This window comes from Bacillus sp. 95MFCvi2.1 (genome assembly GCF_000374965.1).
Classification (GTDB): Bacteria; Bacillota; Bacilli; order Bacillales; family Bacillaceae_G; genus Bacillus_A; species Bacillus_A pseudomycoides.
This window is the reverse complement of the sequence record NZ_KB895718.1, coordinates 1-47,491: the sequence shown is the minus strand read 5'-3', so window position 1 is coordinate 47,491 and position 47,491 is coordinate 1. Positions and strand designations below refer to the sequence as shown.

Annotated in this window: 59 protein-coding genes, 1 rRNA gene and 2 other annotated features; all 60 genes read left to right on the top strand. The window is 39.4% G+C overall.

Annotation, left to right across the window (positions count from 1 at the left end; genetic code table 11):
• Window positions 1–118 precede the first annotated feature (118 nt).
• The 60 genes from rrf to rpsK all read left to right on the top strand — a co-directional run bounded on the left by rrf (window position 119) and on the right by rpsK (window position 47,319).
• A 5S ribosomal RNA gene (gene rrf / locus C568_RS0125535) occupies window positions 119–234 on the top strand.
• A gap of 227 nt (window positions 235–461) precedes the next feature.
• Window positions 462–923: a CtsR family transcriptional regulator gene (locus C568_RS0125530; RefSeq protein WP_006093087.1), complete on the top strand. Its 462-nt coding sequence runs from the start codon at window positions 462–464 to the stop codon at window positions 921–923.
• Between the two features lie 148 nt (window positions 924–1,071).
• Window positions 1,072–1,620, top strand: coding sequence for a UvrB/UvrC motif-containing protein (locus tag C568_RS0125525; protein ID WP_006093088.1), 549 nt, complete (start codon window positions 1,072–1,074; stop codon window positions 1,618–1,620).
• Between the two features lie 4 nt (window positions 1,621–1,624).
• Entirely contained in the window at window positions 1,625–2,689 is a 1,065-nt protein-coding gene (locus tag C568_RS0125520; protein WP_006093089.1) for a protein arginine kinase, read from the top strand.
• Between the two features lie 22 nt (window positions 2,690–2,711).
• The gene (gene clpC / locus C568_RS0125515; protein WP_006093090.1) at window positions 2,712–5,147 is read left to right on the top strand and encodes an ATP-dependent protease ATP-binding subunit ClpC; all 2,436 of its coding nucleotides are present in this window, start codon (window positions 2,712–2,714) and stop codon (window positions 5,145–5,147) included.
• A gap of 94 nt (window positions 5,148–5,241) precedes the next feature.
• Complete coding sequence (gene radA, locus C568_RS0125510; protein WP_003194303.1) at window positions 5,242–6,618, top strand: DNA repair protein RadA; 1,377 nt, start codon at window positions 5,242–5,244, stop codon at window positions 6,616–6,618.
• Between the two features lie 3 nt (window positions 6,619–6,621).
• Window positions 6,622–7,695, top strand: coding sequence for a DNA integrity scanning diadenylate cyclase DisA (gene disA, locus C568_RS0125505; RefSeq protein WP_003194305.1), 1,074 nt, complete (start codon window positions 6,622–6,624; stop codon window positions 7,693–7,695).
• 160 nt (window positions 7,696–7,855) lie between these two features.
• Window positions 7,856–8,974 carry a PIN/TRAM domain-containing protein gene (locus C568_RS0125500; RefSeq protein WP_003194307.1) on the top strand — a complete coding sequence of 373 codons (1,119 nt, stop codon included), beginning with the start codon at window positions 7,856–7,858 and terminating at the stop codon, window positions 8,972–8,974.
• 16 nt (window positions 8,975–8,990) lie between these two features.
• On the top strand, window positions 8,991–9,671 hold the full coding sequence (gene ispD, locus C568_RS0125495; protein ID WP_006093092.1) for a 2-C-methyl-D-erythritol 4-phosphate cytidylyltransferase: 681 nt from the start codon (window positions 8,991–8,993) through the stop codon (window positions 9,669–9,671).
• A 109-nt stretch (window positions 9,672–9,780) separates the two neighbouring features.
• Window positions 9,781–10,257 (top strand): 2-C-methyl-D-erythritol 2,4-cyclodiphosphate synthase, encoded by a 477-nt coding sequence (ispF, locus tag C568_RS0125490; RefSeq protein ID WP_018783076.1) that lies wholly within the window; start codon window positions 9,781–9,783, stop codon window positions 10,255–10,257.
• An 89-nt stretch (window positions 10,258–10,346) separates the two neighbouring features.
• Entirely contained in the window at window positions 10,347–11,804 is a 1,458-nt protein-coding gene (gltX, locus tag C568_RS0125485) for a glutamate--tRNA ligase (RefSeq protein WP_018767352.1), read from the top strand.
• A gap of 48 nt (window positions 11,805–11,852) precedes the next feature.
• Window positions 11,853–12,099 (top strand) — a binding site (T-box leader).
• 296 nt (window positions 12,100–12,395) lie between these two features.
• Window positions 12,396–13,061, top strand: coding sequence for a serine O-acetyltransferase (gene cysE, locus C568_RS0125480; RefSeq protein WP_003194315.1), 666 nt, complete (start codon window positions 12,396–12,398; stop codon window positions 13,059–13,061).
• Window positions 13,042–14,439 (top strand): cysteine--tRNA ligase, encoded by a 1,398-nt coding sequence (cysS, locus tag C568_RS0125475; RefSeq protein WP_018767351.1) that lies wholly within the window; start codon window positions 13,042–13,044, stop codon window positions 14,437–14,439. Before cysE ends, cysS begins: the two co-directional genes overlap by 20 nt.
• 2 nt (window positions 14,440–14,441) lie before the next feature.
• Window positions 14,442–14,849: a Mini-ribonuclease 3 gene (locus tag C568_RS0125470; RefSeq protein ID WP_003205491.1), complete on the top strand. Its 408-nt coding sequence runs from the start codon at window positions 14,442–14,444 to the stop codon at window positions 14,847–14,849.
• Window positions 14,846–15,589 carry a 23S rRNA (guanosine(2251)-2'-O)-methyltransferase RlmB gene (rlmB, locus tag C568_RS0125465; protein WP_003194319.1) on the top strand — a complete coding sequence of 248 codons (744 nt, stop codon included), beginning with the start codon at window positions 14,846–14,848 and terminating at the stop codon, window positions 15,587–15,589. The genes C568_RS0125470 and rlmB overlap by 4 nt, the downstream gene beginning before the upstream one ends.
• Before the next feature lie 2 nt (window positions 15,590–15,591).
• Window positions 15,592–16,104 carry an NYN domain-containing protein gene (locus C568_RS0125460; RefSeq protein ID WP_006093115.1) on the top strand — a complete coding sequence of 171 codons (513 nt, stop codon included), beginning with the start codon at window positions 15,592–15,594 and terminating at the stop codon, window positions 16,102–16,104.
• A gap of 67 nt (window positions 16,105–16,171) precedes the next feature.
• Window positions 16,172–16,831: an RNA polymerase sporulation sigma factor SigH gene (locus C568_RS0125455; RefSeq protein WP_003194323.1), complete on the top strand. Its 660-nt coding sequence runs from the start codon at window positions 16,172–16,174 to the stop codon at window positions 16,829–16,831.
• Window positions 16,832–16,961: 130 nt separating this feature from the next.
• Entirely contained in the window at window positions 16,962–17,108 is a 147-nt protein-coding gene (gene rpmG, locus C568_RS33670; protein ID WP_002055487.1) for a 50S ribosomal protein L33, read from the top strand.
• 32 nt (window positions 17,109–17,140) lie between these two features.
• Window positions 17,141–17,320, top strand: a complete 180-nt coding sequence (gene secE / locus C568_RS0125450) for a preprotein translocase subunit SecE (protein ID WP_003194325.1) — start codon at window positions 17,141–17,143, stop codon at window positions 17,318–17,320.
• A gap of 131 nt (window positions 17,321–17,451) precedes the next feature.
• Complete coding sequence (nusG, locus tag C568_RS0125445; protein ID WP_000415795.1) at window positions 17,452–17,985, top strand: transcription termination/antitermination protein NusG; 534 nt, start codon at window positions 17,452–17,454, stop codon at window positions 17,983–17,985.
• Window positions 17,986–18,151: 166 nt separating this feature from the next.
• Window positions 18,152–18,577 (top strand): 50S ribosomal protein L11, encoded by a 426-nt coding sequence (gene rplK, locus C568_RS0125440; protein ID WP_001085872.1) that lies wholly within the window; start codon window positions 18,152–18,154, stop codon window positions 18,575–18,577.
• A gap of 181 nt (window positions 18,578–18,758) precedes the next feature.
• On the top strand, window positions 18,759–19,451 hold the full coding sequence (gene rplA, locus C568_RS0125435; protein WP_003205496.1) for a 50S ribosomal protein L1: 693 nt from the start codon (window positions 18,759–18,761) through the stop codon (window positions 19,449–19,451).
• Window positions 19,452–19,500: 49 nt separating this feature from the next.
• Window positions 19,501–19,643 (top strand) — a sequence feature (ribosomal protein L10 leader region).
• 40 nt (window positions 19,644–19,683) lie between these two features.
• Window positions 19,684–20,184, top strand: a complete 501-nt coding sequence (rplJ, locus tag C568_RS0125430) for a 50S ribosomal protein L10 (protein ID WP_006093114.1) — start codon at window positions 19,684–19,686, stop codon at window positions 20,182–20,184.
• A 67-nt stretch (window positions 20,185–20,251) separates the two neighbouring features.
• Entirely contained in the window at window positions 20,252–20,611 is a 360-nt protein-coding gene (gene rplL / locus C568_RS0125425; protein ID WP_006093113.1) for a 50S ribosomal protein L7/L12, read from the top strand.
• A 75-nt stretch (window positions 20,612–20,686) separates the two neighbouring features.
• A complete protein-coding gene (locus C568_RS0125420; RefSeq protein WP_018767349.1) occupies window positions 20,687–21,286 on the top strand; it encodes a class I SAM-dependent methyltransferase in 600 nt (199 codons plus the stop codon).
• A gap of 290 nt (window positions 21,287–21,576) precedes the next feature.
• The gene (gene rpoB / locus C568_RS0125415) at window positions 21,577–25,107 is read left to right on the top strand and encodes a DNA-directed RNA polymerase subunit beta (RefSeq protein ID WP_018767348.1); all 3,531 of its coding nucleotides are present in this window, start codon (window positions 21,577–21,579) and stop codon (window positions 25,105–25,107) included.
• A gap of 37 nt (window positions 25,108–25,144) precedes the next feature.
• Window positions 25,145–28,756, top strand: coding sequence for a DNA-directed RNA polymerase subunit beta' (gene rpoC / locus C568_RS0125410; protein WP_003194339.1), 3,612 nt, complete (start codon window positions 25,145–25,147; stop codon window positions 28,754–28,756).
• Between the two features lie 113 nt (window positions 28,757–28,869).
• Complete coding sequence (locus tag C568_RS0125405; protein WP_018783075.1) at window positions 28,870–29,118, top strand: 50S ribosomal protein L7ae-like protein; 249 nt, start codon at window positions 28,870–28,872, stop codon at window positions 29,116–29,118.
• Between the two features lie 115 nt (window positions 29,119–29,233).
• The gene (gene rpsL, locus C568_RS0125400) at window positions 29,234–29,656 is read left to right on the top strand and encodes a 30S ribosomal protein S12 (protein WP_001142341.1); all 423 of its coding nucleotides are present in this window, start codon (window positions 29,234–29,236) and stop codon (window positions 29,654–29,656) included.
• Between the two features lie 29 nt (window positions 29,657–29,685).
• Window positions 29,686–30,156, top strand: coding sequence for a 30S ribosomal protein S7 (gene rpsG, locus C568_RS0125395; RefSeq protein WP_003194344.1), 471 nt, complete (start codon window positions 29,686–29,688; stop codon window positions 30,154–30,156).
• Between the two features lie 206 nt (window positions 30,157–30,362).
• Window positions 30,363–32,441: an elongation factor G gene (gene fusA / locus C568_RS0125390; RefSeq protein ID WP_018767347.1), complete on the top strand. Its 2,079-nt coding sequence runs from the start codon at window positions 30,363–30,365 to the stop codon at window positions 32,439–32,441.
• Window positions 32,442–32,558: 117 nt separating this feature from the next.
• On the top strand, window positions 32,559–33,749 hold the full coding sequence (gene tuf / locus C568_RS0125385; RefSeq protein ID WP_003205504.1) for an elongation factor Tu: 1,191 nt from the start codon (window positions 32,559–32,561) through the stop codon (window positions 33,747–33,749).
• A gap of 400 nt (window positions 33,750–34,149) precedes the next feature.
• Complete coding sequence (gene rpsJ, locus C568_RS0125380) at window positions 34,150–34,458, top strand: 30S ribosomal protein S10 (RefSeq protein ID WP_001040596.1); 309 nt, start codon at window positions 34,150–34,152, stop codon at window positions 34,456–34,458.
• A gap of 34 nt (window positions 34,459–34,492) precedes the next feature.
• Window positions 34,493–35,125, top strand: coding sequence for a 50S ribosomal protein L3 (gene rplC, locus C568_RS0125375; protein ID WP_003194350.1), 633 nt, complete (start codon window positions 34,493–34,495; stop codon window positions 35,123–35,125).
• A gap of 25 nt (window positions 35,126–35,150) precedes the next feature.
• A complete protein-coding gene (gene rplD / locus C568_RS0125370) occupies window positions 35,151–35,774 on the top strand; it encodes a 50S ribosomal protein L4 (protein ID WP_003194351.1) in 624 nt (207 codons plus the stop codon).
• Window positions 35,774–36,064, top strand: coding sequence for a 50S ribosomal protein L23 (gene rplW / locus C568_RS0125365; RefSeq protein ID WP_003194353.1), 291 nt, complete (start codon window positions 35,774–35,776; stop codon window positions 36,062–36,064). The genes rplD and rplW overlap by 1 nt, the downstream gene beginning before the upstream one ends.
• A gap of 28 nt (window positions 36,065–36,092) precedes the next feature.
• A complete protein-coding gene (gene rplB, locus C568_RS0125360; RefSeq protein WP_003194355.1) occupies window positions 36,093–36,923 on the top strand; it encodes a 50S ribosomal protein L2 in 831 nt (276 codons plus the stop codon).
• Window positions 36,924–36,983: 60 nt separating this feature from the next.
• Complete coding sequence (rpsS, locus tag C568_RS0125355) at window positions 36,984–37,262, top strand: 30S ribosomal protein S19 (protein ID WP_000124454.1); 279 nt, start codon at window positions 36,984–36,986, stop codon at window positions 37,260–37,262.
• Window positions 37,263–37,279: 17 nt separating this feature from the next.
• Entirely contained in the window at window positions 37,280–37,621 is a 342-nt protein-coding gene (rplV, locus tag C568_RS0125350) for a 50S ribosomal protein L22 (RefSeq protein ID WP_003194358.1), read from the top strand.
• Between the two features lie 3 nt (window positions 37,622–37,624).
• A complete protein-coding gene (gene rpsC / locus C568_RS0125345; protein WP_000529958.1) occupies window positions 37,625–38,284 on the top strand; it encodes a 30S ribosomal protein S3 in 660 nt (219 codons plus the stop codon).
• A 1-nt stretch (window position 38,285) separates the two neighbouring features.
• On the top strand, window positions 38,286–38,720 hold the full coding sequence (rplP, locus tag C568_RS0125340; RefSeq protein WP_016116953.1) for a 50S ribosomal protein L16: 435 nt from the start codon (window positions 38,286–38,288) through the stop codon (window positions 38,718–38,720).
• Window positions 38,710–38,910 carry a 50S ribosomal protein L29 gene (gene rpmC / locus C568_RS0125335; protein WP_000855718.1) on the top strand — a complete coding sequence of 67 codons (201 nt, stop codon included), beginning with the start codon at window positions 38,710–38,712 and terminating at the stop codon, window positions 38,908–38,910. The genes rplP and rpmC overlap by 11 nt, the downstream gene beginning before the upstream one ends.
• Window positions 38,911–38,930: 20 nt before the next feature.
• Window positions 38,931–39,194, top strand: coding sequence for a 30S ribosomal protein S17 (rpsQ, locus tag C568_RS0125330; protein ID WP_016116954.1), 264 nt, complete (start codon window positions 38,931–38,933; stop codon window positions 39,192–39,194).
• A gap of 43 nt (window positions 39,195–39,237) precedes the next feature.
• On the top strand, window positions 39,238–39,606 hold the full coding sequence (gene rplN, locus C568_RS0125325) for a 50S ribosomal protein L14 (protein WP_000615912.1): 369 nt from the start codon (window positions 39,238–39,240) through the stop codon (window positions 39,604–39,606).
• Between the two features lie 38 nt (window positions 39,607–39,644).
• Window positions 39,645–39,956, top strand: a complete 312-nt coding sequence (gene rplX, locus C568_RS0125320) for a 50S ribosomal protein L24 (RefSeq protein WP_000558201.1) — start codon at window positions 39,645–39,647, stop codon at window positions 39,954–39,956.
• Between the two features lie 26 nt (window positions 39,957–39,982).
• The gene (gene rplE / locus C568_RS0125315; protein WP_018767345.1) at window positions 39,983–40,522 is read left to right on the top strand and encodes a 50S ribosomal protein L5; all 540 of its coding nucleotides are present in this window, start codon (window positions 39,983–39,985) and stop codon (window positions 40,520–40,522) included.
• Between the two features lie 33 nt (window positions 40,523–40,555).
• A complete protein-coding gene (rpsN, locus tag C568_RS0125310) occupies window positions 40,556–40,741 on the top strand; it encodes a 30S ribosomal protein S14 (RefSeq protein WP_001085700.1) in 186 nt (61 codons plus the stop codon).
• A 29-nt stretch (window positions 40,742–40,770) separates the two neighbouring features.
• On the top strand, window positions 40,771–41,169 hold the full coding sequence (rpsH, locus tag C568_RS0125305) for a 30S ribosomal protein S8 (RefSeq protein WP_000245511.1): 399 nt from the start codon (window positions 40,771–40,773) through the stop codon (window positions 41,167–41,169).
• 32 nt (window positions 41,170–41,201) lie between these two features.
• On the top strand, window positions 41,202–41,741 hold the full coding sequence (rplF, locus tag C568_RS0125300; protein WP_003194369.1) for a 50S ribosomal protein L6: 540 nt from the start codon (window positions 41,202–41,204) through the stop codon (window positions 41,739–41,741).
• Window positions 41,742–41,772: 31 nt separating this feature from the next.
• The gene (rplR, locus tag C568_RS0125295; protein WP_000628816.1) at window positions 41,773–42,135 is read left to right on the top strand and encodes a 50S ribosomal protein L18; all 363 of its coding nucleotides are present in this window, start codon (window positions 41,773–41,775) and stop codon (window positions 42,133–42,135) included.
• 21 nt (window positions 42,136–42,156) lie between these two features.
• A complete protein-coding gene (gene rpsE, locus C568_RS0125290) occupies window positions 42,157–42,657 on the top strand; it encodes a 30S ribosomal protein S5 (protein ID WP_003194373.1) in 501 nt (166 codons plus the stop codon).
• Window positions 42,658–42,673: 16 nt separating this feature from the next.
• Window positions 42,674–42,856 carry a 50S ribosomal protein L30 gene (gene rpmD / locus C568_RS0125285; protein ID WP_001085234.1) on the top strand — a complete coding sequence of 61 codons (183 nt, stop codon included), beginning with the start codon at window positions 42,674–42,676 and terminating at the stop codon, window positions 42,854–42,856.
• 33 nt (window positions 42,857–42,889) lie between these two features.
• Window positions 42,890–43,330: a 50S ribosomal protein L15 gene (gene rplO, locus C568_RS0125280; protein WP_018767344.1), complete on the top strand. Its 441-nt coding sequence runs from the start codon at window positions 42,890–42,892 to the stop codon at window positions 43,328–43,330.
• Window positions 43,330–44,631, top strand: a complete 1,302-nt coding sequence (gene secY / locus C568_RS0125275) for a preprotein translocase subunit SecY (protein WP_018783074.1) — start codon at window positions 43,330–43,332, stop codon at window positions 44,629–44,631. Before rplO ends, secY begins: the two co-directional genes overlap by 1 nt.
• A 54-nt stretch (window positions 44,632–44,685) precedes the next feature.
• A complete protein-coding gene (locus tag C568_RS0125270) occupies window positions 44,686–45,336 on the top strand; it encodes an adenylate kinase (RefSeq protein WP_003194378.1) in 651 nt (216 codons plus the stop codon).
• Complete coding sequence (gene map / locus C568_RS0125265; RefSeq protein ID WP_018767342.1) at window positions 45,336–46,082, top strand: type I methionyl aminopeptidase; 747 nt, start codon at window positions 45,336–45,338, stop codon at window positions 46,080–46,082. The genes C568_RS0125270 and map overlap by 1 nt, the downstream gene beginning before the upstream one ends.
• Window positions 46,083–46,150: 68 nt before the next feature.
• Window positions 46,151–46,369 (top strand): translation initiation factor IF-1, encoded by a 219-nt coding sequence (infA, locus tag C568_RS0125260; protein ID WP_001029884.1) that lies wholly within the window; start codon window positions 46,151–46,153, stop codon window positions 46,367–46,369.
• 35 nt (window positions 46,370–46,404) lie between these two features.
• Window positions 46,405–46,518 carry a 50S ribosomal protein L36 gene (gene rpmJ / locus C568_RS0125255; protein WP_000868344.1) on the top strand — a complete coding sequence of 38 codons (114 nt, stop codon included), beginning with the start codon at window positions 46,405–46,407 and terminating at the stop codon, window positions 46,516–46,518.
• 21 nt (window positions 46,519–46,539) lie between these two features.
• The gene (gene rpsM / locus C568_RS0125250) at window positions 46,540–46,905 is read left to right on the top strand and encodes a 30S ribosomal protein S13 (protein ID WP_003194382.1); all 366 of its coding nucleotides are present in this window, start codon (window positions 46,540–46,542) and stop codon (window positions 46,903–46,905) included.
• 24 nt (window positions 46,906–46,929) lie between these two features.
• On the top strand, window positions 46,930–47,319 hold the full coding sequence (gene rpsK / locus C568_RS0125245) for a 30S ribosomal protein S11 (protein ID WP_003194384.1): 390 nt from the start codon (window positions 46,930–46,932) through the stop codon (window positions 47,317–47,319).
• Window positions 47,320–47,491 lie beyond the last annotated feature (172 nt).

Below are 47,491 nucleotides of genomic sequence, written 5' to 3'. Positions count from 1 at the left end.
TAGGTTCGAGGTGGAAGCATGGTGACATGTGGAGCTGACGAATACTAATAGATCGAGGACTTAACCATATAATATGAAGCAAATGTTATCTAGTTTTGAAGGAATATACCTTCAATAGTTTGGTGATGATGGCAGAGAGGTCACACCCGTTCCCATACCGAACACGGAAGTTAAGCTCTCTAGCGCCGATGGTAGTTGGGACCTTGTCCCTGTGAGAGTAGGACGTCGCCAAGCAATTAAAGCACGAGTCATTTGACTCGTGCTTTTTTGTATATTTTTATTTGATATTAATATGTACAAATAAAAATGAGAAGTTAATTCTGTTGTATAAAATATAAACGTAGTGATTAAAGAAAAGAAATTTTGGCTAGGATAGTGAGGAAGCAAAAGAGTTGCAAATTTCTTTAATACGTATATAATTAAAGTCAAAGATAGTCAAAGTCAATAAAGGTGGCGGATAAATGAGAAATATATCTGATATCATTGAGCAATATCTAAAGCAAGTTATTGACTTAAGCAATAATAATGTGATTGAGATTAAGAGAAATGAGGTTGCGGATCGATTTGATTGTGTTCCGTCTCAAATTAATTATGTAATCAATACTCGCTTTACGTTAGAAAGAGGATTTGTAGTTGAAAGTAAACGAGGCGGAGGAGGTTACATTCGCATTATCAAAGTCAAATTGCATGACGATATAGACATTATTGATCAAATGCTTCATATGATCGAGCATAGTATTGCGCAAGGGAATGCGGAAAGTATCATTATACGATTAGTGGAAGAAGATATTGTGACCAATCGGGAAGCAAAACTTATGCTGAGCGTATTAGATCGATCTGTATTATTAATGGATTTACCTTCTAGAGATGAACTTAGGGCTCGAATATTATGCGCAATGTTAAGGACACTGAAATATAAATAAATACAGCTTTTGTTAAGAAATGTTTTTAGTGGTAATTCATTTTATAGTGGGACTTTTTACAGACAAGATTCAGTGAACAAAATAATCTAGTGGTGTATAAAAAGTATCATGAGGTAGATCGTTCCTATTGTAAAGGTGGGGATATAAGATGACTTGTCAAAATTGTAATATAAGACCAGCAGCATTACATTATACAAAAGTAATAAACGGACAAAAGACGGAAGTTCATCTTTGTGAGCAATGTGCAGAGCAAAATGGCTATACGTCTTTCTTTCAATCACCACAATCTAGTTTTTCCTTCCATGACTTACTAGCTGGATTGCTACATGGAGAACCATCAATGTTTGAAAACCAAGAGGATAGTTTTTCAGATGCAAGAGTATTACGATGTTCAACTTGTAATATGACATATAAACAATTTGCAAAAGTAGGTCGCTTTGGATGTGCTTCTTGTTATGAGACATTTAAGGAACAACTAAAGCCAATGTTGAAGCGGCTTCATGGTGGTCATACAAATCATTGTGGAAAAATTCCCGAGCGTATGGGAGGAAATATTCATCTAAAGAAAGAATTAGATGAACTAAAATTAAAATTAAAGCAATGTATACAGAAAGAAGAATTTGAAAAAGCGGCTCAAACGCGTGATCAAATCCGAAGTATTGAAAATCAGCTTAGTGAGCATAGAGGGGGGGAATAGTTCTATGTCACTGGATCGTATTATGAATGAAGCAATTAGTCCGTGGATGAGGGGAGATGGCCCCGATTCTGATATTGTTTTAAGTAGTCGTATTCGTTTGGCTCGTAATTTAAAAGATTATCATTTCCCTATTATGCAAACTGATGAAGAAGCTAAGCAGATTACTAATTTATTTCAAAAGAAGTTTGTAAATCAGAAAGTGAAATCCCTCGGGAATTTTGAACTATTAAAAATGAATGAACTAAAACCGCTTCAGCGAAGAGTTTTAGTAGAAAAACATTTAATTAGTCCTAATCTTGCTGGAACGGAATTTGGTACTTGTCTACTATCAGAAAGTGAACATATAAGTGTGATGCTTAATGAAGAAGATCATGTGCGAATTCAATGTTTATTCTCAGGGCTGCAATTATCAGAAGCACTGCAAAGCGCAAACAAAATGGATACATGGATTGAAAAAGCAGTTGAATATGCTTTTGATGAATCGCTTGGCTATATTACCAGTTGCCCCACAAATGTTGGTACGGGGTTACGAGCTTCTGTAATGATGCATTTACCAGCACTTGTTTTGACGAAACGGATAAATCGTATTATACAAGCAATTCAACAATTAGGTTTAGTCGTAAGAGGAATATACGGTGAAGGTAGCGAAGCCTTAGGTAATATATTTCAAGTTTCTAATCAAATGACATTAGGAAAATCAGAAGAAGATATTATAGCAGATTTAGAGAGTGTTGTTCATCAGCTTATACAACAAGAGAGAGTAGCTCGAGAACTAATTATGAAAAATTCAAGTATTGAACTTGAAGACCGAGTATATCGTTCTTACGGTGTACTGGCTAATAGTCGATTAATTCAATCGGCAGAAGCTGCTACTTGTCTGTCAGATATGCGGTTAGGTATTGATCTTGATTATATAAAAAATATATCAAGAAATATTTTAACAGAGTTAATGGTCCTAACTCAGCCAGGAATTTTACAGCAATACGCAGGAGGTCCTTTAAGCCCAGAAGAAAGGGATTATCGAAGGGCGACATTAATCCGTGAAAGACTACGAATTGAACAAAATTGAGCGCAAGTAGGAGGCGATTTCTATGATGTTTGGAAGATTTACAGAAAGAGCACAGAAAGTATTAGCTTTATCTCAAGAAGAAGCAATTCGCATTGGGCATAATAATATTGGTACAGAACATATTTTACTTGGGCTTGTACGCGAAGGGGAAGGAATTGCAGCTAAAGCGTTAATTGCTCTTGGGCTAAGTCCAGAGAAGGTACAAAAAGAGGTAGAGGCATTAATTGGTCGTGGAACAGAGATGTCTCAAACTGTTCATTATACACCGCGTGCCAAAAAAGTAATTGAGTTATCAATGGATGAGGCACGTAAGCTAGGTCATTCTTATGTTGGAACGGAACATATTTTACTAGGATTGATCCGTGAAGGTGAAGGTGTTGCAGCGCGTGTTTTAAATAACTTAGGCGTAAGTTTAAACAAAGCAAGACAACAAGTATTGCAGCTCCTTGGAAGCAATGAAGCTACATCAGGCCATCAAGGTGGTGCATCAGCAAATGCAAATACACCAACGCTTGATAGTTTAGCGCGAGATTTGACAGTTGTTGCACGTGAAGGACGCTTAGATCCTGTTATTGGCCGTAGTAAAGAGATTCAACGTGTTATTGAAGTATTGAGCCGTAGAACTAAGAATAACCCAGTATTAATTGGAGAACCTGGGGTAGGTAAAACAGCAATTGCTGAAGGTCTAGCACAGCAAATTGTAAATAATGAAGTTCCAGAAACATTACGCGATAAGCGTGTTATGACGTTAGATATGGGTACAGTTGTTGCTGGCACGAAATACCGTGGTGAGTTTGAGGATCGTTTAAAGAAAGTGATGGATGAAATTCGCCAAGCTGGTAATATCATTCTATTTATTGATGAACTTCATACATTAATTGGTGCAGGTGGTGCAGAAGGTGCAATTGACGCATCCAATATTTTGAAACCATCATTAGCACGTGGTGAATTGCAATGTATTGGGGCGACAACATTAGATGAGTATCGTAAATACATTGAAAAAGATGCAGCACTAGAAAGACGTTTCCAACCAATTCATGTTGACGAGCCAAGCTTAGAAGAATCGATTCAAATTTTAAGAGGGTTACGCGATCGTTACGAGGCGCATCACCGCGTTTCCATTACAGATGATGCAATTGAAGCAGCTGTAAAACTTTCGGATCGTTATATTACAGATCGTTTCTTACCTGATAAAGCAATTGACTTAATCGATGAAGCAGCTTCAAAAGTACGCTTACGTTCTTATACAACACCACCAGATTTAAAAGAACTTGAAGTGAAACTTGAAGAAATTCGAAAAGAAAAGGATGCAGCCGTACAGAGCCAAGAATTTGAAAAGGCAGCTTCTTTACGAGATATGGAACAACGTTTACGTGAAAAATTAGAGGATACAAAACGTCAGTGGAAAGAGCAGCAAGGAAAAGAAAATTCAGAAGTAACAGTAGAAGACATTGCAAATGTTGTTTCTACGTGGACGCGTATTCCGGTTTCTAAACTTGCACAAACAGAAACAAATAAATTATTGAATCTAGAATCCATTTTACATGACCGTGTAATTGGCCAAGATGAAGCTGTTGTCGCAGTAGCGAAAGCAGTGCGCCGCGCAAGAGCGGGTTTAAAAGATCCGAAACGCCCAATTGGTTCATTTATTTTCTTAGGACCGACTGGTGTAGGTAAAACGGAGCTTGCGCGTGCATTAGCAGAATCTATGTTTGGTGATGAAGATGCAATGATTCGTATTGATATGTCTGAGTATATGGAGAAACATTCTACTTCTCGCTTAGTGGGGTCTCCCCCAGGATATGTGGGATATGAAGAAGGCGGCCAATTAACAGAAAAAGTTCGTCGCAAACCATATTCTGTCGTGCTGTTAGATGAAGTAGAGAAGGCACATCCAGATGTATTTAACATTTTACTGCAAGTGCTAGAAGATGGGCGTTTAACAGACTCTAAAGGGCGTACAGTTGATTTCCGAAATACAATTGTTATTATGACATCTAACGTTGGTGCCGAAGCATTAAAACGTAATAAACATCTCGGTTTTAACGTACAAGATGAGAGTCGTGATTATTCAGATATGAAGGGTAAAGTAATGGATGAATTGAAAAAAGCATTTCGTCCAGAGTTCTTAAACCGTATTGATGAAATCATTGTTTTCCATATGCTTGAGAAAAAACATATTCAAGAAATTGTAACGCTTATGGTTAATCAATTAGTAAATCGGTTAAAAGAACAAGAGATTGAATTAGAGTTAACAAGTACAGCAATTGAAGCGATTGCTGATAAAGGATTCGATCGTGAGTATGGTGCTCGTCCACTTCGTCGAGCAATCCAAAAACATGTGGAAGATCGATTGTCAGAAGAACTTCTAAAAGGAGCAATTGAGAAAGGTCAAAAAGTTGTCTTTGACGCCGAAGGGGAATCATTTGTCATTCGCAGTGCAGAAAAGGTAAAATAAGTATAGACAAACAAGGAGGGCTAAATAATAGCCCTCTTTCTTGTACGAGAAGGATGTATGTTTATAGATGAAAGTGAAGTGAAGTAAAAACAAGATGGCTAAAAAGAAAACGAAATTTATATGTCAAGAATGTGGTTATCAGTCACCAAAATATATGGGGAAGTGCCCTGGATGTGGGCAATGGAATACGCTTGTCGAAGAGATGGAACAAGTTGTATCATCGCGTCGCATCAACTATGCAAATGCGATTCAAACGGAAGTAACAAAGCCAAGGCGTCTTACAGAAGTAGAAACAAAGTCAGAGGCACGGATTGAAACAAAATTTCAAGAATTTAATCGTGTACTCGGTGGAGGAATTGTTGACGGTTCCCTCGTACTTATTGGAGGAGATCCTGGAATTGGAAAATCAACCTTACTACTACAAATATCATCGCAATTAGCAGATTCTTCGTATGATGTATTGTATATATCTGGTGAAGAATCAGCAAAACAAATTAAACTTCGTGCAGATCGTCTACATGTAAATGGAAGCAACTTATTTGTTGTTTCGGAAACAGATTTACAGCGAATTGCGGCACATATCGATGAAATGAACCCTTCCTTTGTTGTCATTGATTCCATTCAAACTATTTATTTGCCAGAAGTAACCTCAGCACCAGGTAGTGTTTCGCAAGTACGTGAATGTACAGCGGAACTGATGAAACTTGCAAAAACGAAAGGAATTCCAATTTTTATCGTAGGACATGTAACGAAAGAAGGGGCAATTGCAGGACCGCGTATGTTAGAACATATGGTGGATGCGGTTCTTTATTTTGAAGGAGACCGTCATCATACATATCGTATTTTGCGAGCGGTTAAAAATCGCTTTGGTTCTACAAATGAGATGGGTATTTTTGAAATGAAGGAACTCGGTCTTGCGGAAGTATTAAATCCTTCTGAAATTTTTCTAGAAGAAAGACCTGTTGGAGTTGCTGGCTCTACAGTTGTTGCTTCTATGGAAGGGACAAGGCCTGTTTTAGTAGAAATACAAGCATTAATTTCTCCTACTAGTTTTGGAAATCCACGAAGAATGGCTACAGGGATTGATCATAATCGTGTATCGCTTATTATGGCAGTGCTAGAAAAAAGAGCAGGTTTATTATTGCAAAACCAAGATGCGTATTTAAAGGTTGCTGGAGGATTGAGATTGGATGAACCAGCAATTGATTTGGCAGTGGCTTTAAGTATTGCATCGAGTTTTCGAGATAAGTCAACTGCCCCGACCGATGCGGTAATAGGAGAAGTTGGGTTAACTGGAGAAGTAAGAAGGGTATCGAGAATTGAACAACGAGTACAAGAAGCGGCTAAATTAGGATTTCAGCGTGCCATCATCCCGCAAAAAAATTTAGGGGGTTGGACAATTCCTGAGGGGATTGAAGTAGTTGGTGTTTCTAATTTAGGAGAGGCGCTTCGTTTGACATTAGGAGGCTAGGCTATGGAAGAAAACAAGCAACGTGTCAAAAGTATGATTAATATTTTGCAGCTTGTTGCACCAGGGACACCTTTGCGAGAAGGCATAGATAATGTACTTCGTGCGCAAACAGGTGGCTTAATTGTCCTTGGGTATAATGATCAAATTAAAAGCATTGTTGATGGAGGATTTCACATTAATTGTGCATTCTCTCCCGCTAGTTTATACGAACTAGCAAAAATGGATGGAGCTCTTATTTTAAATGAGACGGGAAGTAAAATTTTAATTGCAAATGCACAGTTAGTTCCCGAGTCATCTATTGATTCCATTGAAACAGGAATGCGTCATCGCACAGCAGAACGTGTAGCGAAGCAAACAGGAAGTCTTGTTGTTGCTATTTCACAAAGACGTAACGTAATTACGCTATATCAGGGAGGTTTACGTTATACACTAAAAGACATAGGCGTTATTTTAACAAAGGCAAATCAGGCTATTCAAACTTTAGAAAAATATAAAGCAGTATGGAATGATGGTATTACGAACTTGGGTATTCTAGAATTTGAGGAAGTTGTTACGATGTCTGAAGTGGTCCACGTCCTACATAGTGTCGAGATGGTACTCCGTATTAAGAATGAAATTCTAAGTTATATTCATGAATTAGGAACAGAAGGTAGACTTATTCGTTTACAGCTTACTGAGCTGTTGGCTGATTTGGAAGCAGAGGCAGCATTATTAATTAAAGACTACTATCAAGAAAAGACGCAGGATCACTATCAAATTTTAAAAAAATTACAGGAACTTGCAAATGCACAGCTTTTAGAAGATAGTGATTTAGTGAAATTGCTTGGTTACCCAGGGCAAATGAGTTTAGAGGAAAGTGTTACACCGAGAGGATATAGGATTACAAGTAAAATTTCTCGGGTACCACCTCTTATTATTGAAAATTTGATCAATCGATTTAAAACATTGCAAGGCGTTTGTCGTGCAAGTATTAATGAGTTAGATGATGTAGAAGGAATTGGAGAAGTTCGGGCGAAAAAAATACGAGAAGGTTTAAAACGAATCCAAGAGCATTTATATATGAGTAGACACAATTAAGAATATTACATTGATTTCATAATATAACGACACTAGCACATTTTTGGTATATGATATGATATATTGGTAAATAAACCAATTTATAAAAAGACACGTCCGCTTTTGCATTCGGCGTTTTGATTAGCAAAACAATGGTTAATAATGAGTAGGAGGTGGTTGGATGTTAAAACGGATCGTACAGCTCTTCGTTTTAGTAATCGGAGGAGCGTTAGGGATTTATTTAATCCCGAAAGTTATTAATGTATTGGACATGGGTGCAATCCCGTTACTGGAGGGCTCATATGTTCGTGCAATTATTGGTGCAATTATTTTATTTTTAACAACATTTTGGCTCGTAGATTATATTGTTCAGCTTATTAAACATATTGAGGAAGCTCTTGTAAAGGCGCCTGTAACAGATGTTTTATTTGGCACGCTAGGATTAATCTCAGGTCTTATTGTTGCGTATTTAATTTTGATACCAATTCGTGAATTTACAATTCCAGTCATTAGTACTGTATTGCAAATCTTCTTTACACTTCTACTTGGTTACTTAGGATTCCAGGTAGGATTTAAAAAGAGAAATGAATTGTTAGGATTATTTACACTACCACAACGCGGTGGCAAGAAGAAAAATAACAATAGTGATAATGAAGAGGCTGAAACGGAAACAGGAGTAGAGGAATCTTTTTCGCATTGGAAAATTCTTGATACTAGTGTAATTATTGATGGACGTATTGCTGATATTTGTCAAACGAAATTCCTAGAAGGAACGATTGTCATTCCTCAGTTTGTATTAGAGGAGTTGCAACATATTGCTGATTCTTCGGATGCATTAAAGCGTAATCGAGGACGTAGAGGATTAGATATTTTAAACCGTATTCAAAAAGAGATGCCAATTCCAGTAGAGATTTATGAAGGCGATTTCGAAGATATTCAAGAAGTGGATAGCAAGCTTGTGAAATTAGCGAAAGTAACTGGTGGTACTGTTGTCACAAATGATTTTAACTTAAATAAAGTTTCTGAACTACAAGGAGTAACAGTTCTAAACATTAATGATTTAGCAAATGCAATTAAGCCAGTTGTACTTCCCGGTGAAGAACTAAGCGTTTATGTTGTCAAAGATGGAAAAGAGCAAAATCAAGGTGTTGCTTATTTAGATGATGGTACGATGATTGTAGTAGAAGATGGTCGAGAATATGTTGGCTCACAACTTGATGTACTCGTTACGAGTGTACTACAAACATCTGCTGGTCGTATGATTTTTGCAAAGCGAAAATTACTAGAAAAAGCATTATAAGTAGAGGATTATTAGCATGTATACATTAATTATTCCGGCCGCGGGCCGAGGAAAGCGAATGGGTGCTGGTAAAAATAAATTATTTTTGCTTATTAATGAAGTGCCTATTATTGTGCATACATTACGTGTTTTTGAAAAAGATGAAGCATGTAAAAATATTATTATGGCAATTAATGAAGAAGAACGTTCCTATTTTGAAGGGTTAATACAGAGATATCCGATTCAAAAGAGTGTGCAGTTTATCCAAGGTGGGGCTGAAAGACAAGATAGTGTATATAATGCACTTCAATATGTGAAGCAAACCGAGTATGTTCTTGTACATGATGGAGCACGTCCGTTTGTAACGAATAAAATGACCCGTGATGTATTGATTGCAGCGAAGCGGAAAGGTGCTTCGATTTGCGCGGTACCTGTAAAGGACACAGTAAAACGGGTAGAACAAAATACAGTTGTTGAAACAGTTGAACGTTCTCAGTTGAGAGCCGTACAAACACCTCAAGGATTTTCTGTTCCACTTTTACTAGAAGCGCATCAAAGTGCAAAACAGGGATGTTTCCTTGGTACAGATGATGCAAGTCTTGTAGAACGTATTGGTAAGGAAGTGGGCGTAGTAGAGGGTAGTTATTACAATATTAAAGTGACAACGCCAGAGGATTTATTAATTGCTGAAAGTTTCTTGCGTGTTCAGAAGGGGTAGTAGAAAGAATATAAAGAAAAGCCCGGTTACTGCCGGGCTTTTCTTTATAGGTGCATAGATATAATATAGAATCATAACGTTCAGTAGTTTAGCTTGAGGAGGATGTAAAATGTTTCGAATTGGACAAGGCTTTGATGTACATGAATTTGCAGAAGGTAGACCGTTAATTATCGGTGGAATTACGATTCCGCATGAAAAAGGTTTGTTAGGTCACTCAGATGCAGATGTACTATTACATACAATTGCTGATGCATGTTTAGGAGCAATTGCTGCAGGTGACATCGGAAAACATTTTCCAGATACAGATCCTACCTTTAAGGATGCAGATTCAGCGGTGTTATTGCAAAAAGTTTGGGAGTTTGTGCGTGAACAAGGGTATGAGTTAGGTAATTTAGATTGTACAATTATTGCGCAGAAGCCGAAAATGGCACCACATATTGAAAATATGCGTAAGCGTATTAGTGAGTTATTAGAAACTTCTATAGGCAATATTAATGTGAAGGCAACAACAACTGAAAAATTAGGATTTACAGGAAGAGAAGAAGGGATTGCTTCTCAAGCAGTTGTATTATTACAGAAAAAATAGTTGTTTTTGATTCGTAAGATGGATAATCAGATTTTTTTGGTGTACAATTATAGAATGTGTTGACATTAAGAATGGAAGGTGTACCAATTATGGAAAAGCAAGTGAGAGTACGCTATGCGCCAAGTCCAACAGGACACTTACATATCGGAAATGCGCGTACGGCATTATTTAATTATTTATTTGCTCGTCATCAAGATGGCAAGTTTATTATTCGTATTGAAGATACTGATGTAAAACGTAATGTTGCTGGTGGTGAAGAAAGCCAATTAAAATACTTGAAATGGCTCGGTATGGACTGGGATGAAGGTGTTGATGTTGGTGGTGAATATGGACCATATCGTCAAACAGAACGTTTAGATATTTATAAAAAGTTATATGAAGATTTGCTAGAACGTGGTTTAGCTTATAAATGTTACATGACAGAAGAGGAATTAGAAGCAGAGCGTGAAGGACAAATTGCTCGTGGTGAAACACCTCGTTATGCAGGTAATCACCGTGATTTAACAGAAGAACAAATCAAGCAATTTGAAGCAGAAGGCCGCATTCCAAGTATTCGTTTCCGTGTACCGGCTGACCGCGACTACACGTTTAAGGATGTCGTAAAAGATGAAGTTGCTTTCCACTCAAATGACTTTGGTGATTTCGTTATTGTGAAAAAAGATGGTATTCCAACTTATAATTTTGCAGTAGCGGTAGATGATCATTTAATGGAAATCACACATGTTCTTCGTGGCGATGACCATATCTCTAACACACCGAAACAAATGATGATTTATGAAGCATTTGGATGGGATATCCCACAATTCGGTCATATGACATTAATCGTAAATGAGAGCCGTAAAAAATTAAGTAAACGTGATGAATCTATTATTCAATTTATTGAACAATATCAAGCGCTTGGATATCTTCCAGAAGCGATTTTTAACTTTATCGCATTACTTGGTTGGTCACCAGTAGGGGAGGAAGAAATCTTCTCTAAAGATGAGTTTATTGAAATGTTTGATGCGGCACGTTTATCAAAATCACCTGCATTATTCGATTCTCAAAAACTAAAATGGATGAACAATCAATATATGAAAAAGCAAGACCTAGATGCTGTTGTTGCATTAAGCTTACCGCATTTAGTGAAAGCTGGTCGTGTAAGTGAAAACTTAAGCGAACAAGAACAGGTTTGGGTTCGTGGTGTAATTGCTTTATACCATGAACAAATGAGCTTTGGAGCTGAAATTGTAGAGCTTTCTGAAATGTTCTTCAAAGATCATGTAGACTATGAAGAAGAAGGACAAGAAGTATTAAAAGGTGAACAAGTACCTGAAGTACTTCGTGCATTTGCAGCAGGATTAGAAGCTTTAGATGAAGTAGAACCAGCAGCAATTAAGAAGGCAATTAAAGCTGTTCAAAAAGAAACAGGTCATAAAGGCAAAAATTTATTTATGCCAATTCGTGTTGCAACTACGGGTCAAACACATGGCCCAGAACTTCCAAACGCAATTGCACTTCTTGGAAAAGAAAAAGTTTTAAATCGTATTCGTAAAGTAATTGGTTAACATTTGACGAATTTAGAAATATAATAAGAATACTTAAAAACCTAATAAGGGAAAGCGACGAGAAGGAGAAGTAGAAAATCAGGCTTTTTACAGAGAGAACCACCTTTTGGCTGGAAGTGGTTTATAAGTGGATTTTTGAAATGCCCCTTCGAGTCTTCTGCTGAACAACGAAGAGTTTCGGGACGTCATAAGGACGCAAAGTAAGCAGAAGCGGTATAAACCGTTATCATGGATGAGTTTGAGGCTTTATTTGAGCCTAAACAGAGTGGAACCGCGCTTATAAGGCGCCTCTGTCAATATGACAGAGGCGTCTTTTTTATACCATGTAAATAGGTATGGGTATAAGTTTTTGTACAGATGGATAAAGACTAGGTAACAAACAAGGAAGTTAGCGATAAAGTGAACCTTTAATCAGTGGGGCTTCATTCCTCACTAATTATTAGCCTTCACCAATTGGACCTTTACGGGTAATTCATCTCCAATCTAACTTCTTTTCTTTCACTGAATGATGAGGTGGAAGTAATACTGTCCACCAATAGCGGGGGAATCAGTTCACTCGGAATAGTAGTCCATAAAGGGGAGGGGACATCGATGTTTAAGAGGCTTCGAGAAGATATTGAAGTCGTTTTTGAACAAGATCCAGCGGCGCGAAGTTATTTCGAAGTCATTTTAACTTACTCTGGATTACATGCAGTTTGGGCACACCGAATTGCACACGCCTTTTATAAACGAAATTTTTTCTTTATTGCGCGTTGGATTTCACAAGTTAGTCGTTTTTTTACTGGTATCGAGATTCATCCAGGAGCCACAATTGGTCGCCGCTTTTTTATTGACCATGGTATGGGAGTTGTTATTGGGGAGACATGTGAAATTGGAGACAATGTAACCATTTATCAAGGAGTTACATTAGGTGGTACAGGGAAAGAAAAAGGAAAAAGGCATCCAACAATTCAAGATAATGTACTTATTGCAACTGGTGCGAAAGTACTCGGATCCATTACGGTTGGAGAGAATTCCAAAATTGGTGCAGGGTCCGTTGTGTTGAAAGAAGTTCCTGCGCATTCGACAGTTGTAGGTATACCTGGTCGTGTCGTAATTCAGAATGGAGTAAAGGTAGGTCAGGAATTAAACCATTCGGATCTTCCGGATCCAATTTTCGATAAATTGAAAGTGATGGAAGCTGAGCTTGAGAAATTAAAAAAGCAACTTGAAGTAAAAGTGGAAAGGAAGGATGAAAATGACTATTCACATTTATAATACGTTAACGCGTCAGAAAGAGGAGTTTGTTCCTTTAGAAGAAAATAAAGTGAAGATGTATGTATGCGGGCCGACAGTATACAACTATATTCATATTGGAAATGCAAGACCGCCTATGGTATTTGATACAGTGCGTCGCTACTTAGAATATAAAGGGTATGATGTACAATATGTTTCTAATTTTACGGATGTAGATGATAAATTAATTAAAGCAGCAAATGAGCTAGGAGAGGACGTTCCAACAATTGCAGATCGCTTTGTTGAAGCGTATTTTGAAGATGTAACTGCATTAGGTTGCAAGCACGCTACAGTTCACCCTCGTGTAACAGAAAATATGGATATCATTATTGAGTTTATTGAGGAACTTGTGAAAAAAGGATATGCATATGAATCAGAAGGAGATGTTTATTACAAAACGAAAGAATTTGAAGGCTACGGCAAATTGTCTCATCAACCAATTGCAGATTTGCGTCATGGTGCACGTATTGAAGTTGGAGAAAAGAAACAAGACCCACTTGACTTTGCATTATGGAAAGCTGCGAAAGAAGGAGAGATCTTCTGGGAGAGTCCTTGGGGGAAAGGTCGTCCGGGATGGCATATTGAATGCTCTGCAATGGCACGGAAATATTTGGGAGATACAATCGATATTCACGCTGGTGGTCAAGATTTAGCGTTCCCACATCATGAAAATGAGATTGCACAATCAGAAGCTTTGACTGGAAAAACATTTGCACGTTACTGGATGCATAATGGATATATTAATATTAACAATGAAAAAATGTCTAAATCATTAGGGAACTTCATTTTAGTTCACGATATTATTAAGCAATATAATCCGCAATTAATTCGCTTCTTTATGCTATCGGTTCACTATCGTCATCCAATTAACTTTAGTGAAGAATTATTACAGAATACGAATAATGGGTTAGAGCGTATTAAAACGGCATACGGTAATTTAAAACATCGCATGGAAAGCAGTACGGATTTAACGGATCATAACGAGAAGTGGTTAGCTGAAATGAAGAAATTCCAAGTTGCATTTGAAGCAGCGATGGATGATGATTTTAATACAGCAAACGCAGTAACAGAATTATATAACTTAGCAAACCATGCAAATCAATATTTACTAGAAGAACATACATCAAAAGCTGTGCTTGAGGCGTATGTAAAACAGTTTGAAACATTATTTGGCATCTTAGGATTAGAATTAACAAAAGAAGAATTACTTGATGAAGAGATTGAAGTGTTAATTCAAAAACGTATTGAAGCTCGTAAAAATCGTGATTTCGCATTATCAGATCAAATTCGCGATGATTTAAAAGAGCGCAATATTATTTTAGAAGATACAGCACAAGGTACAAGATGGAAAAGAGGATAAGCATGATTGATGCAAAGCAATTGAACAGCTTAGCGTTAGCCTATATGGGTGATGCGGTATATGAACAATATATCCGCTATCACCTCCTTCAAAAAGGAACAGTTCGTCCCAATCAACTACATCGTTTAGGGACAAGCTTTGTTTCAGCAAAGGCGCAGGCGAAAGTTGTTTATCATTTTTTAGAGACAGCATTTCTAACAGAGGAAGAAGAAGCGGTACTAAGAAGAGGACGTAATGCGAATTCTGGTACTGTTCCAAAAAATACGGATGTACAAACGTATCGCCATAGTACGGCCTTCGAGGCATTGCTCGGCTATCATTATTTATTGAACAATCGTGAACGATTAGAAGAGCTTGTATATAAAGCAATTGATGTATTAGAGGTAAAAGAAGGAGGCGCATCAACATGAGTAGTGAATACATTATCGGCCGTAACCCTGTAATTGAAGCGTTACGATCAGGGCGAGATATTAATAAGATTTGGATTGCAGAAGGTGCTGCCAAGGGACAAGTACAAATTGTATTAGCGTTAGCGAAAGAGAATAAAATTATTTTACAGCATGCACCAAAGAAAAAATTAGATCAGCTTGTTGAAGGAAATCATCAAGGGGTGATTGCGCAAGTTGCGGCATATCAGTATGCGGAATTAGAAGATTTATTTGAGGTAGCTGCTAAGCGTAACGAAGATCCGTTCTTCTTAATTCTTGATGAAATTGAAGACCCACATAACCTAGGATCTATTATGCGTACAGCAGATGCAACGGGAGCGCATGGAATTATTATTCCAAAGCGCCGAGCAGTTGGGTTAACGGCATCGGTTGCAAAGGCTTCAACAGGGGCAATTGAATACATTCCAGTTGCTCGTGTGACAAATTTATCACGAACAATTGATGAGTTAAAGGAACGTGGTCTTTGGATTGCGGGCACAGATGCAAAAGGGAAAACAGATTATCGCAACTTAGATGGCAATATGCCGATTGGGTTAGTAATTGGTAGTGAAGGGAAAGGTATGAGCCGTATTATTGGTGAAAAGTGTGATTTCCTTATTCATTTACCGATGGTTGGTAAAGTTACATCCTTAAATGCTTCAGTAGCTGCTAGTCTGCTAATGTACGAGGTATATCGTAAACGTCACCAAATTGGTGAGTAAAAATGGACGATATTTTAATCGTTGACGGTTATAACGTTATTGGGGCTTGGAGAGACTTGAAAAAATTGAGGGATGTAGACTTACAGGCATCAAGGGACGCGCTAATTGATAAGATGGCGGATTATCAGGGGTATACAGGAACAAGAGTAATGATTGTATTTGATGCTTATACAGTTCAAGGTATTGAGAAGAAGATGAAGCAATCGCGTGTTGAAGTTATTTTCACAAGGAGAAATCAAACTGCTGATGAAAAAATTGAACAGCTCGCGATTGAGCTTCGTAACATTAATACACAAATTTATGTTGCAACTTCCGATTATACAGAACAGTGGGTTATTTTTGCGCAAGGAGCACTTAGGAAATCAGCCCGTGAACTAGAGATAGAAGTACAGGCGGTGGAACAACAAGTGCGCCATCAAACGCGAGAGGTAAAAGATAAACAACCAGCTATGCGAACGATATTTAGCAAGGATATTACAGAAAAGTTAGAAAAATTAAGGCGAGGAGAGCGTTGAACCATTGACGCTCTTCAAGCGCTTACTGTATAATATTTCTAAATAAATAGCGGTCGGAGGGATCAGAGTGGAAACAGGCTTCGTAAGTACCAACAACGTTACGTTTCGCGATTTAGAGGATGAGGCAATAGTTGAGTTAGTTCGAAAAGGTAATATTGATGCTCTTGAATATTTAATTCACAAGTACAAGAACTTTGTTCGCGCAAAATCAAGATCGTATTTTTTAGTAGGTGCCGATCGGGAAGATATTGTTCAAGAAGGTATGATTGGATTGTTTAAAGCTATTCGTGATTATAAAGAGGACAAGCTCTCTTCTTTTAAAGCATTTGCTGAATTATGTATTACTCGTCAAATTATTACTGCTATTAAGACAGCAACGAGACAAAAACATATTCCTTTAAATTCATATGTTTCTTTAGACAAACCGATTTACGATGAGGAATCTGATCGTACGCTATTAGATGTTATTTCAGAAGCAAAGGTAACTGATCCTGAAGAGATGATTATTAGCCAGGAAGAATATACCGACATAGAACTGAAAATATCTGAATTATTAAGCGATTTAGAAAGAAAAGTCCTTTCTTTATACTTAGATGGTCGCTCTTATCAAGAAATCTCAGAACAGCTAAATAGACACGTAAAGTCTATTGATAACGCCCTGCAGCGTGTGAAAAGAAAACTTGAACGATATATGGAAATGAGAGAAAATACAACTTTAAACTCATAGTATATGTCGCAGGAGGTAAAGTGATTCTCCTGTTTTCTTTTTGTAAGGTAGTAAGCGGCATGTCATTGACATTGTCTTTTATTGTATGATACATTTTTAGGGACATAATGTTACAAGGTTGGTGTAACAAATGAGGAAAAAAGTTGTACTCTCATGTGAAGAGTGTAAGAATCGAAACTACTCCACAATGAAAGATACGAGCTCAGTAGAGCGACTTGAGATAAAGAAGTTTTGTAAAACATGCAATATGCATACAGTTCATAAGGAAACAAAATAAATAATCGAAACAATACACTGGAGGTCCCGTAAATGCGTTTGACGAACTTTTTCGGCGATGTAGGTCGCGAAATGAAAAAAGTAAGTTGGCCTAAGAAAGATGAATTACTCCGTTCAACAGCTACTGTTATTGCGACAGTTGTGTTTTTTGCAGTTTTCTTTGCAGTAGTTGACATGGGTATTTCTTCTTTAATTCGGTTAATTCTTGGTTAGTTCTTGAATAAGAAGCACTTATCCATGATATAATGTTATTTATACGAACTGTGTAAAAGCCCGATGAACGGGTTTTTTCATTTGCACAAAAAAATGTACGTCAGGGAGGGAAGGACGCTCGTCCTAAATGAATGGAAAAAAGTTGGTATGTTGTCCATACTTATTCTGGATATGAAAATAAAGTAAAAGCAAACCTAGAGAAACGTGTAGAATCAATGGGAATGCAAGATAAAATTTTCCGTGTTGTTGTTCCGGAAGAAGTAGAAGTAGAAATGAAAAACGGAAAAGAAAAGTTAACAAAAAGAAAAGTATTCCCAGGTTATGTATTAGTTGAACTAATTATGACTGATGATTCTTGGTATGTTGTTCGTAATACACCAGGCGTAACAGGTTTTGTTGGATCTTCTGGGTCAGGTTCAAAACCATCTCCTTTATTAGAAGAGGAAGTTGTTACCATTATGAAGCATATGGGAATGGACAATGAAGTGGTTGATTTTGACTTTGAACTTCATGAAACAGTGCGTGTAAATGAAGGGCCATTCGCGAACTATACAGGCGCAATCGAAGAGATTGACATGGAAAAACAAAAAGTAAGAGTGCTTGTAGACATGTTTGGTCGTGAAACACCGGTCGAGCTGGATTTCCATCAAATTGAAAAATTATAAAATGAAACTTGAAATGAATTGTAAAAAGTGATAATATCTTTTAAGTCAGTACGTCTTCGGTAACGGAGACGTTTTTTGAAAAGATTTTATCGTACAGATAAAATAAAAGTGGGAGGGCAAATCACTGCCCAATTGACCACATCACGGACTTAAGGAGGTGTGTCTCGTGGCTAAAAAGGTAATTAAAATGGTAAAACTTCAAATTCCTGCAGGTAAAGCTAACCCAGCTCCACCAGTTGGTCCAGCATTAGGACAAGCGGGTGTTAATATCATGGGCTTCTGTAAAGAGTTCAACGCTCGTACAGCAGATCAAGCTGGTCTTATCATTCCTGTTGAAATTACGGTATTCGAAGACCGTTCATTCACTTTCATTACTAAAACTCCTCCTGCTGCTGTTCTTCTTAAGAAAGTAGCTGGTATCGAGTCTGGTTCTGGTGAACCAAACCGTAATAAAGTGGCAACTGTTAAGCGTGATAAAGTTCGCGAAATCGCTGAAACTAAAATGCCTGACCTAAACGCTGCTAGTGTAGAAGCTGCAATGCGTATGGTTGAAGGTACTGCACGCAGTATGGGCATCGTAATCGAAGACTAATTCGATTTGTTTTTTTGTAAAAAAGGTTGCGGGTCTGGAATTCCAATTCGCAACCTTTATTATCGTAAATGAGTATCGTTTTTAAATAAATGGATGGGCGCACATCCTCGGGGGTTCCCGGAATGAAGGCGTAAACGTGGGAGGTTATTCCGCTAAAACCACATTCAAGGAGGAAATAAACATGGCTAAAAGAGGTAAAAAGTACGTAGAAGCTGCGAAGCTTGTTGATCGTGCAACTGCTTACTCTGCAACAGAAGCAGTAGAATTAGTAAAGAAAACAAACACAGCTAAATTTGATGCAACTGTAGAAGCTGCATTTCGTTTAGGTGTTGACCCTAAGAAAGCTGACCAACAAATTCGTGGTGCAGTTGTTCTTCCACACGGTACTGGTAAAGTTCAACGTGTATTAGTATTCGCTAAAGGCGAAAAAGCAAAAGAAGCTGAAGCTGCTGGCGCTGACTTCGTAGGTGATACTGATTACATCGGCAAAATCCAACAAGGTTGGTTCGATTTCGATGTAGTAGTAGCAACTCCTGACATGATGGGTGAAGTTGGTAAACTTGGTCGTGTATTAGGACCTAAAGGTTTAATGCCGAACCCTAAAACTGGAACAGTTACTTTCGATGTAACAAAAGCTGTTAACGAAATCAAAGCTGGTAAAGTTGAATACCGCGTTGATAAAGCTGGTAACATCCATGTTCCAATCGGTAAAGTATCTTTCGAAGATGCTAAACTAGTAGAAAACTTCAAAACAATTGCTGACACGCTGTTAAAAGCTAAACCAGCTGCTGCAAAAGGTACTTACATGAAGAACGCAACTGTTGCTTCTACAATGGGACCTGGCGTACGTGTAGACGTTTCTACAATCGCGTAAAAATTGGAAGTTGACTTCATAAAGAAGTTTTAATATAATCATTTATGTTGTGAATTTAAATAGTGTACCGTAGACAGTGGGTGCCAACTTGGCTTAATTTCCCACCTAGGTGTTAATATACGAAACGGAATTTTTTCTGTGACTATATGCCTCCATGTCTACAATTGGGCATGGGGGTTTTTTAGTGCACTGTCGGTACATCTTCTATATAATCTACAGGAGGTGTAATAACATGAGCAAAGCAATCGAAACTAAACAACAAGTTGTAACTGAAATCGCTGAAAAACTTCGCGAAAGTAAATCTACAATCGTTGTTGACTACCGTGGTTTAACAGTTGCTGAAGCAACAGAATTACGTAAAAACTTACGTGAAGCTGGCGTTGAGTTCAAAGTTTACAAAAACTCTTTAACTCGTCGTGCTGCAGAATCTGTTGAAATGGCTGAGTTAAACGAATTCTTAACAGGACCAAACGCAATCGCGTTCAGTAACGAGGATGTAGTTGCTCCTGCGAAAGTATTAAACGACTTCGCTAAAGATCATGAAGCTTTAGAAATTAAAGCGGGCGTAATCGAAGGTAAACTTGTAACACTTGATGAGGTTAAAGCTATCGCTACTCTTCCATCTCGTGAAGGCTTACTTTCTATGCTTCTTAGCGTTCTTCAAGCTCCAATCCGTAACCTTGCACTTGCTACTAAAGCAGTTGCAGATCAAAAGGAAGAGCAAGGCGCTTAATTTTTTAAAAGATAATTACGTGTTATCGATAAAACAATACAAACCTATCTAAGGGAGGATATTTACAATGACTAAAGAACAAATCATTGAAGCAGTTAAATCTATGACTGTATTAGAACTTAACGACTTAGTAAAAGCTATCGAGGAAGAATTCGGCGTAACTGCTGCTGCTCCTGTAGCTGTTGTTGGTGGCGCTGGTGAAGCTGCTGCTGAGAAAACTGAATTTGACGTAGTACTTGAAAGTGCTGGCGCGCAAAAAATCAAAGTTATCAAAGTTGTTCGTGAAATCACTGGTCTTGGCTTAAAAGAAGCTAAAGAATTAGTTGACAACACACCAAAAGCAATCAAAGAAGGCGCTTCTAAAGAAGAAGCTGAAGAAATGAAAGCTAAACTTGAAGAAGTTGGCGCTGCTGTAGAAGTTAAGTAATTAACTTTTGAAGCTTAAAAAAAGCTCGCTCTTATGCGGGCTTTTTTTTTAACTGTAAAGAAAAGAGGTGGCCATATGGCAGACCATTATTTTTCTAATGACCCTTCGAGCAAAAGTGATCGTAAACGATGGGAATATACATTGCGAGGATCTCAATTTGCTTTTTTATCTGACCATGGGGTGTTTTCGAAAAACGAGGTGGACTTTGGTTCTCGTCTTTTAATTGAAGCGTTTCAAATGCCGGATATTAAAGGTGACGTATTAGACGTGGGATGTGGATACGGTCCAATCGGTTTGTCGTTAGCGAAAGAGTTTCAAGAGCGTAGTGTTCACATGGTGGATGTGAACGAAAGGGCACTTGGACTTGCAAAAGAAAATGCTGCTAATAACAAAGTTGAAAACGTTCGTATTTTTCAAAGTAGTGTCTATGAAAATGTAGATGGCAAGTATGCTGCTATTCTATCTAATCCTCCAATTCGTGCTGGTAAGCATATCGTGCATGAGATTTTAGAAAAAGCTGCCATTCATCTAGTGTCGGGTGGAGAGCTTTGGATTGTTATTCAAAAGAAACAAGGTGCACCATCTGCGCTTAAAAAACTAGAGGAAACATTTTCTGAAGTTGAAGTTGTAGAAAAGAAAAAAGGATATTATATCATAAAATCAAAAAAACGTTGACGGTTATTTTTGGCTATGTTAACATTATACAATGCCAATATATGATTTTCTGCGTTGAGAACGATGTATATTTTTGCTTCTCTTGGAAAAGATAGTAAAATCAGCAGATGATGAAACAGAATGATGGTTTTCTTATAGAAGCCATTTTTCTTTTTTGAGCAGGTAGAAAGACTCAACGTATCTATCTTTGAGAGAAAAAAGCTGCGCTACTGGCGTTAGCTATATTTATTTGTGATTTTGCACAATTTTTTTGTGCATTTATAATACTCATGATTTGAGGGGTGAAGCAGTTGACAGGTCAACTAGTTCAATACGGACGCCACCGCCAACGAAGAAGTTATGCCCGTATTAGTGAAGTATTAGAGTTACCAAATCTTATCGAAATTCAAACCTCTTCTTATCAGTGGTTTCTTGATGAGGGTTTGCGAGAAATGTTCCAAGACATTTCTCCGATTGAAGACTTTACGGGAAATCTATCGCTTGAATTTATCGACTACAGCTTAGGTGAACCTAAATACTCTGTAGAAGAATGTAAAGAGCGTGATGTGACGTATGCAGCACCACTTCGTGTGAAAGTTCGTCTAATCAATAAGGAAACTGGTGAAGTAAAAGAACAGGATGTGTTCATGGGAGATTTCCCACTCATGACAGAGACAGGAACATTCGTAATTAACGGTGCAGAACGTGTTATCGTTTCCCAGTTAGTTCGCTCTCCAAGCGTATACTATAGTGGCAAAGTGGATAAAAACGGAAAACGTGGTTTTACTGCTACTGTAATTCCAAACCGCGGAGCTTGGTTAGAGTATGAAACAGATGCTAAGGATGTTGTATATGTGCGTATCGACCGTACGCGTAAACTTCCTGTAACTGTTTTGTTACGCGCATTAGGGTTTGGCTCTGATCAAGAAATCACCGAGCTTTTAGGTGATAACGAATACTTAAGCAATACGCTAGAAAAAGACAACACAGATAGCACAGAAAAAGCATTGCTTGAAATTTATGAGCGTCTACGCCCAGGTGAACCACCAACAGTAGAAAATGCGAAAAGCTTGCTTGTTTCTCGCTTCTTTGATCCGAAGCGCTACGATTTAGCAAATGTAGGTCGTTACAAGATCAACAAAAAGTTACACATTAAAAACAGATTGTTTAACCAACGCTTAGCTGAAACATTAGTAGATCCAGAAACTGGAGAAATTTTAGCGGCAGAAGGAACAATCTTAGACCGTCGTACACTAGATCGCATTTTACCTTACTTAGAGAAAAACATTGGATTCAAGACAGCGAAACCAATGGGTGGAGTGGTAGAAGGCGATGTTGAGCTGCAATCGATTAAGATTTATGCTCCAGAGTCAGACGGTGAACGTTCTATCAATGTAATTGGGAATGCAAATATCACTCGTGACGTAAAACACATCACACCAGGTGATATCCTTGCTTCTATTAGCTACTTCTTTAACTTACTATACAAAGTAGGGGATACAGATGATATTGACCATTTAGGAAACCGTCGTCTTCGTTCTGTAGGGGAGTTATTACAAAACCAATTCCGTATCGGTCTTTCTCGTATGGAACGTGTTGTTCGTGAGAGAATGTCGATCCAAGATACAAATGCAATTACACCGCAAGCGTTAATTAACATTCGTCCGGTTATTGCATCTATTAAAGAGTTCTTCGGAAGTTCTCAGTTATCTCAGTTCATGGACCAAACAAACCCATTAGCAGAGTTAACACACAAACGAAGACTATCTGCATTAGGACCTGGTGGTTTAACGCGTGAGCGTGCAGGCTTTGAAGTACGTGACGTTCACTACTCTCACTATGGTCGTATGTGTCCAATCGAAACGCCAGAGGGACCAAACATCGGTTTGATCAACTCATTATCTTCATTCGCGAAAGTAAATGAGTTTGGTTTCATTGAAACACCATACCGTCGTGTTGATCCAGAAACTGGACGTGTAACGGGCCATGTTGATTACTTAACAGCAGATGAAGAAGATAACTATGTTGTAGCCCAAGCGAACATGAAATTATCTGAAGAAGGGGAATTCCTTGATGAAGATATCGTAGCTCGTTTCCGTGGTGAAAACATTGTCACAAATAAAGAACGTATCGATTACATGGATGTATCTCCAAAACAAGTAGTGTCCGCAGCGACAGCTTGTATTCCGTTCTTAGAAAACGATGACTCCAACCGTGCACTTATGGGTGCGAACATGCAACGTCAGGCGGTTCCGTTAATGAATCCGGAATCTCCGATTGTAGGTACAGGTATGGAGTACGTATCAGCAAAAGACTCAGGAGCTGCAGTAATCTGTAAACATCCTGGTACTGTTGAGCGCGTAGAAGCACGTGAAGTTTGGGTACGTCGCTATGTAGAAGTTGACGGTCAAAAAGTAAAAGGCGATTTAGATCGCTACAAAATGTTGAAATTCATTCGTTCTAACCAAGGAACTTGTTACAATCAACGTCCAATTGTAAGTGTTGGAGATCAAGTTGTAAAAGGTGAAATCCTTGCGGATGGTCCTTCTATGGAAAAAGGTGAACTAGCACTTGGACGTAACGTGCTTGTTGGCTTTATGACATGGGATGGTTATAACTACGAGGATGCAATCATCATGAGTGAGCGCCTTGTAAAAGATGATGTGTACACTTCTATCCATATTGAAGAATATGAATCAGAAGCACGTGATACGAAGCTCGGACCAGAAGAAATTACACGTGATATCCCGAATGTTGGGGAAGATGCACTTCGTAATCTTGACGAGCGCGGTATTATTCGCGTCGGTGCTGAAGTAAAAGATGGAGATCTACTTGTTGGTAAAGTAACGCCAAAAGGTGTAACAGAATTAACAGCAGAAGAACGTCTATTACATGCAATCTTCGGTGAAAAAGCGCGTGAAGTACGTGATACATCACTACGTGTACCACATGGTGGTGGCGGTATTATCTTAGACGTAAAAGTATTCAACCGTGAAGATGGCGATGAATTGCCACCAGGTGTGAACCAACTTGTACGTGCATATATCGTTCAAAAACGTAAAATTTCTGAAGGTGACAAGATGGCCGGTCGTCATGGTAACAAAGGTGTTATCTCTCGCATTTTACCAGAAGAAGATATGCCTTACTTACCAGATGGCACGCCAATTGATATCATGTTGAACCCATTAGGGGTACCATCTCGTATGAATATCGGTCAGGTATTAGAGCTTCATCTTGGTATGGCAGCAAGATACCTTGGCATCCATATTGCAACGCCAGTATTCGATGGTGCTCGTGAGGAAGACGTATGGGGTACAATCGAAGAAGCTGGTATGGCAAATGATGCGAAAACAATCCTTTATGATGGACGTACTGGTGAACCATTCGACAATCGCGTATCTGTTGGTGTCATGTACATGATCAAACTTGCGCACATGGTTGACGATAAACTTCATGCTCGTTCTACTGGACCATACTCACTTGTAACGCAGCAACCTCTTGGAGGTAAAGCTCAGTTCGGTGGACAGCGTTTCGGTGAGATGGAGGTTTGGGCACTTGAAGCTTACGGTGCTGCTTATACTCTTCAAGAAATCTTAACAGTGAAGTCTGATGATGTTGTTGGACGTGTTAAGACGTACGAAGCAATTGTTAAAGGTGAAAATGTTCCAGAACCAGGCGTTCCAGAATCATTCAAAGTATTGATTAAAGAACTGCAAAGTTTAGGTATGGACGTTAAAATGATGTCTAGTGACGATACAGAAATTGAGATGCGTGATACGGAAGATGATGATCATCAATCAGCAGACAAATTGAATATCGAAGTTGAGACAACTAAGGAATAATTGGGATAACCTGTAGACTAAAAGGGAGGTAGGCCCCTTGATAGATGTAAATAACTTTGAATATATGAAGATTGGACTTGCTTCACCTGACAAGATTCGTTCTTGGTCATACGGTGAAGTTAAGAAACCAGAAACGATTAACTATCGTACGTTAAAGCCTGAAAAAGATGGCTTGTTCTGTGAGCGTATTTTCGGACCACAAAAGGACTGGGAATGTCATTGCGGAAAATATAAACGTGTACGTTATAAAGGTGTAGTTTGTGATCGATGTGGCGTTGAAGTAACGCGTGCAAAAGTTCGTCGTGAACGTATGGGTCATATCGAATTAGCTGCTCCTGTATCTCATATTTGGTATTTCAAAGGTATCCCGAGCCGCATGGGACTTGTCTTAGACATGTCCCCTCGCGCGCTTGAAGAAGTAATTTATTTCGCTTCTTATGTTGTAACAGAAAGTGGAGATACACCACTTGATAAGAAGCAATTACTTTCTGAAAAAGAATACCGTGCATATCGTGATCGATATGGCAGCACATTCCAAGCTGCTATGGGTGCAGAAGCAATTAAGAAGCTATTACAAGACATCGATTTAGATAAAGAAGTAGACTTCTTAAAAGAAGAATTAAAAACAGCACAAGGACAACGCCGTACTCGTGCTATTAAACGTCTAGAAGTATTAGAAGCATTCCGTAACTCTGGAAATGAGCCATCTTGGATGATCTTAGATGTTCTTCCAGTTATCCCGCCAGAACTACGCCCAATGGTACAGTTAGATGGTGGACGTTTTGCAACTTCTGACTTAAATGATTTATATCGTCGTGTAATTAACCGTAATAATCGTTTAAAACGTCTATTGGACTTAGGTGCACCAAGCATCATCGTTCAAAACGAAAAACGTATGTTACAAGAAGCTGTAGACGCATTAATCGATAATGGTCGTCGTGGCCGTCCAGTTACTGGACCAGGTAACCGCCCATTAAAATCACTATCTCACATGCTTAAAGGTAAACAAGGACGTTTCCGTCAAAACTTATTAGGTAAACGTGTTGACTACTCTGGCCGTTCTGTAATCGTTGTAGGACCGAACTTAAAGATGTATCAATGTGGATTACCGAAAGAGATGGCGCTTGAACTGTTCAAACCTTTCGTTATGAAAGATTTAGTGGAAAAAGGATTAGCACACAACATTAAGAGTGCGAAGCGTAAAATCGAGCGTGTACAACCTGAAGTTTGGGATGTTTTAGAATCTGTGATTAAAGAACACCCTGTACTTCTAAACCGTGCTCCAACGCTTCATCGTCTTGGTATCCAGGCGTTCGAACCTACATTAGTAGAAGGACGCGCAATCCGTCTTCATCCACTTGTATGTACTGCATACAACGCGGACTTTGATGGTGACCAAATGGCGGTTCACGTTCCGTTATCATCAGAAGCTCAAGCGGAAGCTCGTCTTCTTATGTTAGCGGCACAAAACATCTTGAACCCGAAAGATGGAAAACCAGTTGTTACTCCATCTCAGGATATGGTATTAGGTAACTACTACTTAACACTTGAGCGTGAGGGTGCAATTGGTGAAGGTATGGTGTTCAAAGATGCAAATGAAGCATTGCTTGCATATCAAAATGGATATGTACATCTGCACACACGTGTTGCAGTTGCTGCAAGTTCAGTAAACAACGAAACATTTACTGAAGAGCAAAAGAGCAAACTTCTATTAACAACAGTTGGTAAATTAATGTTTAACGAAATCTTACCGAAGTCGTTCCCTTATATTAACGAACCGACAAATTCAAACCTTGAAAAAGAAACACCAGCGAAGTATTTCGTTGAAAAAGGTGCGAACATTAAAGAGATTATCGCTAGTCGTGAAGAAGTGGCGCCATTTAGCAAGAAAATCCTTGGAAATATCATTGCGGAAGTATTTAAACGTTTCCAAATTACGGAAACATCTCGTATGCTTGATCGCATGAAAAACTTAGGATTTAAATATTCTACAAAAGCTGGTATTACAGTTGGGGTAGCGGATATTCTTGTATTAGGTGAAAAAGATGAAATTCTCCACGAAGCACAAGCAAAAGTGGATAATGTAATTAAACAATTCCGTCGCGGTTTAATCACGGAAGAAGAACGTTACGATCGTGTTATCTCTATTTGGAGTAATGCGAAAGATGTTATCCAAGGAAAACTGATGAAATCCTTGAATAAGCGCAATCCAATCTTCATGATGAGTGATTCTGGTGCCCGTGGTAACGCATCGAACTTTACTCAGCTTGCTGGTATGCGTGGTTTGATGGCAAACCCATCTGGTCGTATCATTGAACTTCCAATCAAATCAAGTTTCCGTGAAGGTTTAACAGTACTTGAGTACTTCATCTCTACGCATGGTGCGCGTAAAGGTCTTGCCGATACAGCACTTAAAACTGCCGATTCTGGTTACTTAACACGTCGTCTTGTAGACGTTGCACAAGATGTAATTGTCCGTGAAGATGATTGTGGAACAGATCGTGGTTTACTAATTGGTGCGATTAAAGAGGGTAATGAAGTTATTGAGTCATTATATGACCGTCTTGTTGGACGTTTTGCAAGAAAAACTGTAAAACATCCTGAAACAGGTGAAGTATTAGTTGGTGAAAACCAATTAATTACTGAAGATATCGCTCATATCGTTGAAAATTCGGGTGTTGAAACTGTAAACATTCGTTCAGCGTTTACATGTAATACTCGCCATGGTGTATGTAAGAAGTGTTACGGTCGTAACTTAGCAACTGGTACAGACGTAGAAGTAGGAGAGGCGGTAGGTATTATCGCAGCTCAATCTATCGGTGAGCCAGGTACACAGTTAACGATGCGTACGTTCCATACAGGTGGGGTTGCCGGGGATGATATCACACAAGGTTTACCTCGTATCCAAGAGATCTTCGAAGCTCGTAATCCGAAAGGTCAGGCAGTTATCAGTGAAATCGACGGTGTTATCGCAGCGATCAACGATGTTAAAGATCGTCAAGAAGTAGTTGTACAGGGTGAAGTTGAAGCTCGTACGTATGCTATTCCTTACGGTGCTCGTCTGAAAGTAACTCCAGGACAGCCTATCAGTCACGGAAAAGAGTTAACAGAAGGTTCTATTGATCCGAAAGAATTATTAAAAGTAACTGATATTACAGCAGTTCAAGAATACTTACTACGTGAAGTTCAAAAAGTATACCGTATGCAAGGGGTAGAAATTGGTGATAAGCACGTAGAAGTAATGGTTCGCCAAATGCTTCGTAAAGTTCGCGTAAGCGATGCTGGTGAAACAGATGTATTACCAGGAACGTTACTAGACATCCATCAGTTCACTGATGCGAATGCGAAGGTGTTACTATTAGGTAAACAACCAGCAACGGCTAGACCGGTTCTTCTTGGTATTACAAAAGCTTCACTAGAAACAGATTCATTCTTATCTGCAGCATCGTTCCAAGAAACAACTCGTGTTCTAACAGATGCAGCAATTAAAGGAAAACGTGATGAACTTCTAGGATTGAAAGAGAATGTTATTATCGGTAAACTTGTTCCTGCTGGAACAGGTATGAATCGTTATCGCAAAGTGGATCTTGTGAAAACAACACAAGATGACATGAATGTAGAAAACGATGAAGTTTATGTGGAACAGTAAAATTTTCCGTCGTAAATTTTGTATAAAAACAGATAATCCTAGTTGACATTATATGAGTCAAAATGTTACTATAAGCAAGGTTGCTCCTGAACGATGCTTTGGAGGATATGTATATGTCTTATCAAAAAGTGTCAACTGCTGAAAATGTAGTCGTTGGTCATAAACGAACATTGGAAGCAATCAAAAATGGTACAGTTAAAGAAGTTGTCATTGCAGAAGATGCTGACATGCGGTTAACCCATGTTATTACTCGTACTGCATTGCAATATAACGTACCCATAACCAAAGTTGAATCAATTTGTAAACTTGGAAAAGTTTCGGGGATTCAAGTGGGAGCTTCAGCAATAGGAATAATAAGTTAAAACTGTTTTTGTGAGGAGAGAGCATTTGCTCTTCCTTGCAAAAACTTTGTTTTCAACTAATAATGAACCACCTGGATATGTGGTCATACAAACATGCGAAGGGAGGATAAATCAAATGCCTACTATTAACCAATTAGTGAGAAATGGTCGTACTGATAAAGTATGGAAATCTAAATCACCTGCGTTAAACAAAGGTTTCAACTCTTTAAAGAAAAAATCAACTGATATCTCTGCACCTCAAAAACGTGGTGTGTGTACTCGTGTTGGTACAATGACTCCAAAGAAACCGAACTCAGCGTTACGTAAATACGCTCGTGTACGTTTAACAAATGGTATCGAGGTTACAGCTTACATCCCAGGTATCGGTCATAACCTACAAGAGCATAGCGTAGTATTAATTCGCGGTGGTCGTGTAAAGGATTTACCAGGGGTACGTTACCACATCGTTCGTGGTGCGCTTGATACAGCTGGTGTTGACAAACGTATGCAAGGACGTTCTAAATATGGTACTAAGCGACCAAAACCTGCTAAAAAATAATAAACTTAAAATGAAAGGAGGAACTCAATATGCCTCGTAAAGGACCTGTTGCGAAACGTGACGTGTTACCAGATCCAATGTACAATTCTAAACTTGTAACACGCCTAATCAACAAAATGATGGTTGACGGTAAAAAAGGTAAATCTCAAACAATTCTTTATAACGCGTTCGATATCGTTCGTGAACGTGCTGGTAAAGAGCCTATGGAAGTATTCGAGCAAGCTCTTAAGAACATCATGCCTGTTCTTGAAGTACGCGCTCGTCGTGTTGGTGGTGCTAACTACCAAGTTCCAGTTGAGGTTCGTCCAGAACGCCGTACAACTTTAGGTCTTCGCTGGTTAGTAAACTATGCTCGTCTTCGTGGTGAAAAAACTATGGAAGAGCGTCTAGCTTACGAAATCTTAGATGCAGCTAACAACGCTGGTGCATCTGTTAAGAAACGTGAAGACACTCATAAAATGGCAGAAGCTAACAAAGCATTTGCTCATTACCGTTGGTAGGATTCAACGTAAAATAAATGTATGCATAAACCGCTTTATTTGTCGCTTATGGAAGTGTGGAGAGGGAGAATGCCTCTCCCTTTCGTTGGGCGCTCGTTTTACATAATGAGGGTACTGGACACTGGCATATGTAACAATATAAAGTGGCTTTTTTGCTACTTAAAATAAAATAATCCAATCCATATATGGAAGGAGCAAGACACCAAATGACAAGAGAGTTCTCTTTAGAAAACACTCGTAATATTGGTATCATGGCTCACATCGATGCTGGTAAAACAACAGCAACTGAGCGTATTCTGTATTACACAGGACGTATTCATAAAATCGGTGAAACTCATGAAGGTGCATCTCAGATGGACTGGATGGAGCAAGAGCAAGAGCGTGGTATCACAATTACTTCTGCTGCAACTACAGCTCAATGGAAAGGTCACCGTGTAAATATCATTGACACTCCAGGACACGTAGACTTCACAGTAGAAGTAGAACGTTCTTTACGCGTACTTGATGGTGCGGTAGCAGTACTTGATGCACAATCTGGTGTAGAACCACAAACAGAAACTGTTTGGCGTCAGGCTACTACTTACGGCGTACCTCGTATCGTATTCGTTAACAAAATGGATAAGATCGGTGCAGATTTCTTATACTCTGTAGGAACAATCCACGATCGTTTACAAGCAAACGCACATCCAATTCAGTTACCAATCGGTGCTGAGGACGAGTTCAATGGTATCATTGACCTTGTTGAAGAGTGTGCTTACATGTACGGTAACGATTTAGGAACAGACATCGAGCGTGTTGAAATTCCTGAAGAGCACAAAGAACTAGCTGAAGAATACCGTGGAAAACTTATTGAAGCGGTAGCTGAGCTTGATGAAGAAATGATGATGAAGTACCTAGAAGGTGAAGAAATTACTGTAGAAGAGCTTAAAGCTGGTATCCGTAAGGCTACAACTTCTGTTGAATTCTTCCCAGTAATCTGTGGTTCTGCATTCAAAAATAAAGGTGTTCAGATTCTGTTAGACGCAGTTATTGACTACTTACCATCTCCATTAGATGTACCTGCTATTAAAGGTACTCTTCCGGATACAGATGAAGCTGTAGAACGTAAGTCTAGCGATGAAGAGCCATTCGCAGCTCTAGCATTCAAAATCATGACTGACCCTTATGTTGGTAAATTAACGTTCTTCCGTGTATATTCTGGTGTGTTAAACTCTGGATCATACGTGAAAAACTCAACTAAAGGTAAGCGTGAGCGTGTAGGACGTATCCTACAAATGCACGCTAACAGCCGTGAAGAGATTTCAACAGTTTACGCTGGTGATATCGCTGCTGCTGTTGGTTTAAAAGATACTACTACTGGTGATACTCTTTGTGACGAGAAGAGCCTTGTTATCCTTGAGTCTATGGAATTCCCAGAGCCAGTTATCTCTGTAGCTATCGAACCAAAATCTAAAGCTGACCAAGATAAAATGGGTACAGCATTATCTAAGCTTTCTGAAGAAGATCCAACATTCCGTGCTCACACTGACCAAGAAACTGGCCAAACAATCATCGCTGGTATGGGTGAACTTCACCTTGATATCATCGTTGACCGTATGCGTCGTGAATTCAAAGTGGAAGCAAACGTTGGTGCTCCTCAGGTAGCATACCGTGAGACTTTCCGTGCTGCTGCGAAAGTTGAAGGTAAGTTCGCTCGTCAATCTGGTGGTCGTGGACAATTCGGTCACGTTTGGATTGAGTTTGAACCTAATGAAGAAGGTAAAGGATTCGAATTCCAAAACAAGATCGTCGGTGGTGTAGTTCCACGTGAATACATCCCAGCTGTTGGAGCAGGTCTTGAAGATGCACTTAAAAATGGTGTACTAGCTGGTTATCCACTAGTTGACATTAAAGCTGCATTAGTTGATGGATCTTACCATGATGTTGACTCCTCTGAGATGGCGTTCAAAATCGCTGCATCTATGGCGCTTAAAGCTGCGGTTTCTAAATGTAGCCCAGTAATTCTTGAGCCAATGATGAAAGTTGAAGTTGTAATTCCTGAAGAGTACATGGGTGACATTATGGGTGACGTAACATCTCGTCGTGGACGTGTAGAAGGTATGGAAGCTCGCGGTAACGCACAAGTTGTTCGCGCTATGGTTCCACTTTCTGAAATGTTCGGTTATGCAACGTCATTACGTTCTAACACGCAAGGACGCGGAACATTCTCAATGACATTTGATCATTATGAAGAAGTACCGAAGTCTGTTTCAGAAGAAATTATCAAAAAAAATAAAGGTGAATAATTGATTTTTATCGATTGTTCAAGTATAACTACTTATGTAAGCTTAGAAAGTGGGACTTAAGTTTTACTTTCTAGTCTAAATATAAAATAACCTATATAAACTAAGGAGGAATTTAGAATGGCTAAAGCTAAATTCGAACGTTCTAAACCCCATGTTAACATCGGTACAATCGGCCACGTTGACCATGGTAAAACTACATTAACTGCTGCGATCACTACAGTTCTTGCAAAAGCTGGTGGTGCTGAAGCACGCGGATACGACCAAATCGATGCTGCTCCAGAAGAAAGAGAGCGCGGTATCACAATCTCAACTGCACACGTTGAGTACGAAACTGAAACTCGTCACTATGCACACGTTGACTGCCCAGGTCACGCTGACTATGTTAAAAACATGATCACTGGTGCTGCTCAAATGGACGGCGGTATCTTAGTAGTATCTGCTGCTGATGGCCCAATGCCTCAAACACGTGAGCACATCCTTCTTTCTCGTCAAGTAGGTGTTCCTTACATCGTTGTATTCTTAAACAAATGCGACATGGTAGACGACGAAGAATTATTAGAATTAGTAGAAATGGAAGTTCGCGACCTATTATCTGAATACGGATTCCCAGGCGACGATATTCCTGTAGTTAAAGGTTCTGCTCTTAAAGCTCTTCAAGGAGAAGCTGAGTGGGAAGAAAAAATCATCGAATTAATGGCTGAAGTTGATGCTTACATCCCAACTCCAGAACGTGAAACTGACAAACCATTCTTAATGCCTATCGAGGATGTATTCTCTATCACAGGTCGTGGTACAGTTGCAACTGGTCGTGTAGAGCGTGGAGTAGTTAAAGTTGGTGACGTAGTAGAAATCATCGGTCTTGCTGAAGAGAACGCTTCTACAACTGTAACTGGTGTAGAAATGTTCCGTAAACTTCTTGACCAAGCTCAAGCTGGAGACAACATTGGTGCTCTACTTCGTGGGGTTGCTCGTGAAGACATCCAACGTGGACAAGTTCTTGCTAAAAGCGGTTCTGTAAAAGCTCATGCTAAATTCAAAGCTGAAGTTTTCGTATTATCTAAAGAAGAAGGTGGACGTCACACTCCATTCTTCGCTAACTACCGTCCGCAATTCTATTTCCGTACAACTGACGTAACTGGTATCATCCAATTACCAGAAGGTACTGAAATGGTAATGCCTGGTGACAACATCGAAATGACTATCGAACTTATCGCTCCAATCGCAATCGAAGAGGGAACTAAATTCTCTATTCGTGAAGGTGGACGTACAGTAGGTTACGGTGTAGTTGCTACAATCGTTGCTGAATAATCTTTAAATAGATTATTAAAAACTCAAGGGATTCTCCCTTGAGTTTTTTTATTGCTTGTTTATATAGAAGAAAGAGGTGCATTTTCTATTTTTGAATGAGTTTCTTCTATAGTATATAAAACGAAAGTAACGACCAAAAATTGTAAGTTAAATGAGAGTAGATGAAAACTTGAAATTCTTTAAAGTGCCATGTATAATAGCAAAAGTAGAGAAAAGTAGATGCAAACAAAAAGATGCTTGCATCTAGACGAATAACATTGTATAATAGACAATGTTGGTCTTTGACTGCGATGAAGTGGAAGGTTGCTGACACACCCGGCCGCTTTGCCATGGCATGGTGTGGGGAAATTTCCATGGAGAAGGTCTATTTTAGAAATAGGCGAACGAAGGAGGGAAAATAATGGCAAAAGAAAAAATCCGTATCCGTTTAAAAGCTTACGATCACCGTATTCTTGATCAGTCAGCTGAGAAAATTGTAGAAACAGCTAAGCGTTCTGGGGCAACAGTTTCTGGTCCGATCCCATTACCAACTGAAAAAACTGTTTACACAATTCTTCGTGCTGTTCATAAGTACAAAGATTCTCGTGAGCAATTCGAAATGCGCACGCACAAACGTCTAATCGACATCGTGAGTCCTACTCCGCAAACAGTAGATTCATTAATGCGTTTAGACTTACCATCTGGTGTAGATATCGAAATCAAATTATAATTTATATAACTTAAAAATGTAGGAGGTGTAACTCATGACCAAAGGAATCTTAGGAAGAAAGATCGGTATGACTCAAGTATTTGCTGAAAACGGTGAGTTAATCCCAGTAACAGTAATCGCTGCGACTCCAAACGTTGTTCTTCAAAAGAAAACAACAGAAACTGACGGCTATAATGCAATTCAGTTAGGATTTGACGATAAACGTGAAAAGTTAACTAACAAACCTGAACAAGGCCACACTGCTAAAGCATCTACTACTCCTAAGCGCTTCATTCGCGAAATCCGCGATGCAGACGTGGACGGATTAGAGGTTGGTCAAGAGGTAAAAGTTGAAGTTTTCACTGCAGGTGAAATCGTTGACGTAACAGGAATTTCTAAAGGTAAAGGTTTCCAAGGTGTTATTAAACGCCACGGACAATCTCGCGGACCTATGTCTCATGGTTCTCGCTATCACCGTCGTCCTGGTTCAATGGGCCCAGTTGCTCCGAACCGTGTATTCAAAGGTAAAAAACTTGCTGGACGTATGGGTGGAGACCAAGTTACAATCCAAAACTTAGAAATCGTTCAAGTTGACGCTGAGCGCAACTTATTACTAGTAAAAGGTAACGTTCCAGGTGCTAAGAAATCTCTTGTAGTTGTTCAAGGCGCTGTGAAGGTTAGTAAATAATTCACAATAGGAAGGAGGAATTCCAATGCCAAAAGTTACTGTATATAACCAAACTGGTTCACAGGTTGGTGAAATCGAATTAGCTGAAGCTATTTTCGGTATCGAACCAAATGAAGCTGTACTTTTCGAAGCTGTAATGATGCAACGTGCATCTTTACGTCAAGGTACACACAAAGTAAAAACTCGCTCTGAAGTGCGCGGTGGTGGTCGTAAACCATGGCGTCAAAAAGGAACTGGACGTGCTCGTCAAGGTTCTATCCGCTCTCCTCAATGGCGTGGTGGTGGTACGGTATTCGGACCTACACCAAGAAGCTATGCTTACAAACTTCCTAAGAAAGTTCGTCGCTTAGCTATTAAATCTGCATTAGCTACTAAAGTAGTTGAGAACAACATTGTAGTTCTTGAAGACCTAGTGTTAAATGCACCAAAAACAAAAGACATGGTAGCAGTACTTAAAGGATTAACTGTAGAGAAGAAAGCTCTTATCGTAACTGCTGATGCAAACGAAGCTGTAGAGTTATCTGCTCGCAATATTCCTGGAGTAACAGTAATCACTGCTGATGGCGTAAACGTTTTAGACGTGCTTCATCATGATAAGCTAATCATGACAAAAGCGGCAGTGGAAAAAGTAGAGGAGGTGCTTGCATAATGAGAGATCCTCGTGATATCATTAAGCGCCCAGTTATCACTGAACGTTCTATGGAAATGATGGCTGAAAAAAAATACACGTTCGATGTGGACGTTAAATCTAATAAAACAGAAGTTAAAGACGCTGTAGAAGCGATCTTTGGTGTTAATGTAGACAAAGTAAATATCATGAACTACAAGCCGAAAGCAAAACGCGTTGGTCGTCACGCTGGTTTTACTAACCGTCGTCGTAAAGCAATCGTTAAGCTAACTGCTGACAGCAAAGAAATCGAAATCTTCCAAGGTGTTTAATTCTTACTAAAGAAGGAGGGAAATTGAGATGGCAATTAAGAAGTATAAACCAACTACTAACGGTCGTCGTAATATGACAACGAATGATTTCGCTGAAATTACGACTGACAGACCGGAAAAGTCTTTACTTGCGCCTTTAAGCAAAAAGGCTGGTCGTAATAACCAAGGTAAAATTACTGTACGTCACCAAGGTGGCGGACATAAGCGTCAATACCGTATCATCGACTTTAAACGTAACAAAGATGGAATTCCAGGACGCGTTGCTACGATCGAATACGATCCAAACCGCTCTGCGAATATCGCATTAATTAACTACGTTGACGGTGAAAAACGTTACATCCTTGCTCCTAAAAACTTAGAAGTAGGTATGGAAGTTATGTCTGGCGCTGAAGCTGACATTAAAATCGGTAACGCATTACCGTTAATCAACATTCCAGTAGGTACTGTTGTTCATAACATCGAGCTTAAGCCTGGTCGTGGCGGACAATTAGTTCGTTCTGCTGGTACATCTGCTCAAGTACTTGGTAAAGAAGGAAAATACGTACTTGTACGTTTAACTTCTGGTGAAGTGCGTTTAGTATTATCTGCTTGTCGCGCTACAGTCGGTCAAGTAGGTAACGAACAACATGAACTTATCAAAATCGGTAAAGCGGGTCGCTCTCGCTGGTTAGGTAAGCGCCCAACAGTTCGTGGTTCTGTAATGAACCCAGTTGATCACCCACACGGTGGTGGTGAAGGACGCTCTCCAATCGGACGTAAGTCTCCAATGTCTCCATGGGGTAAACCAACTCTTGGATTCAAGACTCGTAAGAAAAATAAAGCGTCTGATAAATTTATCGTTCGTCGTCGTAAAAAATAATGGGATTGTAGTACGGTTCATTTCTAGAACCGTACGCCAATCACGAAGGGAGGCACCACAATGGCTCGTAGCTTAAAAAAAGGACCATTTGTCGATGATCACTTAATGAGCAAAATGGAAAAATTAGTTGCATCTGAGCAAAAACAAGTTGTTAAAACTTGGTCTCGCCGTTCAACAATCTTCCCTCAGTTCATCGGTCATACAATTGCTGTATATGATGGTCGTAAACACGTACCTGTGTACATCACTGAGGATATGGTTGGCCATAAGTTAGGTGAATTCGCACCAACTCGTACGTACAAAGGTCACCTTGCTGACGATAAGAAAACTAGAAGATAATGAGAGGAGGCACTTCAATGCAAGCTAAAGCAGTAGCGAGAACAGTTCGTATTGCTCCTCGTAAAGTTCGTTTAGTTGTAGACTTAATCCGAGGTAAGCAAGTGGGTGAAGCGATTGCTATCCTTAACCACACACCAAAAACTGCTTCTCCAGTTGTAGAGAAAGTTTTAAAATCTGCAATCGCAAATGCAGAGCACAATTACGAAATGGACATTAACAACCTAGTTGTTGAAACAGTTTTCGTTGACGAAGGTCCAACGTTGAAACGTTTCCGTCCACGTGCAATGGGTCGTGCAAGCCAAATTAACAAACGCACAAGCCACATTACAGTTGTGGTATCAGAAAAGAAGGAGGGATAATCGATGGGTCAGAAGGTTAATCCAATTGGTCTTCGTGTCGGTGTTATCCGTGACTGGGAATCTCGTTGGTTCGCTGAAAAAGATTACGCTACATTATTACATGAAGACATCAAAATCCGTGAGTACATTACTGTACGCTTAAAAGATTCTGCTGTTGCTAAAGTAGAGATCGAACGTGCAGCAAATCGTGTAAATGTTACAATTCACACTGCAAAACCTGGTATGGTAATTGGTAAAGGTGGTACAGAAGTTGAAGCACTTCGTAAAGCTCTTAACCAATTAACAGGCAAGCGTGTACACATCAACATCTTAGAAGTTAAGAGAGCTGATCTTAACGCTAAATTAGTAGGCGAAAACATCGCTCGTCAATTAGAAAACCGTGTATCTTTCCGTCGTGCACAGAAGCAAGTAATTCAACGTGCTATGCGTGCAGGAGCTAAAGGTATTAAAACACAGGTTTCTGGTCGTCTTGGCGGAGCTGATATCGCTCGTGCAGAATCTTACAGTGAAGGAACTGTTCCACTTCATACACTTCGCGCTGATATTGACTATGCAGCAGTTGAAGCTGATACAACATACGGTAAATTAGGCGTAAAAGTATGGATCTACCGTGGAGAAGTCCTTCCTACAAAAAAGAAAGCTTCTGAGGAAGGAGGAAAATAATATGTTAATGCCTAAACGCGTAAAATATCGTAGAGAGCATCGTGGTAAAATGCGTGGTCGTGCAAAAGGTGGAGCTGAAATTGCTTTCGGTGAATTCGGTTTACAAGCACAAGCTGCTTCATGGATTACAAACCGTCAAATCGAAGCTGCTCGTCGTGCAATGACTCGTTACATGAAACGTGGCGGTAAAGTATGGATTAAAATTTTCCCTTCTAAGCCTTACACTGCAAAACCTCTAGAAGTACGTATGGGTTCCGGTAAAGGGGCACCAGAAGGCTGGGTAGCAGTAGTAAAACCTGGGAAAATTATGTTCGAAATCGCGGGTGTATCTGAAGAGGTAGCACGCGAAGCATTACGTCTTGCAGCTCACAAATTACCAGTGAAATGTAAATTCGTAAAACGTGAAGAAAATGGTGGTGAATCTAATGAAAACTAATGATATTCGTGAATTAACCACTGCCGAAATCGAAACAAAAGTTAAAGCTTTAAAGGAAGAGTTGTTTAATCTTCGCTTCCAACTTGCTACAGGACAATTAGAGAATCCAACTCGCATCCGTGAAGTGCGTAAAGCAATTGCTCGTATGAAAACTGTAGTTCGTGAAAGAGAGATCGGAATTAATCGATAAATTGAGGGGAGGTTTGCATAGTGAGCGAACGTAACCAACGCAAAGTTTATACTGGTCGTGTAGTGTCTGACAAAATGGACAAAACGATTACAGTTTTAGTTGAAACTTACAAAACTCATTCCTTGTACGGAAAACGTGTTAAGTATTCTAAAAAGTACAAAGCCCATGATGAGCAAAACCAAGCAAAAATTGGCGATATCGTAAAAATCATGGAAACTCGCCCGCTTTCTGCTACTAAGCGTTTCCGTTTAGTTGAAATCGTTGAAGAAGCGGTTATTATCTAAATAGACGAATCGGAATTTTTAGTCCGAAGGGAGGTTTCATAACATGATCCAACAAGAATCTCGTTTGAAAGTTGCTGACAATTCTGGTGCACGTGAACTTTTAACAATTAAAGTATTAGGCGGCTCTGGTCGTAAATATGCTAACATTGGTGATATTATCGTTGCTACGGTAAAACAAGCAACACCAGGTGGCGTTGTTAAAAAAGGTGACGTTGTTAAGGCAGTAGTGGTACGTACGAAGAGCGGAGCTCGTCGTCCGGACGGTTCTTACATTAAATTTGATGAAAACGCAGCGGTTATCATTAAAGACGATAAGAGCCCACGTGGTACTCGTATTTTTGGACCAGTAGCTCGTGAATTACGTGATAGCAACTTCATGAAGATCGTTTCTTTAGCTCCAGAAGTTCTATAATTTAAGGTATTGCCTTGCTAAGGAGGTGCAGAATTAAGATGCATGTAAAAAAAGGTGATAAAGTACAGGTAATCACTGGTAAAGACAAAGGAAAACAAGGTGTTATCCTTGTGGCTTTCCCAAAGCAAAACCGTGTTATCGTTGAGGGTGTTAACATCGTTAAGAAACACTCTAAGCCATCTCAATTAAATCCACAAGGTGGAATTATTACGAAAGAAGCACCTATTCACGTTTCTAATGTTATGGTATTAGATCCGAAAACAGGCGAACCTACTCGTGTAGGCTTCAAAGTAGAAGATGGTAAAAAAGTTCGTATTGCAAAAAAATCTGGTGAATTATTAGATAAATAATTTTCTTAAGAAAGGAGGTCACTTCATTGAATCGCCTTAAAGAGAAGTTCCAAAAGGAAATTACTCCTGCTCTAGTGAGCAAGTTTAACTATAAATCTGTGATGGAAGTACCGAAAATCGAAAAGATCGTAATCAACACTGGTGTTGGTGACGCGGTATCTAACTCAAAAGCTTTAGACAATGCAGTAGAAGAATTAACGCATATCGCAGGTCAAAAACCTGTTGTAACTCGCGCTAAAAAATCAATCGCTGGTTTCCGTCTTCGTGAAGGTATGCCAATCGGTGCAAAAGTAACTTTACGCGGTGAGCAAATGTATGAGTTCTTCGACAAATTAGTATCAGTTTCTTTACCACGTGTGCGTGATTTCCGTGGTGTTTCTAAGAAATCATTCGACGGTCGTGGTAACTACACATTAGGTGTTAAAGAGCAACTAATTTTCCCTGAGATTGATTATGATAAAGTAAGTAAAGTCCGCGGTATGGACATCGTAATCGTTACTACAGCGAAAACTGATGAAGAAGCTCGTGAACTTTTAACACAATTCGGTATGCCATTCCAAAAATAATGGAAGCCAACGCTAAGTAGAGGAGGCGAAAACGTGGCTAAAAAATCTATGATCGCGAAACAAAAGCGTACTCCTAAGTTTAAAGTACAAGAGTATACACGTTGCGAACGCTGCGGTCGTCCGCATTCTGTATACCGCAAATTTAAGCTTTGCCGTATTTGTTTCCGTGAACTTGCATATAAAGGTCAAATTCCTGGTGTTAAAAAAGCTAGTTGGTAAAACCCACAAATGGGAAGGAGGTAAAACACATGGTGATGACAGATCCAATTGCAGACATGCTTACTCGCATCCGTAATGCGAACATGGTACGTCATGAGAAATTAGAGGTTCCTGCTTCTAAAATCAAAAAAGAGATCGCTGAACTTTTAAAACGTGAAGGTTTCATTCGTGATGTAGAATACATCGAGGATAACAAACAAGGTATCCTTCGTATTTTCCTGAAATATGGTGCAAACAATGAACGTGTAATCACTGGATTAAAACGTATCAGTAAACCTGGCTTACGCGTTTACGCTAAAGCTGACGAAGTACCACGTGTACTTAACGGATTAGGTATCGCTCTTGTTTCTACATCTAAGGGAGTAATGACAGACAAAGATGCTCGTCAATTACAAACTGGTGGAGAAGTAGTAGCATACGTTTGGTAATATATATTTAAAACGAACGGAGGTGTGACCACATGTCTCGTATTGGTAAAAAGATTCTTGAAATCCCTGCAGGTGTTACTATCACAGTTGCAGAAGACAATACTGTAACAGTAAAAGGCCCTAAAGGTGAATTAACTCGTACTTTCAATGCTGATATGTCTATCAAAATTGAAGAAAATACACTAACAGTTGAGCGTCCATCTGAACAGAAGGAACACCGTGCATTACACGGTACAACTCGTGCTTTAATCGGAAACATGGTTGAAGGTGTAACTACAGGTTTCGCACGCGGACTTGAATTAGTCGGTGTTGGTTACCGTGCTCAAAAACAAGGTGATAAACTTGTATTAAGCGTAGGTTATTCTCATCCAGTAGAAATGACTCCGGAAGCAGGACTTGAAGTTGAAGTACCTGCACCAACTAAAATCGTAATTAAAGGTATCGACAAGCAACGTGTTGGCGAATTTGCTGCTAACATCCGTGCTGTACGTGCTCCAGAGCCATATAAAGGCAAAGGTATTCGTTACGAAGGCGAAGTTGTTCGTCGTAAAGAAGGTAAAACTGCTAAGTAAACCCGTTAGGTGAGAGAAAGGAGTGACAAGAATGATCACTAAAGCTGATAAAAATGCGACTCGTAAGAAAAGACATGCACGTGTACGTGCAAAACTTACTGGTACTGCAGAACGTCCACGTTTAAATGTGTTCCGTTCTAACCAACATATTTACGCTCAAGTTATTGATGATGTAAATGGTGTAACATTAGTAAGTGCATCTACTCTTGATAAAGACCTTGCTCTTAACGGTACTAGCAATATTGAAGCTGCTACGAAAGTTGGAGAATCAGTTGCTAAGCGTGCTGTAGAGAAAGGCGTTAAAGAAGTAGTATTTGATCGCGGTGGTTACTTATACCATGGCCGTGTTAAAGCTCTAGCTGAAGCTGCTCGTGAGGCTGGATTACAATTTTAATGGTCAAAGGAGGGAAAATTGATGCATCGCATTGACCCAAGTAAATTAGAACTTGAAGAACGTGTAGTTACGATAAATCGTGTCGCGAAAGTTGTTAAGGGTGGTCGTCGTTTCCGCTTTGCTGCACTAGTTGTAGTTGGCGATAAAAACGGTCATGTTGGATTCGGTACGGGTAAAGCACAAGAGGTACCAGACGCAATTCGCAAAGCTATCGAAGACGCTAAGAAAAACTTAATCACAGTACCATTAGTTGGTACAACAATTCCACACACAATCAACGGTCATTTTGGAGCTGGTGAAGTATTCTTAAAACCTGCTGCTGAAGGTACTGGAGTTATTGCTGGTGGACCAGTTCGTGCGGTACTTGAATTAGCTGGTGTACAAGATATTCTTTCGAAATCTCTTGGTTCTAACACACCAATTAACATGATTCGCGCTACTGTGAACGGATTAAGCGAGCTTAAGCGCGCTGAAGATGTTGCAAAATTACGCGGTAAATCTGTAGAAGAGCTACTAGGTTAAGAAGGAGGGAAAACAAATGGCGAAAAAGTTAGAAATTACCCTCACTCGTAGTGTAATTGGTCGTCCACAAGATCAACGTGCGACGGTAGAAGCTTTAGGTCTTAAAAAGTTGAATTCAACTGTAGTTAAGGAAGAAACTCCTGCTATTCTTGGTATGATCAACAAAGTTTCTCACCTTGTAACTGTAAAAGAAGCTTAAGGATAACTCATTAATATAAGGAGGTGCCTGGGAATGAAACTTCATGAATTAAAACCTGCAGAAGGTTCTCGTAAAGTACGTAACCGTGTCGGTCGTGGTATCGGTTCTGGTAACGGTAAAACTGCTGGTAAAGGTCATAAAGGACAAAACGCACGTTCTGGTGGCGGTGTTCGTCTTGGCTTCGAAGGTGGTCAAACTCCATTATTCCGTCGTTTACCAAAACGCGGCTTCACAAACATTAACCGTAAAGAGTTTGCTATCGTAAACTTAGCAACGTTAAATCGTTTTGAAGATGGTACAGAAGTAACACCTGAATTATTGCTGGAAACTGGCGTTATCAGCAAATTAAACGACGGTGTTAAAGTTCTTGCAAGCGGAGCTGTAGAGAAAAAATTAACTGTTAAAGCGCACAAGTTCTCTTCAAGTGCTAAAGAAGCAATTGAAGCAGCTGGCGGATCAGTTGAGGTGATCTAATGTTTCGTACAATCTCCAACTTTATGCGCGTTGCTGAGATAAGACGTAAAATATTATTCACTTTAGCGATGCTAATCGTATTCAGGATTGGCACGTTTATCCCAGTGCCATTTACAAATGGAGACGTACTGAAAGCACAAGATCAGTTAAATGCATTAGGCATCCTAAATACATTTGGCGGTGGCGCGTTGAAAAACTTCTCCATCTTTGCGATGGGAATCATGCCGTATATTACAGCATCCATCATCGTGCAATTATTGCAGATGGATGTTGTTCCTAAATTTTCGGAATGGTCGAAGCAAGGCGAAATGGGCCGTCGTAAACTAACGCAATTCACGCGTTATTTTACAATTGTTCTTGCGTTTATTCAGGGGTTTGGTATGTCAATCGGTTTTAACGGTATGGTAGGTGGACAGTTAATTTTGAATCCAGGTTGGAGCACTTATTTATACATTGCTACGGTACTGACTGCTGGTACTGCATTTTTAATGTGGTTAGGTGAACAGATTACAGCTAAAGGTGTAGGTAATGGTATTTCCATCCTAATCTTTGGTGGTATTGCCGCAGCGATCCCAAGTGTAATATCTCAAGTGTATCAACAACAGTTTCAAAATGCCGGAGATCAATTGTTCATGAGTATCGTTAAAGTTGTATTGATTTTACTAGCTGTGTTAGCAGTTGTTGTTGGTGTTATTTTCATTCAACAAGCTGTTAGAAAGATCCCAATTCAATATGCGAAGCGTGTAACAGGAGGAAATGGTAATCATGCTGGAGCACAAAACACACATTTACCGCTTAAGGTAAATAGTGCGGGTGTTATTCCAGTAATTTTTGCTGTTTCATTCTTAATTACACCTCCAACTATTGCACAGTTCTTCCCGAAATACGATGTATCGAAGTGGATCATTGCAAACTTTAACTATTCCCACCCAGTGGGAATGATAATATATGTAGCGCTCATTGTAGCCTTCGCATACTTCTATGCATTTGTTCAGGTTAATCCAGAGCAAATGTCAGAAAACCTAAACAAGCAAGGTGGATATGTTCCAGGTATTCGTCCGGGTAAGAATACAGAACAATATCTAACAAAAATCTTGTATCGTTTGACCTTTGTAGGATCTATTTTCCTAGCAGCGATTGCAATTCTTCCAGTTATCTTTACGAAATTGGGAAATCTTCCTCCATCTGCACAGATCGGTGGAACGAGTATGTTAATCGTTGTCGGCGTTGCTTTAGAAACAATGAAGCAGCTAGAAAGCCAACTGGTAAAACGCCATTACAAAGGGTTTATCAAGCAGTGAGTAAGTGGGAAGAATTGTCTTCCCTACATGCTCATGTATTGAGGGGGAACAAGGATGAACTTAATTTTAATGGGGCTTCCTGGTGCTGGTAAAGGTACACAAGCCGAACAGATTGTTGCCAAGTATAACATCCCTCACATCTCAACAGGAGATATGTTCCGTGCAGCTATGAAGGCTGAAACTGAACTTGGTTTACAAGCAAAGTCCTTTATTGATAAAGGTGCGCTTGTTCCAGATGAAGTTACAATCGGAATTGTTCGTGAACGTTTAAGTCAAGAAGACTGTGTAAAAGGCTTCTTACTAGATGGTTTCCCACGAACAGTTGCACAGGCATCTGCACTTGAAGAGATTATGAAAGATCTTGGCAAAAAAATCGACTATGTTTTAAACATTAATGTGGATTCAGGATTGCTATTAAAACGTCTTACAGGCCGTCGTATTTGTAAAGAGTGCGGTGCGACTTATCACTTAGAATTCAATCCGCCAGCAAAAGCTGACGTGTGCGATAAATGTGGTGGCGAATTATATCAACGCTCTGATGACAATGAAGAAACTGTAGCGAATCGTTTAGAGGTAAATATTAAGCAAACAAAACCTTTGCTTGATTTCTATGAAGAGCTTGGTTACTTACAAAGCATTAATGGTGAGCAAGATATCAATAAGGTATTTGCTGATATTGATGTTCTCATTGGAGACTTAGCGTAATGATCATTTGCAAAACTCCTCGCGAGATAGAAATCATGCGAGAAGCTGGCAAGATCGTTGCTTTAACTCATCAAGAGTTGAAAAAGCATATTACTCCAGGAATTACAACGAAAGAGCTCGATCAAATAGCGGAAAAGACGATTCGAAAATATGGTGCTACGCCATCTTTTAAAGGATACAACGGATTTCCGGGAAGCATCTGTGCTTCTGTAAATGAAGAGCTTGTACATGGGATTCCAGGTAAGCGCAAGCTCCAAGAAGGTGATATCATCAGTATCGATATTGGTGCGAAATACAATGGGTACCATGGAGATTCTGCGTGGACGTATCCAGTAGGAAACATTTCTGAATCTGTTCAAAAGCTACTTGATGTCACAGAAAAATCGTTGTATCTTGGTCTAGAACAAATAAAACCAGGCGTGAGATTATCAAATGTTTCACATGCAGTTCAAACGTATGCTGAAGATAATGGATTCTCGATCGTTAGGGAGTATGTTGGTCACGGAATCGGGCAAGACTTACATGAGGACCCTCAGATCCCGCACTACGGTCCACCAAATAAAGGTCCTAGATTAAAGCCGGGAATGGTCATCTGTGTCGAACCGATGGTGAACCAAGGAAGACGATATGTAAAAACACTATCTGATGACTGGACAGTGGTAACGGTAGATGGTAAATGGTGTGCACATTTTGAGCACACGATTGCTCTTACAGAAGCAGGATACGAAATCCTTACCACTTTATAAGTAGCTGGCTCTCCGGGATTTCAGAGCAGTGTAAAATGTTACTGATTTGAAGAAGGGAGAACTATTGAATGGCTAAAGATGATGTAATTGAAGTCGAAGGTACCGTTCTTGAAACGTTGCCAAATGCTATGTTCAAAGTAGAATTAGAGAATGGGCATGTCGTATTGGCTCACGTTTCTGGTAAAATCCGTATGAACTTCATTCGGATTTTACCAGGAGACAAAGTTACGGTAGAATTATCTCCGTACGATTTAAATCGTGGTCGTATTACGTACCGTTTTAAATAATATAGCACTCCGTAATCTTTAAGGAGGTTCGAGACATGAAAGTAAGACCGTCAGTTAAACCAATCTGCGAAAAATGTAAAGTTATTCGTAGACGTGGAAAAGTAATGGTTATTTGTGAAAACCCTAAACATAAACAAAAACAAGGTTAATCAGAAGGAGGTGCATTCGGAATGGCACGTATCGCAGGTGTAGATATTCCTCGTGACAAGCGCGTTGTTATTTCTTTAACTTACGTATTCGGCATTGGTCGCACAACTGCTGAAAAAATTCTTGCTGAAGCTGGTGTTTCTGAAGAAACACGAGTTCGTGATTTAACGGAAGACGAATTAGGACGTATCCGTGACATCGTAGACCGCGTTAAAGTTGAGGGAGACCTTCGTCGTGAAGTTTCTCTTAACATTAAACGTCTAATGGAGATCGGTTCTTACCGTGGTCTTCGTCACCGTCGTGGTTTACCAGTTCGTGGTCAAAATTCTAAAAATAATGCTCGTACGCGTAAAGGTCCACGTCGTACAGTAGCAAATAAAAAGAAATAATAAGTAAAGGAGGTTGAACTAACAATGGCACGTAAAACAAACACTCGTAAAAAACGTGTGAAAAAGAATATTGAAGCTGGTATTGCTCATATTCGTTCTACTTTCAACAACACAATCGTAACACTTACAGATACTCATGGTAACGCACTTTCTTGGTCTAGTGCTGGTGCACTTGGTTTCCGTGGATCTCGTAAATCTACTCCATTCGCTGCGCAAATGGCTGCTGAAACTGCTGCTAAAGTTGCAATGGAGCATGGTTTAAAAACTTTAGAGGTTACTGTAAAAGGTCCTGGTGCTGGTCGTGAAGCTGCAATTCGTGCTCTTCAAGCTGCAGGTCTAGAAGTAACAGCAATCAGAGATGTTACTCCAGTTCCTCATAATGGATGTCGTCCGCCAAAACGTCGTCGTGTTTAATTTTTCTGTATAGAATTTTCCCTTTTGTCTATAATGGATATGATGCATTATCGAGAAATTTCGTACAGAAACATCGCTTGTTGTGCACAATCGGGAACTGCCTAAGGGGGACTTTCGGTTAGACAGAGGTTTTTTCCTTTGTTTAGCCGAGGTTTCGACGTTTTGAAGGAGG

Bases quoted from the DNA above. Each gene is read 5' to 3' on its own strand.
- disA (WP_003194305.1), top strand. From the start codon at position 6,622: ATGGAAGAAAACAAGCAACGTGTCAAAAGTATGATTAATATTTTGCAG.
- C568_RS0125470 (WP_003205491.1), top strand. From the start codon at position 14,442: ATGATTGATGCAAAGCAATTGAACAGCTTAGCGTTAGCCTATATGGGT.
- C568_RS0125520 (WP_006093089.1), top strand. From the start codon at position 1,625: ATGTCACTGGATCGTATTATGAATGAAGCAATTAGTCCGTGGATGAGG.
- rplN (WP_000615912.1), top strand. From the start codon at position 39,238: ATGATCCAACAAGAATCTCGTTTGAAAGTTGCTGACAATTCTGGTGCA.
- rpmD (WP_001085234.1), top strand. From the start codon at position 42,674: ATGGCGAAAAAGTTAGAAATTACCCTCACTCGTAGTGTAATTGGTCGT.
- infA (WP_001029884.1), top strand. From the start codon at position 46,151: ATGGCTAAAGATGATGTAATTGAAGTCGAAGGTACCGTTCTTGAAACG.
- cysS (WP_018767351.1), top strand. From the start codon at position 13,042: ATGACTATTCACATTTATAATACGTTAACGCGTCAGAAAGAGGAGTTT.
- rplX (WP_000558201.1), top strand. From the start codon at position 39,645: ATGCATGTAAAAAAAGGTGATAAAGTACAGGTAATCACTGGTAAAGAC.
- C568_RS0125270 (WP_003194378.1), top strand. From the start codon at position 44,686: ATGAACTTAATTTTAATGGGGCTTCCTGGTGCTGGTAAAGGTACACAA.
- rpsL (WP_001142341.1), top strand. From the start codon at position 29,234: ATGCCTACTATTAACCAATTAGTGAGAAATGGTCGTACTGATAAAGTA.
- rplP (WP_016116953.1), top strand. From the start codon at position 38,286: ATGTTAATGCCTAAACGCGTAAAATATCGTAGAGAGCATCGTGGTAAA.
- fusA (WP_018767347.1), top strand. From the start codon at position 30,363: ATGACAAGAGAGTTCTCTTTAGAAAACACTCGTAATATTGGTATCATG.
- rlmB (WP_003194319.1), top strand. From the start codon at position 14,846: ATGAGTAGTGAATACATTATCGGCCGTAACCCTGTAATTGAAGCGTTA.
- C568_RS0125420 (WP_018767349.1), top strand. From the start codon at position 20,687: ATGGCAGACCATTATTTTTCTAATGACCCTTCGAGCAAAAGTGATCGT.
- rplO (WP_018767344.1), top strand. From the start codon at position 42,890: ATGAAACTTCATGAATTAAAACCTGCAGAAGGTTCTCGTAAAGTACGT.
- rpmG (WP_002055487.1), top strand. From the start codon at position 16,962: ATGAGGAAAAAAGTTGTACTCTCATGTGAAGAGTGTAAGAATCGAAAC.
- rplW (WP_003194353.1), top strand. From the start codon at position 35,774: ATGAGAGATCCTCGTGATATCATTAAGCGCCCAGTTATCACTGAACGT.
- secE (WP_003194325.1), top strand. From the start codon at position 17,141: ATGCGTTTGACGAACTTTTTCGGCGATGTAGGTCGCGAAATGAAAAAA.
- rpmC (WP_000855718.1), top strand. From the start codon at position 38,710: ATGAAAACTAATGATATTCGTGAATTAACCACTGCCGAAATCGAAACA.
- nusG (WP_000415795.1), top strand. From the start codon at position 17,452: ATGGAAAAAAGTTGGTATGTTGTCCATACTTATTCTGGATATGAAAAT.
- rplL (WP_006093113.1), top strand. From the start codon at position 20,252: ATGACTAAAGAACAAATCATTGAAGCAGTTAAATCTATGACTGTATTA.
- secY (WP_018783074.1), top strand. From the start codon at position 43,330: ATGTTTCGTACAATCTCCAACTTTATGCGCGTTGCTGAGATAAGACGT.
- rplA (WP_003205496.1), top strand. From the start codon at position 18,759: ATGGCTAAAAGAGGTAAAAAGTACGTAGAAGCTGCGAAGCTTGTTGAT.
- clpC (WP_006093090.1), top strand. From the start codon at position 2,712: ATGATGTTTGGAAGATTTACAGAAAGAGCACAGAAAGTATTAGCTTTA.
- rpsH (WP_000245511.1), top strand. From the start codon at position 40,771: ATGGTGATGACAGATCCAATTGCAGACATGCTTACTCGCATCCGTAAT.
- rplB (WP_003194355.1), top strand. From the start codon at position 36,093: ATGGCAATTAAGAAGTATAAACCAACTACTAACGGTCGTCGTAATATG.
- cysE (WP_003194315.1), top strand. From the start codon at position 12,396: ATGTTTAAGAGGCTTCGAGAAGATATTGAAGTCGTTTTTGAACAAGAT.
- ispF (WP_018783076.1), top strand. From the start codon at position 9,781: ATGTTTCGAATTGGACAAGGCTTTGATGTACATGAATTTGCAGAAGGT.
- rplJ (WP_006093114.1), top strand. From the start codon at position 19,684: ATGAGCAAAGCAATCGAAACTAAACAACAAGTTGTAACTGAAATCGCT.
- rplD (WP_003194351.1), top strand. From the start codon at position 35,151: ATGCCAAAAGTTACTGTATATAACCAAACTGGTTCACAGGTTGGTGAA.
- rpmJ (WP_000868344.1), top strand. From the start codon at position 46,405: ATGAAAGTAAGACCGTCAGTTAAACCAATCTGCGAAAAATGTAAAGTT.
- rpsS (WP_000124454.1), top strand. From the start codon at position 36,984: ATGGCTCGTAGCTTAAAAAAAGGACCATTTGTCGATGATCACTTAATG.
- rplV (WP_003194358.1), top strand. From the start codon at position 37,280: ATGCAAGCTAAAGCAGTAGCGAGAACAGTTCGTATTGCTCCTCGTAAA.
- C568_RS0125460 (WP_006093115.1), top strand. From the start codon at position 15,592: ATGGACGATATTTTAATCGTTGACGGTTATAACGTTATTGGGGCTTGG.
- rpsE (WP_003194373.1), top strand. From the start codon at position 42,157: ATGCATCGCATTGACCCAAGTAAATTAGAACTTGAAGAACGTGTAGTT.
- rpsJ (WP_001040596.1), top strand. From the start codon at position 34,150: ATGGCAAAAGAAAAAATCCGTATCCGTTTAAAAGCTTACGATCACCGT.
- rplR (WP_000628816.1), top strand. From the start codon at position 41,773: ATGATCACTAAAGCTGATAAAAATGCGACTCGTAAGAAAAGACATGCA.
- map (WP_018767342.1), top strand. From the start codon at position 45,336: ATGATCATTTGCAAAACTCCTCGCGAGATAGAAATCATGCGAGAAGCT.
- C568_RS0125405 (WP_018783075.1), top strand. From the start codon at position 28,870: ATGTCTTATCAAAAAGTGTCAACTGCTGAAAATGTAGTCGTTGGTCAT.
- C568_RS0125525 (WP_006093088.1), top strand. From the start codon at position 1,072: ATGACTTGTCAAAATTGTAATATAAGACCAGCAGCATTACATTATACA.
- rpsG (WP_003194344.1), top strand. From the start codon at position 29,686: ATGCCTCGTAAAGGACCTGTTGCGAAACGTGACGTGTTACCAGATCCA.
- C568_RS0125500 (WP_003194307.1), top strand. From the start codon at position 7,856: ATGTTAAAACGGATCGTACAGCTCTTCGTTTTAGTAATCGGAGGAGCG.
- rplC (WP_003194350.1), top strand. From the start codon at position 34,493: ATGACCAAAGGAATCTTAGGAAGAAAGATCGGTATGACTCAAGTATTT.
- ispD (WP_006093092.1), top strand. From the start codon at position 8,991: ATGTATACATTAATTATTCCGGCCGCGGGCCGAGGAAAGCGAATGGGT.
- C568_RS0125530 (WP_006093087.1), top strand. From the start codon at position 462: ATGAGAAATATATCTGATATCATTGAGCAATATCTAAAGCAAGTTATT.
- radA (WP_003194303.1), top strand. From the start codon at position 5,242: ATGGCTAAAAAGAAAACGAAATTTATATGTCAAGAATGTGGTTATCAG.
- rplF (WP_003194369.1), top strand. From the start codon at position 41,202: ATGTCTCGTATTGGTAAAAAGATTCTTGAAATCCCTGCAGGTGTTACT.
- rpsM (WP_003194382.1), top strand. From the start codon at position 46,540: ATGGCACGTATCGCAGGTGTAGATATTCCTCGTGACAAGCGCGTTGTT.
- tuf (WP_003205504.1), top strand. From the start codon at position 32,559: ATGGCTAAAGCTAAATTCGAACGTTCTAAACCCCATGTTAACATCGGT.
- rpsC (WP_000529958.1), top strand. From the start codon at position 37,625: ATGGGTCAGAAGGTTAATCCAATTGGTCTTCGTGTCGGTGTTATCCGT.
- gltX (WP_018767352.1), top strand. From the start codon at position 10,347: ATGGAAAAGCAAGTGAGAGTACGCTATGCGCCAAGTCCAACAGGACAC.
- rpsK (WP_003194384.1), top strand. From the start codon at position 46,930: ATGGCACGTAAAACAAACACTCGTAAAAAACGTGTGAAAAAGAATATT.